This window comes from Rathayibacter sp. AY1D1 (assembly GCF_002932635.1).
Lineage (GTDB): Bacteria > Actinomycetota > Actinomycetes > Actinomycetales > Microbacteriaceae > Rathayibacter.
In genome coordinates, this window is sequence record NZ_PSVY01000019.1 from 1 (window position 1) to 55,279 (window position 55,279).

Sequence of the window (55,279 nt, forward strand, 5' to 3'; positions counted from 1 at the left end):
AGCTCGACGTCGACGGCCTCGGGGGCGTTCTCGCGTGGTACTCGCTCATCCACCTGCCGCCGGCGGAGCTGCCCGCCGCCGCCCTCGTCTTCCCCCTGCTCGTCGGCGTCGCGCTGCTCGCCTCGGGCGCGACCGCCCTGCTCCGCGCCGCTGGTCCTCATGGCGTCCGGAGGCGCCTCGAGGAGTCCCGCGCCCGCGCCGCGGCCCTCGGGGGAGGCCCGGGCGCGCGCGGATGCAGCGCTCCCGGCGTCCTCCCGGCCTGCCTGCGGGTCGTCGTCGGCGCCCTCCTCCTGCTGGCCGCCGGCCCGGCCTACACCGCGGCCGCCCTCGTCGCCGCAGCCCTCTGCGCACTCGCCCTCGCGCACGCCGTCCGCCGCTTCGCCCAGGACTCGGAGGGCGACCCGCCCGCCCCGGCCGCGGTCGCCGCCACGGCCGCGCTGCTCGCCTTCGCCACCGTCGCCGCGGCCCAGGGGATCCTCGGATTCACGGGCGTCCCGGCGCACCTCCGGGAGTTCGACCAGCAGGACCTGAGCTGGGCGGCCGCCCTCGTCGGAGTGGTCGCCGCGTGCGGCCTCCTGCAGCTGGCGGGACGCGCAGCGGAACCGGTGGCCGCACCGGCGGCGGGCGTCAGGCGGCGCGGCTGATGCTCGGAGCTACGACGCTCGATGCGCCTCCGCACCTCGTCCTCGACGGCAGCGCGGTGCGGCTCGCGCCCGCGTGCGGCTCCGTCGCCGTGATCACCTTCTGGATGCAGTTCCACAACTCCGGCACCTCCGCCCTGCACGACCTCGCCCTGTTCTGCGGCTCCTTCACCGACGGCTCGGGCGCCGAGCTCGACTACGACGAGGCCCCGGTCACCGTGGTCGGCCGGCCCGAGCGGGTCGCCCCGGGAGCGGGATTCGTGGCCGTCGCGCACTACACGATCGCGCCGCTGAGGGCGCCCCGGACGCTCCGCCACTCCATCGTGCTGCGGGGCCGCACGAGCGACGACCGGCCCTTCACCGACGTCGCCGCGCTCGAGGTCCACGTCGATCCGAGGCGCACTCCCGAGGTCAGGTTCCGTCCCCCGATGGCGGGATCCGACACCTTGCGGTGGAGGTGAGCGACGATGCGATCGCATGAAGACTTCTCACCACCGGGCCGGATCGGCCAGGGTAGAGGGATCGCGTCGTACGGAGGACGCGCCAGAGGAAAGGACTCCGCCGTGAGGGGAATCGCAGAAGGCAGCCGACCGATCGTCGATCGCGGGGTGTCCCGCCGGGACACCGCGGCGGCCGCGTGGCTGGCCCAGAGCGGCGTCGACGTCCGCGCGAACGGCGCGTTCCGCATCGTGGCCGACACCCTCTGCAGCGACGGCGTCGACGTGCTCCGGATCTGGCACTCGCCGGCCCGCCTGCACCGCACCTCCGCCGCCGGCCCGGGCGTCCGCCTGATCATCCCGCTCGAGGGCGCGCTCGTGATCCAGCCGGACGATCCGGCGGCACTCGAGGTCCGCGTCGCGCCGGGCGACATCGCCTTCCTCCACTGCGACTCCCCGTTCACGATCGTGACCGACACCCCGAGCGCCCGCACCGAGATCGCCCTCGACCGCCCACTGCTGGGCCTGGTCGACTCGGCCGACCGTGGCGCCGTCGTCACCGAGGCCGACGCGGCCAGCCGCGGAATCCTGCTCTCGACCGTCAACGCGACTTTCGGCTCCACCCTCGACGCCGACTCCCCCGCCTTCCCCCTGGTGCGGGCCGCCGTCGAGCAGCTGGCGGGCGCTGTGCTGGCGACCTCGCTGCCGCGCGAGAGCAGCGAGGACGTCTACACGCGCGCCCTCGCCCTGATCGCCGCGATGTCCACCGACCCCCGCCTCTCGGTCCAGGAGATCTGCGAGCGCCTCGGCGTCCCGAAGCGGACGCTGCAGCGCACCTTCGCGCGGAACGGCACCACCGTGTTCGACGAGATCCGCCGCGCACGCCTCACGACCGCGCGCGCCCTCCTCGGCGGGAGCGACTCCCCGCCCTCGCCCGAGCACGTGCTGAGCAGCTACGTCCGCTCGCAGCGCCTGCGCCGCGACCTGCTCCACCTCGAGACGGTGCCCGCCTCGAAGTTGGGCTGACGCCGGGGCCGCAGCTCTCTCCGCGTCGACAGCCCCGTGGGCGAGGGAGGTCACCGCGCGGGAGCACGCCTCCGGTCCGGACGCTCCAGCTCGGTCGCACCGTCTCCGCAGCCGCCCCGCGCTCAGCCCGGGTACGGCACCGCCGCCGCCGGCCACCCCGAGGCCGCGAGCTCCGCGCGCAGACGATGGTGGTGCTGCACCGCGCCGAGGGAGTCGGTGCGGAAGGCGATGGCGAGGGCCGCGTCGGCCCAGTAGGCGTCCCAGCCGGAGTAGCGCTCGAAGACGCGGTCGCCGACCGCGGCCAGCAGCTCCCAGGCGCGCGCCGCCGGGAGGTAGCCGGCGACGTAGGCGTAGCGGATCGCGCCGATCGTGCGCTCGGCGTCGCCCGCGAGCAGGAGCAGCGGCGGACGCCCGTCGACCGCCTGGGCGAGCTCGAGGAGGTGGAACTCGCTGCCGCCCGTGAGCGCGGCGACCCGGGAGCGCATCCGCTCGGCGTCGGCGGAGGCCGAGACCTCGGCGAAACGGGTCGAGAGCGGCCCGCGGGTGAGCACGTCGGCGACCAGCAGCTCGACGTCGTCGGCCGAGGCGATGCGGAAGTCGCGGTCGAGCGCGACCCGGTGCTCGACGAGCGGATGCAGCGGCAGCTGCTGCCAGGGCGCCCCCTTCGCTCCGTCGGCGTAGCGGCGCCGCAGCTCCTCCGGGAGCTCGGCCCACGAGGGCTGGAACGCGAGGGAGGAGTTCCAGCCGGCGAACGAGAAGTCGCTGACCGCGTCGAGCGCGAGCAGCTGCTGCTGGCGGAGGGACGGGGTCGGCGAGTCGGCCGCGCCGAGGTAGGCGAGCTGCTCGCGGCGCGGCGCGCGCGCATCCCACTGCTGGAAGCCGACCGTGGCGGCGAGCAGCCCGAAGGCCAGTGCGAACGCGAACGCCGTGAACGCGACGACGCTCTCGCCGCCGCCGAGCGCGAGCCCCCATGCGAAGCCGACCAGGCCCACCGGAGCCGCGAAGGCCGTCACCAGGAGGGCGCGGCGTCCGGCGCCCTGCCCGCGCCGGTGCGCATCGGCCGCCCGCGCGTAGCGCAGCCGGGGTCGGACGGGGAACTCGACGTCTCCGGGATGGTTCTGCAGCGGCACGGTCGCAGCCTAGGGGCGCGGGTCCCGTCGATGTGTGCTTGCCTGGTCGCATGACTCTCGCCGAAGCACTCCTCGAGCGGGCCGACCTGCAGAAGCGGATCGAGGCCCTCCAGTCGCGGATCGTCGCGAACGCCTCCTACCAGGAGGGAGAGGAGCCGACCGAGGACCCGGCCGAGCTGCTCGCCGACTGCACGCGCGCACTGGGCGAGCTCGAGCGGCTGGTCACGGCGATCAACCTCACCAACGCGACGGCCACCACTCCCACCGGAGAGGTGCTGACCGCGGCGCTCGCCCGGCGCGAGGCCCTGCGCGCCCGGCACAGCCTCCTGACCCGCGCGGCCGACGCGGCCGCCGGCGAGCGCGGCTACCGCCAGCTCCGGAGCGAGCTGCGCCGCCTGCCCGCGCTGCCGGTGCGGGAGCTGCGCGAGCAGGCCGACGCCGTGGCGCGCGAGCTGCGCGGGCTCGACGCCGACGTCCAGAGGACGAACTGGGGGGTCGAGCTGCAGAGCTGACACGAGACGCGGTGAGTCGGTAGGCGCACCGGAGCGAGCACGCACCGTCGGGCCGGCGGTTCATCCGGCCCTCTGTCACGCGGTGGGCAGCGTCCCGGCTCCGGCCGTCACTCACAGCCCAGCACCGAGGACCGGTGACCGCGCAGACAGGACACCTCATCACCATGTGCTGGCCGGTGCGCCGAGGGCGGGTTCGGGGACCTCACCGCGTCTCGGGCGCACGCGGACGCACGTAGGGTCGGGCCGGGATCTTCTCGAACGGGCGCGTTGACGCACGCCGGGCTCGGGGCTGCGGCTCCTCGAACGGGCACGCGGACGCCTGCCGGGTCCGGGCCGGCGTCCGGCCGACCGCGCCCGCCCCGTAGCTCAGTACTCGATGCGCCCGCGCCGGTCGTGGAACTCGCCCGTCGGCCCGTCGGAGCCGAGCAGGGCGAGCGCGACGGTCGCGTCCGTACCCTCGGTGACGGTCTGGTGCCCGCCGTGTCCGTTGAAGTCGGTCGCGGTGTAGCCGGGGTCGCTCGCGTTGATCCGCATCGCCGGCAGGTTCTTCGCGTACTGCACGGTGAGCGCGACGACCGCCGCCTTCGATGCCGCGTACGGGATCGCGGTGATGGGGAACTCGTCGTGGCCCTCGGTGCTCAGCCAGCGCGGCCAGCCGACTCCGGACGCCACGTTCACGACGACCGGGGCCGCGGAGGCCCGCAGCAGCGGGAGCGCGGCCTGCGTGACGCGGACGATGCCGACGACGTTCGTCTCGAGGACGCCCGCCATCGCCTCCGGGGTGAGGTCGTCGACGCCGAACGAGGTGCCCAGCACTCCGGCGTTGTTGACGAGCACGTCGAGCCCGGGCAGGGAGGCGATCGCGGAGTCGACGCTCGCCTGATCGGTGACGTCGAGGCGGACGGGGTGGGCGCCGAGCGCGCGGGCGGCGTCGCCGTCGGCGGTGTCGCGCATGCCGGCGTAGACGGTGTGGCCCGCCTCGAGGAGTCGGCGGGCGGTCTCGAGGCCGAGGGAGCGGTTCGCTCCGGTGATGAGTGTCGTGGTCATGGGCCCATCCTGCGCGGGTCGTCGGGCCTCGACCAGGCCGCGCTCGACGGGGGGACCGTCAGTACCTGGCTCGGCGACGGCGGGCGGAGGAGGATGGGCGGCATGGAGGAGTTCGCCACGGTGCTGCGCTCGTGGCGCGACCGCATCCGTCCCGCCGACGTCGGCCTGCCCGCGGGCTCGGGCCGCCGCGCCACGGGCCTGCGCCGCGAGGAGCTGGCGGCGCTCTCGGGCGTGAGCGTCGACTACCTCGTGCGGCTCGAGCAGGGACGCGCACGGAACCCGTCGCCGTCGATGCTCCGCTCTCTCGCGGTGGCGCTCCGGCTCACGGACAGCGAGCGCGACCACCTCTACCGGGTCGCCGGCGCCGCCGTCCCCTCGCCGGGCGTCGTGCCGCAGCACGTGAGCCCGGGCGTGCAGCGGATCGTCGACCGCCTGGGCGACGTGCCGCTCGCGGTGTTCACGGCGGCCCACGACATCCTGCTGTGGAACCCGCTCTGGGCCGCCCTGAACGGCGACCCCTCGGTGTACACCGGGCTGGAGCGGAACCTCGTCTGGCGGCACTTCACCTCCGGACACGCGGGCACCGAGTTCGACGCGCAGCACGAGGAGGACTTCGCGAGCGACCTCGCGGCCGACCTGCGCGCGGCGACCGGGCGCTACCCGCGCGATCCGGCGCTCGCCGCCCTCGTCGCCCGGCTGCGGGAGGAGTCGCCCGAGTTCGAGCGGCGCTGGGCGGAGGCGCGCATCGCCGAGCACCGCGCGAGCCGGAAGACGGTGACGCGGACGCCCGTCGGACCGGTCACGATCGACTGCGACGTGCTCACGGCTCCGGGCACCGACCTGCGGATCGTCGTCTACACGGTGGCGCCGGGCAGCGAGGACGAGGCGCGGCTCGACCTGCTGCGGGTGACGGGGCTGCAGGCGCTGAGCACGGCGCCGGCGTGAGGCGGACGGGACCGAACAGTGGCGGTGGAGGCGTCGGTCGCTGCGGGCAGCAGTGCGGCGCCGCCCGCCTCCCCGCTCAGGACGCGCAGTACGCGGTGATGAACGCGTAGAGCTCGCCCTTCTGCTCGGGGGTCGCGGCGACGACGACGGTGCCCTGCCGGCCCGCGGTCTCGACGGTGACCGGCAGGCTCGTGCCGACCTTGTCCTCGGCGAGCGCGTGGGTGTCGCAGCGGGTGGGGACGGCGTCCAGGACCACGGAGCCGAGGGTCCCGGCGGGCACGGAGCGGTCTCGAGGGTCCAGGCGTCGGCGGCCTCGGGCGGCTGCAGCAGGATCGTGGCGTCGACGCTGCGGAGCACGACGGGGGTGCCCCGGACGTCGGCGGTGATCGTGAGGCGCGCCGGCTCGTGCGCGGCGCCTCCGGACGTGTCGATCCGCAGGGCGAGGTCGGCGTCGACGGCGCGGGCGAAGCATCCGGACCGGGCGAGAGCGTCGACGAACGAGAACGGGTCGTCGGCGGGGTACGCGTGCTCGCCGTGGCCGTCGATGGCGAGGACGACCTCGAGCGCAGTGGGCGCCTCCGCGACCGGGCAGGCGGGCTCGGGCACGTCGACGCGGAGGTCGCGCGAGGTCCCGTCGGGGACGCCCGTGCCGCCGGTCCAGGTGAGCGGGACGGCGAGGCGCGGGTCCACGAGGCGGGCCGCGGTGACCTCGATCGGGGCGCCGCTGCCGTTGTGGACCTCGAAGACCATGGTGCCGCCGGCGATGTCGGAGCGGTTCTGCTGGACAGAGACGGTGACCCCGGGAGCCGGGGCGGACGGGGCGGAGGAGCGGGCCGGGTCGGGGGCGGCCTGAGCCGGGGTGGCGGTGGTCGCAGCCACGGTGGCCGCCGCGGTGCCGCTCGGGGCGCCCGTCGCGCCTCCCGGCGCGCAGGCCGCGAGGGCGGGCAGGAGGAGCAGCGCGGCGGCGAGGGCGCGGAGGCGTCGCATCGTGCCTCCCTCCGCTCGCCGTCAGTCTGGCGCCCCGGCCCCCTCTCCGCGAGCGGGCGCTCCGCCTCCCCAGCTCGATCGATGCGTCACGAACGGTCGCCACGGCGGCCGGATGACGACCGTTCGTGACGCATCGCCGGAGCGACGGGGGTGAGGACCCGGGGACGCGCACCCATCCGGGTGTGCGTCCGCTCCGAAGAGAGGCGGGGATTTCAGGAGGAGACAGATGGCACGCGGCAGATGGCACGTCGGCACGATCGTCGCGCGAGTGCGCGCATCCGCAGCGATCGGGGCCTCCGGGCTCGACGCGGTGGAGAGGGCGGAGCGCCGGGCCGAGGTCCTGCGCATCGCCGGAGGAGTCGACTCCGGTCGTCTCGGCGACGACCAGGCGATCGCGGCGTTCGGCCGGATCGTCGACGGCCTGCAGACCGACCTGCCCGGCTCGGCGCTCGGCGCCTAGCCCGCGAGGCCGGCGTCCCGGCACCCGCCCGGAGCGGACGCCCGCCGGGCCGATATCCCGAGCCTCCGCGCGGCGCTGAGACCCGCCAAGCGAGCGTGCCGACGGCACACTGGGCGCGAAGACCCGCCAGCCCGGCACCCCGAGCGCCCGCGCGCCGCGGAGCCCCGCTACCCCAGCGTCCCGAGCGCGATCCGCGGCAGCAGCCGCTGGATCGCGACGGCCGCCGCGCCGCGCGCCCACTCCACGAGCCCGCCGTCGTCGACGAGCAGCGCCAGGGGCGGAGCGTCCGGGTCGCGCGTGGCCGCGATCGCGGCGTCCACCACCGCGGCCTGCTCCGAGTAGAGGGCGACGCCCTCCCCGGCCAGGATCACCGTGCCGGACATCGAGAGGTTGCCGATCGCGGCGATCATCGTCCCGAGCGCGTTGCCGGAGTCGGCGAGGATGCGCTCGGCACCGGGGTCGCCCGCGCGAGCGGCGGCGAAGCCCTCGGCCAGGGTCAGCTCGCGGCCGCTGGCGACGAAGAGCTGGCGGAGGAGCGAGGGCAGGCTGAGCATCGCGGTCGAGCAGCCGCGGTGGCCGGCCTCGCAGACGGGCCCGGTGGGATCCAGCGGGTAGTGGCCGCCCAGGCCGAGCCCCGCCTCCGGGGGCGCGACCACCCGGTCGTGCACCACCAGTCCGTAGCCCACGCCCGCGCCGACGGTGAGCACCGCGAAGTGCGGGATGCCGCGGCCTCGCCCGAACCAGTGCTCGGCTCCCGTGAGCGCGACCACGTCGTTCTCGAGGGCGACCGGCAGCCCGAGGGCAGCGGAGAGCGGAGCGGCGAGGTCGACGTCGCGCCAGCCGAGGAACGGCGCGCGGCTCACCCGGCCGTCGGCGGCGATGCTCCCGCCGAGCGTCACGCCCAGACCGGCGAAGGCGGAGGGGCCGCCGAGCTCGTCGACGACCGAGACGATCGCGGCGATCACGTCGGCGGGCTCCGTGCCCGGCAGCGGGCGGACCAGCTCCCGCTCGGTGCGCGCGCGCAGGTCGGTGCGGACGGCGAGGACCTCGGTGCCGGTGATCTTCACGCCCGCGAAGCTCAGCGCGTCGGCGCGGATGTCGAGCGGGCGGGCGGGGCGGCCGACTCCGGTGCTCTGCTCGGGGCCCTCGACGACCAGGCCGCCGTCGAGGAACGGGCGCGCGAGCCGGGTCAGGCTGGCGGGCGAGAGGCCGAGGCGGCGGCCGAGCTCGGCCCGCGAGACGGGACCGTGGATCAGGACCTCGCGCGCCAGGAGCTCGGAGGAGCTCCCGGAGGCGTCCTCGGCGACGATGGTGTCGGTCACGGGGCTCCTTCTTTCCGGCCTGGTAGAAAGCTACCGGTAGCGCGCCGCCCCAGGAACAGATCCGGCCACTCGCGCCGCTCTTGACACCCCCATTACTTCTGCTCTAGAAATAAGCCATGCACCGCAGCATCGCCCCCACGAACGACTCCGTGACCCTCTCCGGCCGGGAATCGCGCCTCTTCCACTTGCAGGACGGGGGCACCAGCGTCGTCGTCGACGCCCGCCTCGTCACCTTCCCCACTATCTCGCACTGGGGCGCCGCGCTCGGAGATCTTTCCGCCGCCGAACTATCCGCCCTGGCCGACGCCGCCCTCCCCCAGCGCGTCTCGGGCGGGCTCGACGCCTTCGCGCCGTTCGGGCTCGTCGCCGTCGAGGCCGACGGCTGGCAGCACGCCCCCACCTTCGAGGGCACCCACGAGCGCGCGGCCGCGTCGGAGCGGTTCGAGGTCGAGAGCATCGAGGCGCTCGGCTCCGCCCTCCGGACCGTCGCCACCGGCGCGGGCGTGCGCCTGACCGTGGACCTCGAGGTCGACGCGGCCGGCCTGCTCACCCAGCGCGCCCGGGTCGAGAACCTCGACGCCCGCCCGTTCCGCCTCGAGCGCTTCGAGCTCGGCTTCCCGCTCCCCGCGACCGCGCGCGAGATCCTCGACACCACCGGGCACCACCTCCGCGAGCGCCACCCGCAGCGCCGCCCGCTGACCATCGGCGAGCACACCCGCCGCACCCGCCGCGGCCGCCCCGGCGCCGACGCGACCCTCCTCCTCGCCGCGGGCACGCCCGGCTTCGGCTGGGAGCGCGGGCTCGTGCACGGCGTCCACCTCGGCTGGAGCGGCGACACCTCGCTCCGCGCCGAGCGCACCGTCGAGGGCGTCTCGCTCCTCGCGGCCGGCGAGCTGCTGCGGCCCGCCGAGATCGAGCTCGCGCAGGGCGAGAGCTACGAGACCCCGGTCGCCTACGGCTCCTGGGGCGACGGGCTCAGCGCTCTGCAGGCCCGGTTCCACGCGTCGCTCCGCGCCCGCCCGCAGCACCCCGTCACTCCGAGGCCCGTCACCCTGAACACCTGGGAGGCCGTCTACTTCGACCACGACCTCGCTCGCCTCACCGCCCTCGCCGAGCGGGCCGCGCGGATCGGGGTCGAGCGCTTCGTGCTCGACGACGGCTGGTTCCTCGGCCGCCGCGACGACACCGCGGCGCTCGGCGACTGGACCGTCGACCCTTCGGTCTGGCCGGAGGGCCTCACTCCGCTGACGGACGTCGTCACCGGCCTGGGCATGCAGTTCGGCCTCTGGGTGGAGCCCGAGATGATCAGCCCCGACTCCGACCTGGCCCGCGCGCACCCGGAGTGGATCCTCGGCCCGGCCGGCCATCTCCCGGCCTCGGGGCGGCAGCAGCAGGTCCTCGACCTCTCGCAGCGCGGCGCGTTCGAGCACGTGCTCGGCGCCCTCGACGCGCTGCTGACCGAGTACCCGATCGCGTACCTCAAGTGGGACCACAACCGCGACGTGATCGAGGCGGTCTCGCCCGCCACCGGCCGCTCCGCCGTCCACGAGAACGTGCTCGCGCTCTACCGCCTGCTCGACGAGCTGCGCTCCCGGCATCCCGGCGTCGAGATCGAGTCGTGCGCCTCCGGGGGCGCCCGCGTCGACCTCGGGATCCTCGCCCGCACCGACCGCATCTGGACGAGCGACTGCATCGACCCGCTCGAGCGGCAGACCATCCAGCCCTTCACCCAGCTGGTGGTGCCGCCCGAGCTGATGGGGCAGCACATCGGAGGGCCGCGGTCGCACTCGACGCAGCGCACCCACTCGCTCGCCTTCCGCGCCGGCACCGCGCTGCCCGGCCACCTCGGCATCGAGTGGGACGTCTCGGATCTCGCCCCCGCCGTCGAGGAGGAGCTGACCGCCTGGGTCGCCTTCCACCGCGAGCACCGGGCGCTGCTGCACACCGGGACGGTCGTGCGCGCCGACCTCGCCGACGACGCCGCCTCGCTCTCCGGAGTCGTCGCCGCCGACCGCTCCGCCGCCCTCTTCACCTTCACCCAGCTGCGCACCGGCGAGACCTACCCGCCCGGACGGATCACGCTCCCGGGCCTGGACCCGGAGCGCACCTACTCCGTGGCGCTCGCCCCGGTCACGTCGCCGCTCGGCGGCCCCGGGCAGTCGCCGCTCGGCTGGGCCGAGCACGGGACCGCGCTCCGCGGCCGCGTGCTGGGCACCGTCGGGCTCCAGGCCCCCGTCCTCGATCCGGAGCAGCTCGTCGTGCTCGTGCTCACCGCCCTCCGCGGTCGAGCGCGCCCTGAGACCTGTCCCCACGCGCAAGGAGGCGCCGCATGTCCGCTCATCCGCATCCCCCCGGGTTCTCCCGGCGGCTGTTCCTCTCGGTGCCGCTCGCCGCGGCGTCCGCCGCCGCCCTCGCCTCCTGCGCCTCCCCCGGCGCCGGCGACGGAGTGACCACGCTCGACTTCTTCCAGTTCAAGGCGGAGGCGGTGGAGGACTTCGCGCGGATCATCCGCGAGTTCGAGGCGGCCAACCCGGACATCCGGGTCATCGCCAACAACGTGCCCGACCCCGACACGGCCTTCCGCACCCTGCTCGTCAAGGACAAGGTGCCGGACGTGCTGACCCTGAACGGCAGCGGCTACTACGCCGACCTCGCGAAGGCCGGCGTGTTCCACGACTTCACCGGCGACGAGCTGGTCGAGCGGGTGAACCCGGCGGCCCTCGACATCCTCGCCGCCCTCGGCAGCTTCGAGGGGAAGGAGGTGAACGCGCTCGCCTTCGCGAACAACGCGGACGGGATCCTCTACAACCGCACGATCTTCGCCGAGAACGGGATCGAGGTGCCGACCACCTGGGACGAGCTGATCGCCGTCTGCGAGACGCTCACCGCCGCCGGGATCACTCCCTTCTACGGCGCCCTGCTCGACAACTGGACCGGCGCCCCCGCCTTCAACGCGCTCGGCGGGCAGCTGCAGCCGGACGGCTTCTTCGACGCGATGCGCGAGGAGGGAGCGGCGCTCGGCCCCGACTCCCCCGTCTCGTTCTCGAAGGACTACGCGACGACGATGGAGCGGCTCGGGCAGCTCTTCTCGTACACGCAGGAGGGCTCGTTCGGCCGCGGCTACGACGACGGCAACCAGGCCTTCGCCGCGGGCGAGGCGGCCATGTACCCGCAGGGCATCTGGGCGATCAACCCGGTGCGCACGAACAACCCGGACATCGACCTCGGCGTCTTCCCCTACCCGGTGCTCGACGACCCGGCGGACACGCGGGTCACCTCGGGCGTCGACGTGGCCGTCGCCATCGGCCGCGGCACTCCGAAGCTCGACGCGGCCCGCCGCTTCGTCGACTTCCTGCTGACCCCCGGAGTCGTCGAGCCGTACGTCGCGAGCCAGGCCGCCTTCTCGCCGCTGGTCGGCGCCGCACCCAACTCGGACCCCACGCTGGCCGAGCTGCAGCCCTACTTCGAGCAGGGACGGCTGATCGGCTTCGTCGACCACCAGATCCCCGCGAGCATCCCGCTCAACCCCACGCTCCAGGCGTTCCTCGCCAGCGGGGACGCCGATGCGGCGCTCCGGACCCTCGACAGTGAGTGGCGCAAAGTCGCGGCACGCACGACCAGGAAGTGACCCCATGACCACGACCACGACGGCCGCCGCGCAGGCGGTGGCGACCACTCCTCCGCCGCCCGCGCGCCGCAAGCGCACCATCGGGCGCACCTCGAAGACCTTCTACTGGATGACGGTCCCCGCCGTCCTGCTCTTCTTCGTGCTCCACACGGTCCCGGTCCTCACCGGAATCTTCTTCAGCTTCACGGACTACGCGGGCTACGGCTCCTGGGACCTGATCGGCGCCTCGAACTACCTCGCGCTCCTCCAGGACGACCGCGTCTGGAAGGCCTACGGGTTCACCTTCGGCTTCGCGATCGTGGCGACCGTGCTGGTGAACGTGATCTCGCTCGCCATCGCCGTCGCCCTCAACGCGCGGATCAAGTTCCAGACGGCGTTCCGCGGGATCTACTTCATCCCCTACGTGCTCTCGACCCTGGTCATCGGCTACGTGTTCCAGTACCTCTTCGCGAACTCGCTGCCGCAGATCCTCGGCGCGATCCCGGTGATCGGCGAGAACATCCTCGCGAACGCCGACTGGGCGTGGGTGGCGATCGTGGTGCTGGCGGTCTGGCAGGCCTCGGCCTTCTCGATCATCATCTACCTCGCCGGACTCCAGACCATCCCGGGCGAGCTCTACGAGGCGACCTCGCTCGACGGAGCGGGGAGGTGGCGGCAGTTCACCTCGATCACGTTCCCGCTGATCGCCTCCTTCTTCACGATCAACATGGTCATCTCGATGAAGAACTTCCTCCAGGTGTTCGACCACATCATCGCCCTCACCAACGGCGGTCCCGGCACCTCGACGGAGTCGATCACGCTGCTGATCTACCGCGGCGGCTTCCAGGGCGGCGAGTACGCCTATCAGACGGCCAACGCCGTCCTCTACTTCCTCATCATCATCGTGGTCTCGCTGATCCAGTTCCGAGTCCTCAGCCGCAGGGAGGCGTCGTTCTGATGACATCGACCATCACCCCCACGACCGCGATCGCCCTCGGCGAGCCCGAGGGGCGGCGCCGGCCCTCCCGCGACACCTACCGGATCAACTGGTGGGCGACCTCGCTCATCGCGGTCTGCTCGCTGACGATCCTCCTGCCGCTCTACTTCGCCGTCGTGACCGCGCTGAAGACGCCCGACCAGCTCGGCGGCACAGGGTTCGAGCTGCCGACCTCGATCTCGTGGGGCAACTTCGCCGAGGCGTGGACGGCGACCCGCTTCCCCCAGGCCTTCGTGAACACCGCGCTGATCACGGTCGGAGCCGTCGTGCTGACGCTGTTCTCGAACTCGATGGTCGCCTACGCGGTCGCCCGGAACATGCACAGGCCGTTCTTCAAGGGCGTCTACTTCTACCTGCTCGCCGCGGTCTTCGTGCCGTTCCCGATCATCATGCTGCCGGTGGTGAAGGAGACGGCCCTGCTGGGCCTGGACAACCAGGCCGGGCTGATCCTGCTCTACGCCGTGTTCGGGCTCTCGATCAACACGTTCATCTACACGGCCTTCATCCGCTCGATCCCCATCGAGCTCGAGGAGGCGGCGCGCACCGACGGCGCCTCGACCTGGCGGACCTACTGGCAGGTGATCTTCCCGCTGCTCGGCCCGATGAACGCGACCGTCGGGATCCTGACCTGCGTGTGGGCGTGGAACGACTTCATCCTGCCGCTCGTGGTGCTCTCGGACCCGTCCGCCCGCACCCTGCCGCTGGCCGAGTACGTCTTCCAGGGGCAGTTCAACACGAACTACACCGTCGCCTTCGCGTCCTACCTGATGGCGATGGCGCCGCTGCTGATCGTGTACCTCTTCGCGCAGCGCTGGGTGGTCAGCGGAGTGATGCGCGGGTCGATCAAGTAGCGGTCGCGGCGAGCGCCGCCTCGAGCAGGTCCGTGAGCACGGTGCCTCGCGAGCCCGCGTCCTCCGGGTGCCACTGCACGCACCAGAGCGGCGCGGACTCGTGCTCGAGGGCCTCGACGGTGCCGTCGTCGGCGCGGCCGACCACGACGAGGCCCTCGCCGGGACGGTCGACGGCCTGGTGGTGGGAGCTGCGGACGTCGAGCTCGGCGGCGCCGAGGATGCGAGCGAGGGCGCTGCCCGGCTCGAGCGCCACGCGGTGGTCGACCATCCCGGACAGGTGCTCGCCGGGGACCGACCGGCCCACGTGACCGGCGCCGGGCAGGTGCTGCACGAGGTCGCCGCCGAGGGCGACGTTGACCAGCTGCATCCCGCGGCAGATCCCGACCAGCGGGGTCCGCGTCTCGACGGCACGGCGGACGAGCGCGATCTGCGCGCGGTCGGCCGCGGGGAAGGACTGGCCTCGGTGCGGGTCGTCGGACCGGCCGCCGTAGAGGGACGGGTCGACGTCCTCCCCTCCGGTGACCACGACGGCGTCGGCGGCGGCGAGCCGGCGCTCGAGCTCGGCGGCGCCGGCCTGCTCGGCAGGGACGCGGTCGACCACGAAGCCCGCGGCGGTGGCGGCCGAGACGACGCTCGCGGTCAGCAGCTGCAGCTCGATCTCGAACTCGGGATCCTCGCGGCCGCCGTCGGCGACGTCGACGACGAGCAGGACGGGGCGGTCGGAGGCCATGCGGACATCGTGCCACCCGGCCGGCTCCGGCAGAACGTCGGCGGAGAGCAGTGCCCCTCGGTCGAGAGGCGAGGAACCGCGCGTCCGGCCGGCGTTCTGCGCGAGCCCGCAGACCTCTCCCGGGGTCTGGTCAGGATCCGGTACCGCGATCTAGGATGTTCACTTTCACATCCCGTGCGAAGACGCACACCTCCGCGGCCCTGCGGATCGTGCCTCGACGCCGCACCCGATCACGAGGGCCTATCTGCATGAGACGATCACGATCGGCGGTGAGGACCGCTCTGGCGGTCGCGACCGTCGCCGCCACGGCGCTGCTCGGCGCCACGGTCCCCAGCTCCGCCTTCGGAGCCACCGAGACCCCGCTCCTCCACTACACGTTCGACACCGCCCCCACCGGCACCACGGTCGCCGACACCAGCGGCAACGGCTACAGCGCGACGCTGCGCGGCTCCGGGGCCCAGTTCCGCAACGGGCTCATCAGCCTCCCCGGCGGATCCGCCGCGGCCGCCCCCTACCTCGAGATCCCCACCGCCGGCCTCGTCGGCAAGAAGGACCTGACCTTCTCGACCTGGCTCGCCCACAAGGGCGGGACCGGCAACGTCGCCGCCGCGTTCGTCGGAGCGCCCGTCGCCTCCGGCGCCTCGTTCTCCTCCGGCTACTGGCTGCTCAACCCGAGCAACCTCTCCGGCTACACCAAGTCGGTCGTCACCAACTCGGTCAACGCGGGCGCTCCCTACAACACCGAGGTCGGCGCCGGGGCGACGGGCACCCCGAGCGTCGGCGCGCGCACCCCCTCGGGCCTCTCGCTCTACACGACCGTCATCGACGGCTCGACCGGCAAGCTCACCGTGTACGTCAACGGCGCGCAGATCTCGCAGAGCACGATCGCCCGCGACGTCTCCTCGTTCGGCCCGTCGCTCGTCGCGTACATCGCGCGCTCGACCTACAACGACCCGGGCTGGAACGGCGAGATGGACGACTTCGCCGTCTACGACAGCGCCCTCAGCAGCAGCTCCGTGCAGGCGCTCTACTCCTCGCAGGCCCTCGACCGCGCCGTCGCGTCGGTCACGGTGCCCACGGAGGCGACCGCCGGCTTCACGGTGCCCACCACCGCCAGCGGCGTCGGCATCACCTGGACGTCGAACAGCGCGGCCGTGGCCATCACCGGCGGCACCGCGACCGTCACGCGCCCCGCCGCGGGGCAGCCGGACGCCACCGCCACCCTCACCGCCACCTACAGGGTCGGCACCGAGACCCGCTCGGTCGACTACGCGGTGCGCGTCGCCGCGCAGCTGGACGACGCGACGAAGGTCCAGCGCGACCTCGCCGCGATCGCCATCCCGAACGTCGGCGACATCCGGACGAACGTCTCGGTGCCCACCACCGGCACGCTCGGCTCGAGCATCGCCTGGAGCGTCGTCAGCCCGAGCGGAGCGACCGTCCGCGACGGCAGCGCCGCCGGCACCCGCACCATCGACGTCGACCGCCCCGCGACCGGGAGCCCCGCGATCGACGTGGTCGTCCGCGCGACCGCGACCAGCGGATCCACCACCCGGACCCGCGACTTCACCCTCCGGGTGCAGCCGCTCCCCGCCGGCACCGACGACACCGAGGCGTACGTCTGGGCGTTCTTCACCGGAGAGGGCGACGGCGCCGAGCGCATCAGCCTCGCCGCCTCGAAGGGCAACGACGCGCTGAGCTGGAACACGCTGAACGGCGGCAAGCCGGTCTTCACCTCGAACCTGGGGACGATGGGCCTGCGCGACCCGTTCATCATCCGCTCGCACGAGGGCGACAAGTTCTTCATGCTCGCCACCGACCTGAAGATCGACGGGCTCCCCGGCGGCTTCGACACCGCGCAGAAGTCGGGCTCGAAGTACATCGAGGTCTGGGAGTCGACCGACCTGGTGAACTGGTCCGCCCAGCGCCACGTCAAGGTCTCCACCGACTTCGCCGGCAACACCTGGGCCCCCGAGGCGTACTGGGACGACGAGCTCCAGACCTACGTCGTCTTCTGGGCCTCGAACATGTACCCGACCACGAACACGGCCGACCGCGCCTCCGTCACCTACAACCAGATGATGTACGCGACGACCGAGGACTTCACCTCCTTCTCGGAGGCGAAGCCGTGGATCGACGTCAAGCGCGGCGCCGGCAAGGGCACCATCGACTCGACGGTCGCGAAGGACGGCGACACCTACTACCGCTTCACCAAGGACGAGGCGTCGATGACCCTCCGCGAGGAGAAGAGCACCGACCTGCTGGCCATCGTCTCGGGCTCGCTGCCCGGCACCGGCGGACCGGCGGACGAGTGGTCGCTGGTCAAGGAGAAGGTGGCCTCGGGCCTGCCCAACGGCGAGCCCGGCAAGACCTTCACCAGCGGTGAGGGCCCCAACGTCTTCCCCGCCAACGAGGGCGACGTGAACGGCCTCGACTGGTTCCTCTTCATCGACCAGCCGAACTACCACGACGGGCCGAACCACTACATCCCGTTCGGCACCGACGACCTCGCGAACGGCGACTCCTGGCAGCCGCTCGGAGCGAAGCTCCGCACGGGCCTGCCGCAGAACGCCGACGGCGGCAAGCCGCGCCACGGCACGGTCATCCCGGTGACGCGCTCCGAGTACCAGAAGGTGCTCGAGGGCTACGCCCCCGGCCTGGCCGTCGCCTCGGTCGCTCCGCTGACCGCGACGACCACGGTCGGCACCGCGCCGGTCCTGCCCCGCGCCACGATCACGACCGCCGCCGGCACCACCAGCACGGTCGACGTGGCCTGGGACGCCGTCGCGCCCGCCGCCTACGCCACGGCCGGGACCTTCACGGTCTCGGGCGTCGCGCAGGACGCGTCGCGCATGCCTGTGCAGGTCACGGTCACCGTGCAGTCCTCGCTGAAGGTGAGCGCGACCGCCACGTCGCGCTGCGTCGCCGGCAAGGTCGTGCTGACGGTCGTCGGCAAGAACGGAGACACGGTGCCGATGGACGTCTCGATCAGCACCCCGGAGGGCGTGAAGACGATCGCCGGCGTGAAGCCGGGCGCCTCCGGCTCCGCCGCGTTCACGGTGCGCTCGACGCAGCTCGCCGCGGGCGAGGCGACGGTCACCGGCACGGCCACGGTCGGCGGCAAGACCGTCACGGCCACGGCCACCGCGCCCTACAGCGCGCGCAGCTGCGGCTGACGCACGGCACTCCTCGGGAGCCCGTCGCACCTCACCGGTGCGGCGGGCTCCCGTCGTCGTGCGGGGGGAGCCGGGAAACCGCCCTGACGCCGAGACGCCGCCGCCTCGGCCGCGCTTCGACGGACGGCGCGGCGCCTCGTCACGCGGGCGGGCCCGGGGCGGCCCGCCCGGCGTCATCCGGCGACGGCTGCCTGCCCGGCTTCGAGCAGGTCGCGGACGCTGCGCGGCTCGCGTCCGAGGAGGCGCCCGAGCTCGGGGCCGGTGCCCGCGAAGAAGCCGCGCTCGGCCGCCCGGTGCATCCCGAGGGTGAAGCGCACGAGGAACTCGGACTGACCCGCCGCGACGCGCGCGGCGACCCACTCGTCGTCGCCGAGGACGCGCAGCTCGACGGGCCGCCCGCCGACCTCGGCCGCGATCCCGGCGATCTCCTCGAACGTCGGAGCCTCCGTCGCGGTCAGCATGATCGGCCCGTCCTGCGGGCTCCCCGAGAGGAGAAGCCGGGCGGCCGCCTCCGACTCGTCCTCGCGGGCCGTCCACGAGACGCGACCGTCCGAGGGGACCTCGATCACGCCGGTCTCCCGCCACGGTCCGAGGAACAGACCCAGGCTGTGCGCGTAGAAGCCGTTGCGGAGCGACGTCCAGGCGAGTCCGGACTCGGCGAGCAGGCGCTCGGTCGCCGCGTGGTCCCGGCCCGGGCCGAAGGGGCTGTCGGCGGCGGCGCCCTGGTGGCTCGTGTAGAGGACCCGTCCGACTCCTGCCGCGACGGCCGCCTCGACGGCGGTGCGGTGCAGGGCGACGGCGTCGGCCCGCGGATCGCTCGAGGAGACGAGGAGCAGCTGATCCGCTCCGTCGAAGGCGGCAGGGAGGGAGGCGGGGTCGGCGTAGTCGCCGACGCGCACCTCCACTCCGCGCTCCGCGAAGCGGGCGGCCTTCGAGGCGTCGCGGGCGACGACGGCGATCCCGGAGGCGGGGACGTAGTCGAGGAGGTGGTCGACGGTGGCGCCGTTCAGAGCGCCGGTGGCACCGGTCACGATGATCATGGGGAGAGCCTTCCGATGAGGGGTATCAGCGATACCACGAGGAAGATAACCACGGAATTCCCTTGATAGCAACAGTGCGCTACCGTCGATACGTGACCAGCCCCACTCCTCCGACCGACACGCGCCTGCGCATCGTCGAGGCGGCCGCTGGCCTCCTCCGCGATGAGGGCCCCGCCGCCGTCACCACGCGAGCGGTCGCCCAGGCGGCCGGGCTGCAGGCCCCGGCGATCTACCGCCTCTTCGGCGACAAGGACGGCCTGCTCGAGGCGGTCGCGGAGCACGTGCTGGCCACCTGGGTCGACTCCAAGGCGCGGACGGTCGAAGCGGCCGTCGCCGGGGGCGTCGACCCGGTCGAGGACCTGCGCTCGGGCTGGGCCGCGCAGGTGGAGTTCGGCCTGGCCAACCCCGCGCTCTTCCGCCTCCTCAGCGATCCGGGCCGCGCCTCCGGATCGCCGGCCGCCCTCTCCGGGCGGCGGGTCCTCGCCGCGCGCGTGCAGCGAGTGGCCGCCGAGGGCCGCCTCCGCGTGCCGGAGGAGCGCGCCGTCGGCCTCATCCAGGCGGCGGGCACCGGCGTGGTCACCACCCTGCTCTCCACCCCCGCCGCCGACCGCGACCCCGGTCTCACCGACGCCGCGCTCGACAGCGTGCTCGCGGGGATCCTCACCGACCCGCCCTCCCCCGGCGACGGCGGGCGGCTCACCGCCCTCGTCGGCGTCCGGGCCCTCGCACCGGAGCTCGCCGGCCTCACGCCCGCGGAGCGCCTGCTGCTCGCGGACTGGCTCGACCGTGCCCTCGCGGCGGCCGCGCAGGAGTGACGAGCACGCAGGAGTGACGGGCGCGCAGGAGTGACGGGCGCGCTTCCACCACAGGAGAGACGAGCGCCGTCCCGCCGCGGGAACGACGGCGCCTCCGTCCCGCAGAGACGCGGGCCTCGCGGCTAGGCGCGCCTGCCGTCGGGCGGGAGGATCGACGCCTGGATGAGCGGCACGGGGCAAGGAGGGCATGTTGAAGCTGTGGAGCGCATCGAACGCGTTCCTCTACCTCGGCAGCGTCAAGGAGAACGACTTCCTGCAGAACGTCTCCGAGCTCGTCGGGGACTACGACCGCGAAACGACCTCCGCCAGCTATAACAAGGGCGTCCGCTCAACCTCGACCGCCTTGAAGCGCGAACGGATCCTGACCGTGGACGAGCTCGGAGCGATGCCCCGCGGCCGCGCCGTAATGCTCTCCACCGGATCGAGGGCCGCGCTGCTGCGCACCGTGCCCTGGTACGAGGGCACGAAGGAGAAGGTCGCAGCGATCAAAGCCAGACGTGTTCTCGGGCGCGGACCGGCTCGTCGCTGACGAATGTGCTTGTGCTACGCGCTGCGGCGGGAGATGAGCGAGTGCTCGACGACGATCTCGCTCGGGTGCGCCGGAGGGCCGTTCCGGATGCGCTGAGCGAGGAGGTCGACGGCCGTCTTGGCGATCTGGCGGCTGCCGGGATCGATCGTGGTGAGGGCGGGTATCGCGTAGGCGGCGGCGGTGACGTTGTCGAAGCCGACGACCGCGATGTCCTCCGGTACGCGGATGCCGCGAACGTGCAGCGCGTGCAGTGCCCCGAAGGCCAGGGTGTCGTTGAAGCAGAAGACGGCGTCCAGAGGGACGCGGGAGTCGAGCAGCTGCGTCATCGCGACGGCGCCGTCGGCGTGGTGCCACTCGGTGGCGACCGCGACGAGGGCGGGGTCGAACGGGATCGCGTTCGCCTCGAGGGCACCGCGGTATCCGTCCAAGCGGAGTGCTGCGGCGCTGACGGATCCGCCGGCGGGGTTGCTGCCGATCGCGGCGATGCGCCGGTGTTGGCGGTCGATCAGGTACTGCGTGGCGGTGGCCGCGGCGGCTGTGTTCGCCATGGTCACGTGATCGACCGGGCCGTCGAAGATCCTGTCGCCCAGGAGAACGAGTGGGCGGTCCCCGACGAGTACTTTCTCGTCTCCGGGGCCGAGTGCGTGAGGCTGGAAGATCAGTCCGTCCGACAGCTGGCGGCTGGAGCCGGAGAGGACGGCGATCTCGGCGTCTCGGCGCGCTCCGGTCTGCTGGATGATCACGGTCCAGCCGTGCCGCTCGGCCTCCGACATGATGACCGTCGCGAGCTGGCCGAAGTACTCGATCGCGAGATCCGGGATCGCGAGGGTGATGAGCCCGGTCTGGCCGGTGCGCAGTCCGCGCGCGGAGACGTTGAGTTGGTATCCGAGATCGCGGACTGCCTTGAGGACGAGATCGCGGGTCTCGGGTCTGACGTTGGCGTTGCCGCTGAGCACGTTGGAGACCGTGCGAGCGGTGACGCCTGCAGCAGCGCCGACATCGGCCATGGTCACCGGGCGGGTTCGCGATCGCGGCATCGGCATTATTCCTCCCATGAGCGTTCCCCGATCATCCCAGGTCGACGGTCGGCGAGAGGCGCACGGTCACCCAGGCGATGGCGGGGATCCGGAACGAGAGGACGCCGTCGGACAGCGCAACGGCGAGGAGTCGCGGAGTGACGGTGTCGGGGAGCTCCGCCGAGTTCGTCGCGAACGGGTCCTCGTGTCGGAGGATCAGCGCCTCCGTCACGGTGAGGGCGGGGAACGCGGTGAGGTCGACCGTGGTCTCCGTGACGCCGTCGGTCGCGCGGTTGACGATCATCAGGTCGAGGGAGCCGTCGGCGTGTGCCGCTGCGGCGAAGGCGAGGACGGGAGCGGAGTCCTCGCCCCCTCCCGTGCTGTCCGCCTCGACGACGGTCCGGAGCGCGGTCGCGCCGGCGGAACGCCGTGCCTGGGCGAACGGCCAGAAGGTGCTCTGCCGCCAGGCGGGGCCGTCCGGTTCGGTCATGATCGGACCGATGACGTTCACCAGCTGAGCCATGCTCGCTGCACGGACGATGTCGGCTCTGTTGATCATGCTGATGAGCATGTCGCCCACGACGACGGCGTCCGCTGCCGTGTAGCGGTCCTCGAGGAGTCGGGGCGCCTCCTCCCATTCGAGCCCTCCGGCGACGCGCTCGTCGTGGGCGACGAAGTCCCACACGTTCCACTCGTCGAAGGAGATGGCGATCGGACGCTCTGATCGCGTCTGTGCGCGCACCTGTCCGATCGTGTCGGCGATGGCGGTGATGAAGCGGTCCATCGCGACGCCGGAGGCGAGGAACGCGGCCAGGTCGCCGTCGTAGCGGAAGTACTGGTGGCAGGACACGAAGTCGACGTGCTCGATCGTGTGCAGCAGTACCTCCTGCTCCCAGGCTCCGAAGGTGGCCATCCGGTCGTTCGAGCTGCCGCAGACGATCAGTTCGAGGCAGGGGTCGAGTGCGCGCATGGCGGCGGCGGTGCGGGCGGCGAGACGCCCGTACTCGTCGGCGCTCAGGTGGCCGATCTGCCACGGCCCGTCCATCTCGTTGCCGATGCACCAGAGACGGATGCCGTGCGCCTCGTCGGCGCCGTTCGCGCGCCGCTCGTCCGAGAGAGTGGTGCCGCCGGGGTGGTTCGCGTACTCCAGCAGGTGCAGGGCCGAGCGGATTCCGTCGGTCCCGAGGTTCAGCGCCATCATCGGCTCGACGCGTGCCGCCCGGCACCAGCGGACGAACTCGTCGACCCCGAAGCGGTTCGGCTCGACGGTGTGCCAGGCAGGATCGAGCCGGACGGGACGGTCCTCGACCGGACCGATGCCGTCGCGCCAGTCGTACGCCGAGACGAAGTTACCGCCCGGGTAGCGGACGGTCGTGACCCCGAGCTCCTCGACGAGCGCGAGGACGTCGGTGCGGAATCCGTCGGCGTCGGCACTCTCGTGCGAAGGATCGAGCAGGCCGCCGTACACGCCTCGGCCCAGGTGCTCCACGAACGATCCGAAGAGCCGCGGATCGATCGTCCCGACCGTGAAGGCGGGGTGCACGATGCCGTGCGCTCGGTGGACGGGGTGCGAGGTCATGGCCATTCCGTTTCATCGATGAACTGGTGCGCACAGTATGCACGCCTCGACCAGCACACCGCGATCCGAAGGGATGGTGTCGAATGTTGACGGGGTCGGCCCGGCGGCTCTACTATCGCCGACAGCGGTCCTCGATTTCATCGATGAAATGCCTGCACCAGGTGGCCGAGTCAATGAAGACAGTGAAAGCGAGGCACGTCGTGAGGCGTCACAGCACCCGGATCAGCATCGTCGCAGCGGTCACAGCCGCGACTGCGGCCCTTCTTCTCAGCGGCTGCACGCCGTCGTCCGCGGGAGGCGCCTCGGCCGGGAACGGCGGCGACACCTTGACCGTCTGGCACTACTACTCCGTCGACGGCCAGACCGCCGGACTCGAGGAGCTCGCGTCGGACTTCGAATCGACGCACGAGGGGGTCGCGGTCGAGAACGTCTACGTTCCGTTCGACCAGCTGACGAACAAGCTCGTGCAGGCCGCGGGAACGGGCACCGGCCCCGATGTGGTCGTCTACAACGCCGCCGATACCTTCACCCTCACCGAGGCGAAGGCCATCGAGCCGATGAACGAGTGGTGGGACCAGTACGCCGACGCCGGGCAGTTCCCCGACGCCGTCGTGCAGAAGGTCGGCGACGACGTCATGGGCGTGCAGGGCTTCGTGAACCTGATCGGCCTCTGGTACAACCAGGACATCCTCACCGAGCTGGGTGTCGAGGCTCCCACCACGTTCGAGGAGCTCGAGGCGGATCTCGCCTCGGCCACGGCCGCCGGCAAGGACGGCATCACGCTGACCGGCAAGGCGAACTCCGAGGGCGAGTGGCAGGCGTTCCCGTGGCTCTCGCGTGCCGGGTGGGACTACGCCGCACCCGAGCAGCAGCCTCTGCAGGACGCGTTCGCGATGGTGCAGGACTGGACCGCGAAGGGCTACCTGACCAAGGAGGCGGCGACGTGGGACCAGACGGTCCCTTTCCAGCAGTTCGCCGCGGGGAACACGGCCTTCGCCGTCAACGGCAACTGGCAGATCACCTCGGCCGAGAAGGACGCCGCGTTCGAGTACGGGGTCGTGCCGATCCCCGTCGGTGAGGGCGGCTCGGTCTACCTCGGCGGTGAGGTGCAGAACGTGGGCGCCTTCTCCGAGAACAAGGCGCTCGCGCAGGAGTACCTCGAGCAGGAGTTCTTCTCGAAGCAGGGGCAGCTGACGCTGCTCGACGCCTTCGGCTCGATCCCCGCCCGTGCCGATGCAGCTGCCGACGACAAGGTCGGCAGCGACCCGATCCTTTCCCAGTTCGCGGCGATCCTCCAGGACGACGGCCACACCTCGCCTGACCCGGCGATCCCGTCCGAGAACGTCGCGAAGGTGCTGCAGACCGTCGGTGAGTCCTGGAGCGCGGCGGTCGCCGGCAGCGGGACCCCCGAGCAGCTCTCGAGCGACCTGATGACGACCCTGACGCCGCTGCTCCAGCAGTAGCAGACCCCGACGAGAGAATGGAGCGACCGTGAGCAGCACCTCGACCACGACCCGGAGACGATCCGGCGTCGGCGGCGGCCGACTGGGCTTCGCCGCACCGGGAGGAGTGCTGCTCGCGGCGCTGTCGCTCTACCCCATCTACCTGCTGATGAGGATGAGCGTCAGCGAGGTCAGCTCCGGAACCCTCAACGGGGACTGGCCGTTCGTCGGAGTGCAGAACTTCCTCGCGCTGCTCCAGGGCTCCGACCTCGGCGGCGCCACGCTGCGCACCGGGGCCTTCGTGGTCCTGGTCACGGTCGTCGGGGTCGTCGGAGGACTCGGAGCGGCGATCGCCCTCCGTTCCTCCCGGCTGGGCAGTGCCTTCCTCCTGGGGATGATGGTGTTCATCTGGGCCATGCCGCCCGTGGTGAACGGCAGCATCTGGAAGTTCCTCCTCGCCGATCAGGGTCTGGTCAACACGCTCGTGCGGGCGACCGGCCTCTCGGCGGAGGGCGTCCCCTTCCTCTACGACGCGAGGTTCGCGCTGCTCTCGGTCGCGATCGTGAACGCCTGGGCCGTCATCCCCTTCAATGCGCTGGTCTTCCGGTCGGCTCTGCTGGGCATCGACCCCGAGATCCTCGAGGCGGCCTCGGTCGACGGCGCGAGCCGCTGGCAGGAGATCCGGAGCATCCTCATCCCCGCGGCGCGGCCGACCGCCGTCATCCTGGCGATCCTGACCGTCGTCTACGCCTTCCGCAGCTTCGACTTCATCTACGTGATGACCGCCGGCGGCCCCGGAGACGCGACGTCCACGCTGCCCTACCTCAGCTACTCCCAGGCCTTCGTCCAGCACGACTACGGACTGGGTTCCGCGACGGGCATCATCGCCCTCGCCATCGTGGCGGTCCTCGCCGTCGTCTACGTCCGATCGACCAGGAGCGAGTCCTGATGAGCACCCTCACCGCCCCCCTGACCCGCCTGCGAGGCGGCGCTGCGACCCGCGTCGCGCGACCGTCCCGCACCCGGGAGCCGGTCGCCTTCACCGTACGCGTGGTGCTCTACGTCCTGTACGGGCTGCCCCTTGTCTGGATCGTGCTCACCTCCCTCAAGCGCCAGGGCGACGTGGTCGGCGGAGCGATCCTCTCGGCGCCCTCCTTCGACGCCTATGCGGAGGCGCTCGCGAACCCCGCCCTCGCGACGGCGCTCGCCCAGTCGGCGCAGATCGCCCTCGGGACCACTGCACTGGTGCTCGCGCTCGGCGTCCCGTTCGCCTACGCGCTGCGCCGCGTCGACGGCGTCGTCGCCGGTCTCGTCCTCGGGCTGCTGATCTTCCTGCAGATGGTGCCGCAGACGGCGAGCATCATCCCTCTGTTCGCGATCTTCAGCAGGCTCGGTCTTCTGGACACCACCGCCGGTCTCGTCCTCGCCGATACGGCGATGTTGCTGCCGTGGGCCGTGCTGCTGCTGCGACCGTTCTTCGCCGCGGTGCCCGACGCCATCGAAGAGGCCGCCTCCATCGACGGGGCCGGTCGGCTGCGCACCTTCTTCGCCGTCGTCGTCCCGATCGTTCGAAACGGCATGGCGACGGTCGGCTCGCTGATCTTCCTCGTCGCCTGGGGCGAGTTCCTCTTCGCGATCAACCTCTTCCTCTCTCCGGTCAACTACCCGATCAGCGCTCTCATCGCGCAGCAGACGTCGGGGTACGGGATCGACTGGCCCGGGCTGATGGCTCTCGCGGTCATCTCCTCGCTGCCGCTGCTGGCCGTCTACGTGCTGTCGTTCCGGCTGCTGCGTGAGGGCCTCGCCGTCGGCAGCGTCAAGTAGCAGTCGTCCTTCCTCTCGTCCCGCGCCATTCTTGAAAGATCCCGTCATGACCTTCTCCCCAGCCCTGCCCGTTGACCCGGCCGCCGGGACCCTGACACCCCTCGCCATCGACCGGGTCCAGCTGGACCCGGAGGGGTTCTGGGGACGTCGGGTCGCCGTCAACGCGACCGCCACCTTCGAGCACAACCTCGGCTGGCTGGAGCGCGCCGGATGGCTGCGCAATTTCGAGCTCGCCGTCGGGGGCGGACTCGCCGAAGGCCGTCGCGGACGCGAGTTCGCCGACTCCGAGGTCTACAAGACCCTCGAAGGGCTCTGCTGGCACACCGCCGGACGTGAGGACCCGGAGACCGAATCGATCATCCGCGCTCTCACCGCCCGCATCGTCAGTGCGCAGGAGAGCGACGGCTATCTCGGCACCCGCTTCGGCCGGCACGGTCAGGCTGAGCGTTACAGCGACCTCGAGTGGGGCCATGAGCTGTACAACGCCGGACACCTCCTCCAGGCCGCGGTCGCGCGACTGCGCACCCACGGTGAGGACGGGTTCACGCAGGCCGCGCGCCGTCTCGCCGACCACATCTGCTCGGAGTTCGGGGCGGACGGCCGCCAGACGGTCTGCGGACATCCGGAGATCGAGGTCGCGCTCACGGAGTTCGCCCGCGCCACGGGGGAGGAGCGCTACCTCGAGCAAGCCCGCGTGTTCTTGGACCGCCGCGGTCACCAGAGCCTGGAAGACGTCGAGTTCGGTCGCGCCTACTTCCAGGACGACGTCCCGATCCGCGAGGCCAAGGTCCTCCGCGGACACGCGGTGCGCGCCCTCTACCTCACGTCCGCGGTGGTCGACGTCGCCGTGGACACTGATGACGCCGAGCTGCTCGCGATCGTCGAGCGGCAGTGGGAGGCCACAGTCGCACGCCGGACCTACATCACCGGTGGAATGGGCTCGCATCACCAGGACGAGGCGTTCGGCGCCGACTTCGAGCTACCCAACGACCGCGCGTACTGCGAGACCTGCGCCGGCGTGGGCTCGATCATGCTCTCGTGGAGGTTGCTGCTCGCCACCGGCCGCCCGCGCTACGCGGACCTGATCGAACGCACTCTGCACAACATCATCGCCACCGCCGTGTCCGAGGACGGCCGCTCCTTCTTCTACGCGAACACCCTCCACCGGCGCGAGCCGGGCGTCGCGTCCTCCCCGGAGGAGCAGTCCAAGCGCGCGGACTCCAGTCAGCGGGCGGCGTGGTTCGACGTCGCCTGCTGCCCCAACAACCTCGCCCGCACCTTCGCCTCGCTGTCCGGCTACCTCGCCACCACCGATGCGAAGGGTGTGCAGCTGCACCAGTACGCGTCCGCCACGATCTCCGCCGCTCTCCTCCAGGGAGACGTCTCGATGGAGGTCTCCAGCGACCTGCCGGAGCGGGGGCGAGTCGCCGTGACCATCACGCGCACACCCGTCGAGCCGTGGACTCTGACGCTGCGGATCCCGACCTGGGCGACGAACGCGGACGTCGTCGTCGTCTCCGCCGACGGGGATGCTGCCGAGACGCCGACCGGACCGTTCCACGGCACGCTCCACCTCGAACGGCGTTTCCGCGTCGGCGACCGGATCGAACTCGACCTCCCCTTCGAACCCGTCCTCGTGCAGCCCGACGAGAGGATCGATGCCACCCGCGGCACCGTCGCCGTCCAGCACGGACCGGACATCCTCTGCCTCGAGTCCGTCGACCTCCCCGCCGGCGCCCACGTCGACGACATCGCCCTGGACGCCGGAGCGGTCCCGATCGCACGAGAGGGGCGTGTGACGCTCGCCGGCAGCGTCGCCGAACGCGACGAGCACGAATGGCCCTTCTCCAGAATCCCTCGAACCCCGCACCGACGGCCGTTGACCGTGGCGCTCACCCCGTACCGGTCGTGGGGATCCCGAGGTCCCGTGTCGATGCGCATCTGGCTTCCCGTGAACCACTCCTGATTCCCGGGCGAGCTCCCACCGCCGGGCGGATCCTCGCTCCTCTGCGGCGGCCGCCGGTCACCGCATCCGCACTTCGACGAAGAAGGCAGGACATGTCCCTCCTCTCACGCAGAGCCTCTCGGCTGCTCGCGGCACTCACGATCGGCGTCATCGCCGCAGCAGGATCGGTGGTGGTCGGCCAGACCGCCGACGCCGCCACCAGTTACCCCTACACGCTCGCCTCCGACAAGATCCGCGCGAGCTTCGCCGCGGACGGGTCGATGCAGTCGCTCAAGATCGTCGGCGACCTACACGACACCGAATACCTGATGAACCCGGACAGCGCTCCGGAGCAGGCCCGCGAGACGAACAGCAAGTACCGCCAGTGGTTCGGGAACCTGATGTTCTCCTACGCGAACGGCACGGGAGCAGTGTCGACCACCGGTGTCGGCGCGAACCCCTGGAAGACCGCGTGGACCTCCCAGTCGGCCGACGGCCGCACCGTCTCGGCGACGTCGAGCAGTGTGACGGTCACCCACCAGAACTCCACCAACGCGGAAGGCGTGAAGGGCTTCACCGTCACCGAGACGTACTCTCTCGCCTCCGACGGCTCCCTGGTCTGGAAGCAGGACGTCAAGAACACCGCGGCCACGCAGCTCGTCATCGGCGACTGGGGTGTCCCCGTTCCCGGCAACGAGCTATGGAGGCAGGGCGACTCGATCTACGAGACCCGGGTCCTCACACACTCCTACGTGGGCAAGAACGGCTCCTACGTCACTCTCGAGCGTCCCAGCGGCCAGGGCCCGTTCATCGCCATGACCGCCGACACCGCATCCGGCTCCGGCTTCGAGTACCAGGACCGCTGGCGCACCGAGGAAGTCGGCAACACCTCCTGGGCCTGGAACTCGGCGAACGAGAGCTCGAACATCAAGGGCCTCAACATCTACTACCCGCACTCCACCGCGATCCAGAAGACCAACCGCGGCTACCTCAGCTCCACCAGTGTCGCCATCGCGCCGGGCGCGACGAAGAGCTACACCTATCGCATCGGCAAGGTCGATGACGACGCAGCACTCAAGCAGACGATGTTCGATCGAGGGCTGCTCGACACCACGGTCGTCCCCGGACTCATCGTGCCCATCGACCGGCGCGCAGAGATGGCGTTCCGGATCAAGGGCACCATCACGTCAGTCACCGCGCGCAACCGCAACGACCTCAAGGGGTCAGCGCCCACGAACCCCGTCGTGACGTTCTCCCGGAGCAACGGCGACTACCGGATCTACGGGATGACCTTCGACCGCACGCAGCTGGGCGCCAACGACGTCACCGTCTGGTACACGGACCAGACCGGCGCCGCGCGGCAGTCCGTCCTCCAGTTCTCCGTGATCGACAGTGTCGCGGGACTCCTCGACACGCATGCGAAGTTCATGGTCGAGAAGACCCAGTGGAAGCCGTCCGACGGACTCTCCGCGAGCGACATCCGCAACTACACCTTCGACGACTGGATGATGAACGCCCCCGACGGCAGCCTCGCCACCACGACGAACGCCCCTCAGGGCCGCCGCAACGAGTACGCCGGCTACTACGGGCTCGGCGACGACTGGGGACTCCCGCACGGCCAGTTCCTCGCGGAGAAGCTCGTCGCCCTGCCCGACGCCACCCAGATCAAGGCCCTCGACGACTACCTCCAGAAGGCCGTCTGGGAGAACCTGATGGGGAACACGTCGCCCAGCGCCGCGCCGAGGTACACCGTCTACGACTTCTGGGAGCAGGGGAAGCCCGGCAGCCTGAACACCACGCCCGGCTACCGCGGCTACGCCTACCCGCACGTCTACAACACGTTCTTCGGCATGTACAACATCGCCAAGCAGAACCCCTCCGCGATCGCCTACGCCCACCCCGCTCAGTGGTACCTGACGACGGCCTACGGGATCTTCAAGGAGCTCTACGAGGGACCCGTCGCCTACAACTGGGAGACCGGACTCATGGGTGAGCTCTCGACACCCGATCTCATCGCCGCATTGCGCGCCGAGGGACTGGACACGCAGGCCAACGACATCGAAGCGAAGATGGCGATCAAGTACGCCAACTTCTCCTCCAACGCCTACCCCTACGGCTCCGAGTACAGCTACGACAACACGGGGGAGGAGGCGGTCTACACCCTCGCCAAGCTCAATGTGAACGATGACAAGACGAACGCCCTGCGCGTCATGCGCGACATCGTCGCCAAGACGGAGGCCGCCCGCGGACGCATGCCCGTCTGGTACTGGTACTCCGACCCCACCACCATCACGGGCGAGAACTGGTGGCAGTTCCAGTACAGCGCCTCCCTCGCCGGCTACACGATGGACGACTACATCAACCACACCGCAGCACTCGAGACCGGAACCACGGCCATCACCGCCGCGCGCCGCGCCGAGCTGCAGCGCCTGAACTACGCCGGCAAGGTCGCAGGACTCGCGACCATCAACTCCGGCCAGATCAGCAACGCGCCGGCCAACATCGGAGCCGCATCGTGGTCGTACCAGGCCGAGCGCGGCAACCTCGGCACCCTCGGGGTCGGCGGAGGCGCGAACGTCAAGCTGAACAACGGCTGGCGGGGCATGACCGGCGAGAGCGATCTCGGACTGTGGGGCACCCTGCAGACCCTCAGCGCCGACGTCGTCACCGATGACCCGATCTTCGGAGTCGTCGGATACGGAGCGGACGTCTCGCGGGACGCCTACTCCACCACCGTCATCCCGAAGGACGGCCTGCAGCGCCGCCTCAACCTGGTGACCCAGCAGCTGTCGGTCGACCTCGAGAACGACGCCTACTCGCAGGCGATCGTCGGCTCGAACAGCGCCGACCTGCGCCTGGACATGCTCAACCGCACCGGCACCGCACACTCCGGCATCGCGGAGGTCAGCGGCCTCGCGCAGGGCAGCTACGCGGTCATCGTGAACGGCGTGCGCCAGCGCACCGTCAACGTCTACCGGCCCGCCTCTCTCGCGGGAACGCTTCCCGCGCCGGTCCGCGTCCCGTTCGATGCGCCCGCCGGCAGCACGTACATCGTCCACCTGGTCTCGACCGCCCCGGGCGCGAATGCGGCGCCGACCGTCAACGCCGGACCCGACCAGGCCGGGCTGTCCCTCGGACTCGATCCGATCCAGCTCAGCGGATCCGCCTCCGACGACGGACTCGGCTCGCCGAACGGAACCCTGACGACGCAGTGGAGCGTGCAGTCTGCTCCTGCCGGTGCCACCGCGACCTTCGCGTCGCCGACTGCTCGCCGCACGTCTGCGTCGGTGAGTACCGCCGGCAGCTACGTGTTCGCACTCCGGGCAAGCGACGGCGTCCTTGCGACCACCGACACGGTGTCCGTGACCGTTCAAGCCCTGCAGCCGCTCCCGGCCGACTGGGTGACCTACACCTTCGACTCATCGTCGAACGGCACCGTCCCCGACGCCTCCGGCAACGGCAACGCGCTCGCGCTCAAGGGGACGGCGGCAACCGCCACCGACGGCACGGCGAGCGTGCTGCGGCTGAACGGAAGCGACGGGGCCTTCGCCCAGCTGCCGTCGGACATCCTGTCACGCTCGAAGGACCTGACCATCTCGATGAGGGTGAAGGTCGATTCGATCTCCACCTTCAGCCGGCTGTTCGACTTCGGCAGCAGCACCCAGAAGTACGTGTTCCTCACGCCGAAGTCGACTGACGGGAAGCTAGGGCTCGCCCTCACGACCTCCGGTAATGGAGCGGAGACACGGATCTCGACGAACTTCACGATGCCCGCTGGGCAGTGGACCGACATCAAGGTGACCTTCAAGGCGAATACGAACGGCACGACGACGGGAACGATCTTCGCCAACGGAGTGCAGGTCGGGCAGAACACCGCCATGCCGCTCGCTCCGAAGGACCTAGGCCGCACCAGCGGCAACTTCCTCGGCAAGTCACAGTTCCCCGACCCGTACCTCGCCGGCAGCTTCGACAGCTTCGAGATCGACGGAGTCGTGCGCTGACGACACCCGAAAGACCAGCGCTGAACCGCTCGTCGCCCCCTCCTCACGCGGCGACGAGCGGTTCAGCACCTCTTCCCGCGCACAACTTCTGCGCATCAGCCCTCGCCCGCTGGCGCCACCGAGGGGCGAGCTGGTTGAGGTTGCTCGAGACGTACCCGATCGTGCTGCGGATGTTCATCAGATCCGCGGCAACTGACGTGAACTCCGCGTCCGTGATGACCGCGTCCTCGGCCGTCGCGGACTCGAACGGGGAAGTGCGACGCCCGCAGCGGGTCGAGCAGGCTGTCGCCGGCGACTACTCGCCGTCCTTCGCCCTCGCGCTGATGCAGAAGGACGCGGGGCTGATCCAGGCCTACGCGGACAGCGTCGGTGCGCCCGTCCCCGGCGTCGCGACGGCCCGCCACTACATCGACGAGGCGATGGCCGCCGGCTTCGGCGGGGAGAACGCCTCGGCGCTGATCAAGGCGATCGCCGCGGAGGCCGACGTCGACCTGACCCGGCGCTGACCCTCCGCCCCGGGGTGCCCCTGCCCGGCCGTGACGGCCGCCGCAGGGGCTCCCCCGGCACCCTCCCCGTCCCGGCCGCGCCGCGTGCTTCACTGGAGGGATGACCACGCGTGACGACCACATCGCCGACTTCGCCGAGTTCCTGACCGCCTCCCCCTCCTCGTACCACGCGGCCGCCGAGGCGGCACGGCGCCTCGAGGGAGCCGGATTCACGGGGCTGGACGAGACGCAGGCGTGGCCCGCGGGGCCCGGCCGGTACTACGTCGTCCGCGACGGCGCGATCATCGCCTGGCACCTGCCCGAGGGCTCCGGGGCGACCACGCCCTTCCGCATCCTGGGCGCCCACACCGACTCCCCCGGCTTCATGCTCAAGCCCCGGCCGACGATCGGTTCGAAGGGCTGGCTGCAGGCCGGCGTCGAGATCTACGGCGGCCCGCTGCTCAACTCCTGGCTCGACCGCGAGCTCGAGCTGGCCGGGCGCGTGGTCACCCGCGACGGCTCGACGCGCCTGCTCCGGACCGGCCCGCTGCTGCGGATCCCGCAGCTCGCGATCCACCTCGACCGCACGGCGAACGAGGGACTCACCCTCGACCGCCAGAAGCACACCGTCCCCGTGTTCGGCATCGGCGACGCCTCCGAGGTCGACCTGCTCCAGCTGCTCGCCGCGCACGCCGGGCTCGACGACGCCTCCGACATCGCCGGCTACGACCTGCTCACCGCCGACACGCAGGCGCCGCGCCGCTTCGGCCTCGACGAGATGCTCCTCGCCGCCGGGCGGATGGACGATCTCAGCTCCGTGCACGCCGGCCTCGTCGCGCTCCTCGCGGCGAGCGCCGATCCCGCGGCGCCGCCCGCGCACATCAGCGTGCTCGCCGCCTTCGACCACGAGGAGCTCGGCTCGGCGAGCCGTTCCGGAGCGAGCGGGCCGTTCCTCGAGGACGTCCTCTCGCGCATCGGCACGGCCCTCGGCGCCGGCGTCGACGAGCGCGCCCGGGCGATCGCCGCCTCCTGGTGCCTCTCGGCCGACGCGGGCCACTCCGTGCACCCCAACTACTCCGAGAAGCACGATCCCGCGAACCAGCCGGTGGCCGGGAAGGGGCCGCTGCTCAAGATCAACGCGACGCAGCGCTACGCGACGGATGCGCGCGGCGCGGCGCTGTGGGCGGGCGTCTGCGAGCGCGCCGGGGTCGGGTACCAGGAGTTCGTCTCGAACAACTCGGTGCCGTGCGGATCGACGATCGGCCCGCTGACCGCGACCCGGCTCGGCATCTCCACGGTCGACGTGGGAGTGCCGCTGCTCTCGATGCACTCGGCGCGCGAGCTAGCCCACGTGGACGACCTGGTCGCCCTGACCGCGGCGATCGAGGCGTTCTTCACTCCCTGAGCCGGGTCCGGCGCGATCGGGGCACCGCGGCCTGGCGCACCCGCCGGACGGACCCCCGGCTCCGCTCAGTCGCCGGGCGGCCGCCGGCGCTGCTGCTTCGTCTCGGAGCGCTGCTGCTTCGCGGCGAGCCGGCGGCGGGTGGAGCCGCGCGTGGGCCGGGTCGGGCGCCGCGGGGCGGAGGGCGGCGCGAGGGCCGCGGTGATGATCCCGCGGAGCAGCTCGAGGGCCGTCTCGCGGTTGCGCAGCTGCGAGCGCTCCTGCGCCACCGTGACGGTGACCGCTCCGGAGACGAGCCGCCGCCCGAGGCGCTCGAGCAGGCGCGAGCGCTGCTCGTCCGAGAGGGCCGTCGACTCCTCGACGCTCCAGGTGAGCTGCACGCGGCTGTCGGAGGTGTTCACGTGCTGCCCGCCGGGCCCGGAGGAGCGCGAGAACCGCCACTGCAGCTCCGATGCGGGGACGACGAGCCCCGGCCGCACCTCGAGATCCATGCGGCAAGCCTGGCACGCGCCCGCCCCGGAGCGGGAGCGCCGGCGATCCGCTCCCGGGTGCGGTGTCCTCTTCCGGACGTGTCCGCTACAGGCTCTTGTCCCCGCGGTGGTCACGTCCGGACACTGGAGAGGTGCCCGGGCGGGCGCATCGGCCGACTCCTCACTGCCACCCGAAGGCGTCGAGGGGTCGGCCGCACGGCTCGGTCCCGCGGGAGCTCAATCGCGCGGCACCGTCTCGGCGAGGTCGATCTCGCCGTCGTCCAGCGCTCCCGGCTCGAGCGCCTCCGGATCATCGAGCACCGGCTCTCCGGCACCGGCGTCGCCGTCGCGGGTGCGCGAGTCCGCCGCCCACGCCGTGCCGAGCGCGAAGAGCGTCGCCACTCCGTAGTGCTCCATCGCGGCGGCCACGCGGCGGCGGCCGGTCCGCGGATTCATGCCGAGCCGGTGCGACGCGGTCTCGAGCGTGACGCCCTGGCGCATCAGCCGGAGCAGCGGCAGCCAGCTCTGGTCGACGGCGCCGATCGGAGCGGCCTGCCGCCACAGCACCTCGAAGTACGACTCGACCAGCCCGGCCAGCGCCGCATGGCGCACGCCGAGCACGCTGGTCGGCTTCGTCTCGCCCCACTCGAACGGGACGGCGAGGTGGTCGCCGTCGACCCAGAACCAGCTCGGCGGGCTCTCGAGGAGCCGGTACTCGACGCCCGCCGCCTGGTACGCCTCCACCCGGGCGAGCACCCGGGGGTCGCGCGCGCCGGCGGCCGGCATGATGACGCGCACCCGGTCCTTCGCCGCGAGCGCGTGCCCGAAGCGGATCGCCCGCTCCGTCGGCGGATCGAGGAAACGCTCCACGTTCGGGAGCACCGCCACGAGCGAGCCGGAGTCGCGGCGCACCAGGTCGAACCAGAGGTCCTCGGACGCGTGCGGCCCGTGGCGGAGGAGGGTCGGCACGGGATCCGACGTGTCCTCGCCGACCCGCCAGGCGCCGAGCAGCATCGGCAGGCCCGCGACGACGCGCTCGATCCCGTCCAGGGACTCCCTGCCCGCCCGCCGCGCCGACTCCGTGTGCCGGGCGATGGCCGCGGCCGCCCACTCCATCGGCGCCGGGAAGTCGAGCTGCTCGCCCTCGCCGCCCATGAGCCCCCGGCCGCGGAGCCGCTCGATCGCCGCGGCGACCTCGGCCTCGTCGATGTGGGTCAGCTCCGCCGCGTCGGCCAGCGTCGCCGGCCGTCCCCGCAGCAGCGCAGCCAGGAGTCCGTCGTCGTCCATGCGTCTCCTTCGCCGTGGGCCGTCACCCGAGGGTGCCGTCTCCGCGGTCGAGGAGCAAGGGACGCGCGGCGGACGGCGGGGAGCGGCCAGGCGGGGGCGGCGGATGAACTCGTGACGAGCACGGACCTCGGCTCACCTGAGGAGACCAGCCGGAAGATCAGGGCCGTCCCTGGTTCTCCGTCTTGATGCCTCCCCAGGCCTACTGTTCTGCGACGTCCCGTACGCGACCGGACTCCGAGCCCTTGAGAGAGGAGACGTCTGGTCGACTTCAGACGCTCGGGCTCCCGTCGTCGAGGTCCTCGTGGTGGCGGTCGACGTATCCAGCCATGCCGGGGACCGTGAAGGCGATCTGGCCGTGCTCGGGTGAGTAGACCAGTCCTTTGCTGATGAGCGCGGCACGGTAGGGCCCGAGGCTGGTTGTCGGGATACCCATTCGCTGCGTGACGAGAGCGGTGGAGGAGGGTCCCTCACCGTCGGCTGCCATGGCGCGGAGCATTCGTCGCTCTGAGCGCGTGGCTCGCTGCCATCGTGAGCGGAAGAATCCGGCATCGAGCTGTTCGGTCCCGTACTGCACTGCTGCCGTGGCGTCGGCCAGAGTGACAAGACGACTGGAGAGGTTCCATGCGGCCTGCCCGTACTCCTGAATGAAGTACGGGTAGCCGCCTGCGGCTTCGAGGAGAATCTCGAGCGCATCGGGAGCGAACTCAGCGCCGAGCCGCTCCGCGGGCTCTCGGAGAGCGTGCGCCGCATCGTCGCGAGAGAAGGTGCCTATCTGTCGGTAGTTGAAGAGGCGCTCGGCGTACGAACGCGTCTCGGTGAGGACACGGGGGAGATTCGGGAGGCCGGCGGCGATGATGTAGAACGGCCACTCCCGCTGGTTCGCCGCATGCTGAGCGGCGATGAGCGCACCCATCGTCTCCGCATCGAGGTCCTGCATCTCATCGACGAACACACCGAAGGCACGACGACGCTCCCCCAGAGCGGTGGAAACGTCTTCGACGAGCTCGAGGAGGTCGACTTCAGCGTCGCCGGAGTCGGCACGTCCGTCGTTGAGTGCGACTCCGAGTTCGATCCCCGTTGCACCGACCTTCGCATTGAACGAGGAGATCGTGCCGAGTGCTTCTCGCATCAGCGCCGTCGGCTTCGAGCGGGTGAGCTTGCGAGCGGACACGACGAGCTCTCGAGCCAGGGCACGCCGTACGGCCCGCGCGCCGCCTTCATCCCGACGCGCCTCGAGGCGCACCGTGAGCCACTCGAACGACTCCGCCATGCGGTGCATCTCGTTCAACAGCACCGTCTTGCCGACGCCGCGGAGGCCCGTGAGGACGATGCCGCGATCGCTCATTCCATGCGTGACACGAGCGCGGATCGTGTCGAACGCTTCGAGCTCGCCAGTCCGACCAACGAGCTCGGGCGGCCGCCGACCGGATCCAGGGCTGTAGGGGTTCTGCTCAGGCAACATCTAGCCGATGATAGTCACCTCTAGCCGAAACCTAATTCGTCGCTATCGACTGCAATCGTCCGCGCCGGCGCCACGTGGTGGCGACCATGCGATGCTGCGAACCCCCGTTCCAGCTTCCCTTCGAGTCGCCGCCGGGCAGCGCATCGGACCCTGCACGCTGAAGGGCGAGCGCGAGCCATGTCCGCTCCGACCGAGGATCGGCTCGCGCCGTCGATCCGGGTTCGGCCGGGCGCATGCTGCTGCGGTCACTCGGACAGCAGCGGGATCGAGCGGCCCACGCGCCTGCCGTACTCGGCGATGGCGCGGCCGACGGGGAGCCGCTCGGCCTCGTAGCGCTGGAGCGCCTCGTCGACCGGGTGCCGCGCGAGGGAGGCGGCGAGGGCCAGCGCGTCGCCCGCCGCCTTGGCCGCGCCCATGGCCGTGTGCGGCCGCACCGTCACGGCGGCGTCACCGAGGAGGGCGACCCGGCCGCGCACCGTCCGCGGCGGGACGTAGTCGACGATCGCCTGCAGGAAGGGCTGCGGCTCGGCGAGGACGGAGGCCGCGAAGGGCGGCGGCAGGCGGTCGACCGCGTCCTCCTCGAGCCGGCGGCGGAGATCGGGAGCGAGGTCGCCGGGCGCGAGGGACACGCTCTCCGGCGGACGGCCGGACGCCGTCATCACTCCGCGGAGGGCGTCCTCGGAGAGGGGCCGGTACCAGACCCAGTTGTAGCGCCGTCGGCCGGGCTCCACCTCGCCGGCGGGTCCGGGGACGAGGTAGCCGAGCATGTGCTCGCCGGGCGCGGTGTAGAAGGCGAAGCGTCCGAGCAGAGTCGCCGCGGCCCCGGCGGGGAGCGCCGACTCCGGGATCAGCCCGCGCCAGGTCGAGTAGCCGGCGTAGCGGTTCCCCGGCGCCTCGGGCGCGACCGCCGCGCGCACGACGGATCCGAGGCCGTCGGCTCCGAGGACGACGTCGAACTCCAGGCCGCTCCCGTCGCGCAGCTCGACGACGACCGGGTCCGTCCCGGTCGAGGGGCGCACCCCGGCGACGGCGTGACCGAGGAGGTAGCGGTCGGTGGGGATCCGCGAGCGGAGCGTGTCGTAGAGGTGGTCCCAAGACACCTGCGTCTGCGGGGAGGGGTCGCGGCCGATCACGCGCCCGGAGCGGTCGAGGGTGATCCGCTCGTGCGCAACGACGCCGACCCGCGCCTCGTCGTCGCGGCCGATCGCGTGCAGGAGGTCGATCAGGTCCTGCTGGGCCACCAGCCCGGCGCCCCGCCGCGACAGGCCCGTCGCCGACCGCTCGAGGACCGTCACGCGGTGCCCGTCGCGGACGAGCAGGGCCGCGGCGAACAGTCCGCCGATCGAGCCGCCGACGATCCCGACGTCGAGCGGGCGCACCGCTCCTCCTGCTGCCATGAGCGCGACCGTACCGGCGAGCGCGCGGCGCCCGTTCCTACAGACGGCGGAACAGCGCCCCTCAGGCGCGGTCGTCCACCCGCAGCGATCGGATCATCCCGTGGAGCAGGCGCGCCGCCGCCTGCCGCTCCTCCTCCGTGAGCCCCTCCAGCATCCGCAGCTCCACCCCGCGGACGGCGGCGGACGCCTCGGCCAGGCTCCGGCGTCCGCGCTCGGTGAGCCGGGCGGGGAGCGCCTTGCCGACCGGAGCCGCGTCGGGGCGGGTGACGACGCCGTCGCGCTCCAGAGTCTGCAGCAGGACGTTCATCGACTGCCGGGTGACGAAGGCGCCCCGCGCGAGCTCCGAGTTGGAGAGGCCCGGCCGCTGGGCGAGGAGCTCGAGGCAGGAGTAGTGGGTGACCGTCATCCCGAGCGGGCGGAGCACCGCCTCCATCGCCGCGCGCAGGGCGCTCGACGCCTCCTTGAGGAGGTAGCCGAGCGAGGTCTCGAGGTCGATGCCGTCTTGACTCATGTCAGTATTCTGACATACGCTCCGGTGTGTCAGAAAGCTGACACAACCGAGGAGGAACCCCATGCCCGTCACCGGCCCCGACTTCGTCTCGCTCCAGGTCCGCGACCTCGCGGCGTCCCAGGTGTTCTACGAGCAGTACCTCGGCCTGGTCCGCTCGCCCGCCGGCCCGCCGCACGCCGTCGTCTTCGCGACGACTCCGATCGCCTTCGCCCTGCGCGACCTCGAGCCCGGCACCGACCTCGACTCCGCCTCCCGCCCCGGGGTGGGCGCCGCGATCTGGCTGCACGCGACCGGCGTGCAGGAGATCCACGACGCGCTCGTCGCCGACGGGCACCCCGTCGTCGCGGCTCCCATCGACGGCCCGTTCGGGCGCACCTTCACCCTCGCCGACCCGGACGGGTACCACGTCACCCTGCACGACCGCGCCTGAGCGGGACGGTGCGGACCGCGCCTGAGCTGAGCGGGGCAGAGCGGACGGGACGGGGCCGAGCGCCTCAGCCCATCGCGCGCAGCTGAGCGGCGAAGAGGTGCAGCGAGCGGTCGACCTCGGGCAGCGCCGGCGTCCGGTTGAGGTGCCCGTGGGGCATGCCGGCGGCCAGGTGCCCGGTCACGGCGACGCCCGCCTCCGCGAGCTGGCGCAGGAGCAGCTCGGCCGACCCCCGCAGCTCGTCGTACTCGTTCACGAGGACCGTGACCGGAGGCAGACCCGCCAGCGGCGCGGAGCCGGGCAGCGCCTCGACGGGGAGGTCGGAGATCCGCCCGAGGTAGGTGCGCACCATGCCCTCGATGCTCGACGGAGGAAAGCGGAGGACGGGCGGCAGCTCACGCAGCTCGGCCGCGATCGCGTCGTCGACGGCGGGGTTGGGGAAGTGGGCGAAGGGGTAGGCCAGGAGCACGTGCTCCGGCAGCCGCGCACCGGCGTCGCGCTCGCGGAGGACCGCGCCGAGGGCCAGGGCCGCTCCCGCGCTCGCGCCGCCGATCGCGACGGGCGTGGATCCGGACTCCGTGCTGCGGAGGTGCCGCCAGGCGGCGTGCACGTCGTCGAGCGGGACGGGGTAGCGGACGTCGGGGCCGGCGAGCCGGTAGTCGACGGAGGCGACCCGGGCCCGCGCCCGGTGGGCGAGCTCCGCCGCGACGACGTGCGACTCGCGCATGTCGATGCTCCCGGCGGCGAACCCTCCTCCGTGCACCCAGAGCAGAGCGCGCTCGGGCGCGGCGGGCGAGTACACGCGCAGCGGGACCGGTCCGTGCGGGCCGGACGCCGTCTCCGCGACGACGTCGATCCCCTCCGGCAGCGACCAGGGCCCCGGATCCTCCTCGAACGCGGCCATGCGGGCGGCCTGCTCGGCGTCGAGCGGATACGCGAGGCCGGCCAGGAGAGGCAGCCGAGCGGCGAGGTACGGATCGAGCGGCATCGGCGCCTCCTGCGGGGTCGGGGTCGCGGACCACGCTAGCCCGGCCGCGGGTCCTCGAGCGGCGCCTGCTCAGCCGCGTCTCTGCAGGAGCATCACGCCGTCCAGGAGCACGGCTGCCGTGCCGTCGGGAGCGGTCACGGCGCGCTCCCTCGTCTCGACGAGCTCCGCGGTCCACTCGGCGGGGTCGAGGGCCAGCTCGGCGAGCTCCTCCTCGGGGCCGACGAGGTGCATCGCTCCGTGGCGGTGGTCGTCGCCGCTCGCCCACGGCGGGGGCGCGGCGTGCGAGACGACGGCGAGGCGGCCGCCGGGAGCGACGACGGAGGCCGCCCGCCGCAGCACGTCGATCCGCGGGAACTCGGCCATCGAGTGCAGGAAGCTCGCCGTCACCAGATCGAACTCCCCCACGACCGGCCAGTCCTCGGCGAGGTCGGCCTGCACGAAGTCCACGTCGGCGCCCCGCTCGGCCGCGGCCGCGCGCGCCCGGCCCAGCGCCGTCTCGGAGAGGTCGAGCCCGGTCACGCGCCAGCCGAGCGACGCCAGCCACAGCGCGTCCGCCCCCTCGCCGGCGCCGAGGTCGAGGGCGCGGCCCGGCGGCAGCGAGCCGACCAACCCGACCAGCGTCGCGTTCGGCCGGCCCGACCAGATCCGATCGGAGTCGGCGTAGCGCGCCTCCCACTGCTCGCGTGCGGTGCTCATGCTGCTCCTCGTCCCCGGGCGCAGGGGCACCCGCGTCGAGGGTGCCGCGACGCCGCTCCGGCCGCCAGCCGTCGTGCCGAACCGGCACGGGCACCCGTCCCGCGGACGACACGGCCGGACGGAGCCGCGGCGCCGCGCGGACCCGCCGGACGCACTTCCCCGACACGCCCCGCGCCGATTAGCGTCGGTGCATGGCCCTCCGACTCGAAGAGATCATCGTCGACTGCACCGACTTCCGGACCCTCGGGCACTGGTGGCAGGAGGCGCTCGGCTGGGACGTCGTGGACGAGGACGAGGACGGCATCGAGCTGCTCGCCCCGTCGGGCCGCGGGCCGAGCCTGCTCTTCCTCGACGTACCCGAGCGCAAGACCGTGAAGAACCGCCTGCACCTGGATTTCGTGCCGGACGACCAGGAGGCGGAGGTCGCGCGGCTGGTCGGCCTGGGGGCGACGCGGTCCGACGTCGGGCAGGGCGAGCAGTCCTGGGCCGTGCTCGCCGACCCGGAGGGCAACGAGTTCTGCATCCTCTCGGCGCGGGAGTGAGAGCGCTTCCACTTTCCAGGACGGTTGTCGGGAAAGCGCTTCCATGCGCATGCATCGAAAAAGATTCTGAAATGTCAAGGGTAGAACGATCGTTCTCGACTCCCTAGCATCGCCTCCGACGCGTTTCCCGACCGGGAGCGCGCGGAGCCGAGGAGTCACCGTGACCACCTACGACAGACCCGTCGCCGCCGTCGGCATGACGCAGTCGCAGCAGCAGGGCGAGCTGCTCGCAGGCCGCGCCCTCGAGAACCGCGCCCTCGGCCTCTACGCGTACGCCTACCGGCTCACACTGTCGGACTCCGCGGCGAGCGCCGCCCTCCGTCACGCGGCGGTCACCGTCCGCAGCGGACGGCCGCAGGGACTCGACGACACGGGCGCCCTCGACCTGATGCGCTCCGAGGTCGGACGCGCGAGCGTGAAGCGCGGCGGCTCCGCGATGGAGCGCGCCGAGCAGGCCCCGTCGGCGATCCGCGAGGACGACCTGCTGCGCTCGGGCTTCCACCGCCGCCTGCACGCCCTGCCGACGCTCGAGCGCCAGGCCTGGCTGCTCCGGCACACCGGCGGCCACGACGTCGACGCGATCGCGGCGATGCTGCAGGAGTCGGCGGAGCGCATCCGCTCGGCCCTCGCCTCGGCCGCCCGCACGCTGGTCGAGGGCGAGCTGGCCGAGAGCGAGTCCGCGGAGTAGCGCGGCACGAGGTGCCCGAGAGACGCCGGGTCCAGCCGGCGGCGCCCCTCAGGCGTCTGGGACCCGGCCGCGACTCGGCGCGACCGGGAGGACGGGGTCAGTCGAGGTAGTCGATGTCGTCCCACGGCTGGTGGACGTCACCGGTGTCGCGGTCGTCGTCCGGCACCTCGAGCTCCTCGAAGATCACCGGAACACCCGTCGAGATCAGGACGCTGACCTGGCGGTTGCCCACGATCACGAAGTCGACGAGGCCTCCTCCGGCCTGCGTCGCCTCGGTCGCCGACCGCTTCAGCTCGGCGACGTCGGTCCCCTGGGACAGCCCGTAGGTCTTGCCCTCGATGGTGACGGTGGTGCGGATCATGTGGCGCTGCTGCTCCTCGGCTCGATGGGTTCAGCGTACGAATCGCGACAGAGCGCTGCCAGGCCTTGCGGTGGACGCCCGCGGCTGCCACGGGTGAAGGGGCCGGCTGAGGCGAGCGGCGTCCGGAGCCGAGGCCGGAAGCAGCGTGACGGGCCGCTCGGGCGGATCCGCCGCTCCTGACCTCGGTTCCGGACACCGGGCGGCGGAGTCAACCGGGCGCGCTCCACGGAGCTCCCGCCGTAGCGTGGAACCTGTCCGCACGTTCCGCATCCAGCGACAAGGAGGATCCGATGACCGAGAAGAACACTCCCGAGGACCCGCAGACCACCGACCCCGAGCACGTCGACCCCGAGACGGCCACCGACCCCGAGGGCGACCCGGTCGAGAACCCGTCGGGCTGACGCCCGCACCGGAACGGCCCGCGGCCACCGGGACACCGCTGAAAAGGCGGAGTCCCGGGGGTCGCGGGCCGTTCCCGTGTCCGGCGCCGCCATACTGACGGAGTGCAGGCCGAGGACGACGAGCGCAGGGATCTCGAGCGGATCCTGTCGGCCCGACCCCGCGACGACGGCGCCGACCGGGACGAGCGGCGCGAGGCGCTGCGACGGCTCGGCGAGCTGGAGGCGGAGGACGCGCCTCCCGGAGTGACGCGGTCCGGCGCGCAGACCGGCGCCGCGCCGTCCGGAGCGCAGCCGGGTACGGCGCATCCCGGGACGGCGACCGACTCGCGCGCCCCCCTGCCCGCGACCGCACTTCCGCTGTCGGCGACCGCCGGCTCCGGGACTCCGGAGTCGCCCGCCGAGCACCCCGACCGGCCGGCCCCGCGGACGCCGCACCCGCGCCGCCGCCGCCTCGTGCTCGCTGCCGCGATCGTCGGCGGAGCCGCGGTCGGCGCGATCGTCCCCACCGCGCTCCTCCTCCCTCCGCCCGCGGACCCCGTCGCCCCGCCGACCGCCTCCGCGGATCCCGCCGACCGCTTCGCCGCGCTCGTCGAGGGCTGGGAGCCGACCACCGACGTCCCGCCGGGCCTCGCCCTGCTCGCCGGGGAGGCCGTCGTCTACGGCTCCGGGTTCGACACCGCCGAGAACGACCGCCTGCTGATCACCGAGCCGAACGGCACCACGGTGTGCCTCGCCGTGCAGCGCCCGGACGCGTCCTTCTTCGCCGGCTGCACCGGCTCGGAGGCGTTCTTCGCCGGGGAGCCCCTCCGGGTCAGCGGCACGACGCTCCGCAGCGGCGCCCCGGTGTACACGCAGATCCTGCTCCGCCCGGACGGGACGATCGAGGGCGGCTACCAGCTGGTGCCGGAGTCGCCGCAGCCCGAGGCGGAGGAGTCCGGAACGGTGGAGTCCGGGTCACCGGACCCCGCGACCAGCGAGCCCTGAACCGCCGAGCCCGCGACCAGCGAGCCGTGAGCCTGCGACCAGCGAGCCTCTAGGCGCGCGTCGCCTCCGCCGCGTCCGCGATCACCTCGGCCGCGGACGCCGTCCGCTCCCACACCGCGCGCTGCAGCTCGGCGCCCGTGCCCCGCGCCAGGACCCGCTCGACGCCGCACGCCGCGACCTCCTCGTCGCCCGACTCCGCCAGCGCCCGACCCGCGTGGTCGAGCAGGCGTGCCAGTACCGCGGAGGCGGGGGCCGGGCAGCCGTCGACCGGATCGATGAGGTCGCCGGTCGTGCCGTGGCGGCTCGCCAGCCACGAGGAGACGGCGATCACCGGAGTCGGCAGCGGCACGGGCGGGACCCCGGCGCCCGCGTCGCGCACGGCCGTCTCGGCGAGCGCCCGGATCAGGACGGCGATCAGCGCCGAGTCCTCGGCGTGCAGCGGGACGTCGGCGATGCGCACCTCGACGGTCGGGTGCGCACGGGAGAGACGGGCGTCGAAGTAGAGCATGCCCTCGTCCAGCAGCACGCCGCAGGAGGTGAGGGAGGCGACGACGCTCCGGTACTGCTCGACGTCGCCCCAGATGCCGACCGGGCCGGCGGTGGGCCAGCGCCCCCACGACTGGTAGCGCCAGCTGGCGAACCCGGTGTCGACACCGGCGCTCAGCGGGGAGTTGGTGCTCAGGGCGAGGAGGGCGGGCAGCCAGCCGCGCAGCCGGTCGAGGACCGCGATCCCCTCCTCCGGCGACCCGATCCCGACATGGACGTGCAGGCCGCAGGTGAACTGCTCGCGGGCGACGAGGCCGAAGCGCTCGGCCATCCGGTCGTAGCGCTCGTCGGCCGAGAGGTGCGGCTCGAACGCGGCGGGGCTGGTCGCGACCGCGACGGCGCGGGCACCGACCTCGCGGGCGGAGTCGTCGGCCAGGCGGCGGCCCTCGCGCAGTCCGGCCAGCAGCGCGTCGTACGTGCGGGCGGGCGAGCCGACCGCCTCGATCTGCTCCGCCTTGAGCTCGGCGGCCAGGGCGACCGCAGCGGAGCCGCGCACGGAGCCGAGCAGCAGCGGCGCCGCGGGCGTCGGGAGGAACGTGCCGGCGTCGACGAGGAGGTACTCCTCCTCCACCCCGAAGGTGCGGGCGCTCATCGGAGCGCCTTCCGCTCGAGTCCCCCGCCGCAGCCCACCCGGTCATCCCACCGTGCCGGGCGCCCGCCGAGCAACCGTCCTCGGCCGATGTTCAGCGTCGGGACGCCCGCGACGCCGGTCCGCGGGCGGGCTGTCAAGGCCGGGTGCAGCGGGGCGCGGAGCGGCAGGATCGGAGCACACCCAGAACCGGAGGTCCCCGTGCCCGACAGCACTCCCGAGCAGGCCGAGTACGACGTCGCCGTCATCGGCGCAGGACCCGCGGGGACGGCCGCCGCCCTCCGCGCCGCTGAGCTGGGAGCGCGCGTCGTCGTGCTCGAGGCCGCGCGCGTCGGCGGCACCTGCGTCAACACCGGCTGCGTGCCCACCCGCGTCCTCGCGAAGACGGCGCGGATGATGCGCGAGACCCGCTCCGCCGGCGACTACGGGATCGAGATCGGCACTCCCGTCCTCGACTGGGCCGCGACCGTGCGCCACGTGCACGAGCGCGTCGACCTGGTGCGCTCGATCAAGCGCGAGGCGCAGCGGTTCGAGGAGGCGGGGGTCGACCTGATCCACGAGGGCCGCGCCCGCTTCGTCGACGAGAGCACCCTCGTGCTCGACAGCGGGCGGCGGATCCGCGCGCGCTCGATCATGGTCTGCGTCGGCGGGCACTCGCGGCGGCTGCCGATCCCGGGCGCCGAGCTCGCGACCGTGCCGGAGGACGTGCTCGGGCTGACCGAGCTGCCGCGCCGCGTCGCCGTGATCGGCGGCGGCAACACGGGCGCCCAGCTCGTCACCGTCTTCAACGCCTTCGGCTCCGAGGTGACGCTCCTCGACGTCGCCCCGCGGATCCTGATGACCTCCGACTCCAGCATCTCCGAGCACGTCGGCGCCGCCTTCGAGCGCCAGGGCGTCCGCGTCCGCACCGGGATCGAGACGGTGTCGGGCATCGAGCGGCAGGACGACGGCTCGCTCGCGATCGCGTGGCGCGAGGGCGGCGAGGACCGGACGGTCGAGGTCGACGTGGTGGTCATGGCCACCGGCTGGCCCGCCGACGTCGAGGACCTCGGGCTCGAGAACGCGGGCATCGAGGTCGTCCGCTCGGCGATCCCCGCCGATCAGTACTTCCGCACCGTGGTGCCGCACATCTTCGCGGTCGGCGACGCGAACGGGCGCGACATGCTCGTCCAGGCGGCGCAGTTCGAGGCGGAGGCCGCCGCCGAGAACGCGGTGCTCGGCGCGAACCGGCGCACGCCCCAGTTTCTCCTGCCCGCGGGCGGATTCACGGACCCTGACTACGCGGGCGTCGGCTTCACGCAGGAGCAGGCCCGCGAGCGCGACCCGCAGTGCGTCGTCGCCTCGGTGCCGTTCTCCAATTTGGACCGCGCCGTCATCGACGACCGCGAGAACGGGTTCCTCACGCTGATCGCCGACCGGCGCCGCGAGCTGCTGCTCGGCGCGCACGCGGTCGGCGAGAACGCGATCGAGGTCGTGCAGTCGGTGACCACGGCGATGGCGGCCGGAGTCGACCTCGCGACCCTCGCGAACGTCCGCTTCGCCTACCCCACCTACAGCGCGGTGATCGGGATGGCGGCGCGCGCCCTGCTGGCCGAGCCGGCGCGCCCGACCGAGCTGGACTGACGCGCTACCCGATCCTCGGAGGCGGCGCCAGCCCCGAACCGGCGGCCCGCCGCCTCCGAACCACTGGAGACGGGCACTCCGCCCGCCCCGCCGAGAGGAACCCCTGTGCCGATCCCCGCTGTCGACTACAACCACGTCCGACTCACCGTCCGCGACATCGCCGTCTCGCGCCCCTTCTACGACTCCGTCTTCGGCTTCGACGTCGCCTTCGAGGCGCCGCCGGCCGACGCGTCGCCGGAGGAGAAGGAGCAGCTGGCGTTCGTGTTCGGCGGCGTGATCTACCAGTTCCCGGGCGGACTGCTCGGCCTGCGCCCCGTCGCGCCCGGCGACGACCGCTTCGACGAGGACCGGGTCGGGCTCGACCACGTCAGCTTCACCGTCCCCGACCTCGACGCGCTGAAGGCGGCCGCGGCCGTGCTCGACGACCTCGGCATCGCCCACGAGCCGATCAAGGACGCCGGCGGCATGAGCCTCCTCGAGTTCCGCGACCCCGACAACATCGCGCTCGAGATCACGTCCCCGAGCTGATCGGAGCAGCGCGCGTATCGAGATCTCCACGCACGAACGGGCAGGTCTCGATACGCCGCTTCGGGCTACTCGACCAGCAGAAGTCCCCGCCGTGCTGATCGAGTAGCGCGCACCGCGCGCGTCTCGAGATCCCCGCGCACGCCCGGAGAAGCGGACTACGGACGCCGCCGACGGTACGGAGTCGTCGTCGACACCCGGACGAGGCCCGCGCGCTCCAGGATGGGCCGCGAGTACTCGGTCGAGTCGCTGTGCACGAGGGTCTTCCCGAGGGCTCGAGCGGAGGCGGCGCGGGCGGCCGTGACCAGGCCGTAGAGCCCGCGTCCGCGGTAGTCCGGCAGCGTCGCTCCGCCCCAGATGCCGGCGAAGGCGGTGCCCGGGACGGGCTCGAGCCGGCCGCCGGACGCCATCCGCCCGTCGACCTCGGCGACCCACAGCTCCATGCCGTCGCCGCGCGCCAGGCGGGCGACGAGCGAATCGGCGATCGACACGTCGACCTCCTCCTCGAAGGCGGCGTCGATCATGGCGCTGAACGCGCGGACGTCCGGCTCGTCGATGACCCGCCGCAGCACGACCCCCTCCGGGACCGGCCGGTCCGAGAGCAGCGCCTCGACCGGGCCGATCATGATCGACTCGGCCTCGTCCGGCGCGAAGCCGTTCGCGACGAGCGCGTCGTGCAGGCCGGGGGCCTCGTCATGGCCGCGGATCTTCCACTCGACGCGGGTGATGCCGGGATCGGCGTCGAAGTGCGCGCAGGCCGCGGCGACCAGGCGGGCGATCTCCGCGGAGGAGGCGCCGGCGAGGTCGCGGTAGGTGACGAAGCCGCGTCCGCCGGCGAAGGTCACCAGACGCAGAGGCCCTTCGCGCGTCACGGAGACGGCGCTCGGGGTCTCGGCGTCGGAGCGGAGCTGGTCGTCGTAGGCGCGGAGGTAGTCGGAGCTCATCGCCCCGACGCTACCCCCGGACCCGGGCGATCAGGTCCTGGATGAAGGGGATGACGTCCTTCGCCTGGTCGACGCTGGCGAATCCGGTCGCGACGAGCGGCCAGATCGAGCCGATGAGCGTCGCGATGACGGCGGCGACTGCGGCGACCCAGGCGAGGGCCGCGTTGCGGGAGAGGAACGCGACGGCGAGGCAGGCCAGGCCGACCGCGTAGCTGAGGACGATCGAGAGGACGATCGCGCCGACCGGGACGTCGAGCGCCCCGGCCGTGGTGCCGTCGGCCGCGCCGATCAGCCCGAGGACGGGCAGCAGCACGGCGACGACGACCACGAACGAGAGCACGACGCCCGTGCCGAGCGCGATCCAGGCCGCGCGCGGCTTGCGTCGCGCGCCGTACGAGCGGGTGCGCACGGGACTACTCCCGACCGGCGGCGGACGACGCGCGGTCGTCCTCGGAGCGGTGGGCGTCGTCGGACGCGGCGTCGCGATCGGCCGCGGCCTCGTCGCGCTCGACGTGCTCGGACTCCTCTGCCGGAGCGACCTCGACGGTCGCGGTGCGGGGGTCGCCGTCGTCGTCCACCGGCTCGACCTGGACGCGGACCACGAACTCCGCGGTCTCGACGACGGCCGGGGCCGCGTGCGTCTCGACGCGGGGGTCGTCCTCGTCGCGCTCGGCGGCGCGCTCGTCGTCGGCCGTCTTCTGGGCGGCTGCGCGCTCGTCGCGCTCGTCGGCCGCGCGGTCCATCGCGTCAGCGGCGTCGTCGGCGGCGTCCGCCAGGCGTCCGCGGGCGGAGTCGACGGCACCGGAGACGGCGTCGCGAGCGTTCCCGGCGGCCTCCACGGCGGAGTCGCGGGCGTCGGACGCGGCGCGCTTGGCGGTGTCGACGAGCGGCTCCTCGTCCTCCTCCGGCTTCTCGATCGGGTCGAACGGGCCGTGGACGTCGGTCGCCTCGACGTTGACGACGACGTGGCCGCCGGCGACCGGCTCCGCCACGCGCTGCACCTGATCGCGCACGGCGTCCAGGACCTCGCGGACGGGGTGGGGGTACTCGACGACGAGGTCGATGTCGACGGTGGTGACGCCGTCGGCCTTCGAGACCGTGACTCCAGGGACGGTGCTGGTGCCCAGCACGCGGCGGGAGGCGCGGTCGAGGCCGCGGGCGACGGCTCCACCGAGGTGGTGGACGCCGGACACGCGCTGGGCGCTCTCGCCGGCGGCGGTCGCGACCCGGCTCTCGGTCGACTCGGGCTCGGACGGCTTCCCGTCGCGGCGGACGGACTCGCGCCGGCTCTGCTCGTTCGGGGTCGGCTGCTCATCGGTGCGGATGCGCTCGACGGTGCCGGGCTCCATCGGATCGGACATGGGGTGCTCCTTCAGAAAGACTTCCATCCCGCCTAAGCGGGGCTCTCCGGCCCTCCCGATCGGGAGGGCCGGACGGTGGTGCCGGCGGCTACTGCACGCGGGCGGTGCCGCTCATCTTCGTCCGCAGACCGCTGACGATCTGGATGACGACGGGCGTCTCCTCGCCGAGGAGGGCGTCCCACCGGCGGACGGCCTGGTCGACCGTCTGCCGGGTGCGGGCGGGCGAGGCGCCGCGGCGGGTGTGCGCGGTGACGCGCAGCACCTTCTGGTGCTTGATCTCGAACGCGGTCACGTCGACCGCGACGATGGACGGCTCCTGCGACAGGGCCTCCTCGAGGACCTGCTCGGCGACCTTCGCGTCGATGGTGACGGAGCCGCCGGTGGGCGTCCCCGCTCCCTCTCCGGAGCCGACGCGCAGCAGCGTGGAGGTGCGGCCGCGGCCCTGGCGCACGATGAAGCGCACCAGCAGCAGGATGAGGACGAGCGCGACGACCGCGATGACCCAGAGGATCCACGGGGTGCCGCCCGAGAGGGCCTGGCTCGTGGGGTCGGCCGCGTCCTGCGCGGCGGTGGACACGTTCTCCTGCACCTGCGGGAGCAGCGACCCCACCGCGACGGCGCCGCCGGCGAGGAGGAGGACGAGGCCCACGACGAACAGGAGCAGCCGGTTGAGGAATCGGTTCGTGGTGGTCATCAGCGGACCGTTCCCTTCTCGGACAGGCGCACCTTGGAGCGCAGGCGCGGGGTGCAGTCGAACGTGGCGAGCTCGGCGTCGACGGCCTCGCGGATCGGCGTGACGTCGATGCTGCGGCCGGAGGTGCGGGAGACCGTCACGTCGACGACGCGGGATCCGACCGACACCGACACGTTGTCGGGGTCGACGTCACCGGCGTAGCCGGCGGTGCGCGCGACGGCCTGCGCGATGACGCGGTCGTCGACGATCGCCGCGGTGCGGTCGGTGCTGACGGCGCGACGGCCGCGGCGGCCGGGCTTGAGCGACACGACGATCAGGACGAGCCCGATCAGCGCGAGCACGGCGCCGGCGGCGGCGGTCAGCGCGATGGGCGCCGCGGCCGCGTTGAGCAGCGAGGACGCTCCGTCCTGCGGGGCCACGAGCAGCGCGGGCTGGCCGAGGACGGCGAGGACCGCCTCCGTGCCCAGCCACGCGAACAGGAGGATGAGCAGGACGGCGAGGACGATCGCCGATCCGGAGCGGGACGAGTGCGTCTCGCGCCGCACCAGGCGCGGGTAGAGCGCCCGGCCGGCAGTGGTGGGAGTCGTCACGACACCCTCCTTCGTTCTCGGAGGTCGGCACCGGTGATCCGGAGGTCGACCCGGCCGATCGTGGAGCCCGTCAGTTCGAGGCAGCGCGAGCGGATGGTCGTCTGCGCCCGGCTGAGTCGGTCCAGCAGCGTCCCGGAGGAGCGGCGGCCCGTCTCGCTCAGGGGCGTGACGTGGATGGGGGCGTGCGCGACGACGTGGAGGCGTCCTCCCTCGTCGTCGAGCTCGACGGACACGTCGGACGAGTTCACGTCCAGCGCCTCCGCGGTGACGGCCGACACGACTCGGCGCACGGCGCGCGAGCTGATCGTCGTGCGGCCGTGGCTGGCCTCGTCGGCCATCACCGCCGCGGTCACGAAGACCGCCGCCCGCGGAGGGTGTCGCCGAGGGAGCGCAGGTCGAGCTTGCCCTCGACGACCCGCCCGACGCCGTAGCCGATCGCCATGGCGAGGGCGACCCAGAGGAGCGCCCAGAAGCCGAAGACGAGAGCGGTCAGCGCGAGGACCGCGCCGAGGACCAGGCCGATGTGGGACGGAGTCACTTGACGCGGCTCTCGGTCTCGTCGTCCTTGTCGTCCGAGGGGATGAAGACGTCGGAGATGGTGACGTTGACCTCGGCGACCTCCATGCCGACGACCGAGGAGATGGCCTCGGAGACGGCGGAGCGGATGCTGTCGGCGAGCTTCTGCAGCGCGACGGGGTACTCGGCGACGACGGTGATGTCGGCGGCGACCTGCTTCTCGCCGACCTCGACGGAGATGCCCTGGCCGCGGTCCTGCGCGTTGATCGCGTTGCGGATGGCGCCGATGGCGCGGGCGGCGCCGTTGCCCAGGTCGTGCACGCCGGGGACCTCGCGGGCCGCGATGCCGGCGACCTTCTCGACGACGCCGTCGGCGATCGTGTTCTTGCCGGCCGAGGTGGCGGTGCCGTGCTTGGCCGAGGAGGCGTTGGCGAGGCTGGTGGGGGTGACGTTGGTCATGATCTTCTCCAGATGGTCAGAGGTCGTGGCCGGGGCCGCGGTGCTCACGATCCGTGGCACATGATGAAGACGTGGCCCGGGGCTCGGACGTCCCGGTGGCTCAGCCAAGGTGCAGGGAACGTCGAGCGGAGATGCGTTTCGCGGCCACCGGCGTCCACAGGCTCCTTCGGCGCACTCGCTGAGCGGCCAGCGGAGTGCACAGCCGCGTCAGGCCGCGGTCGCCGTCCCCGCCGGGAGCCGGCCGTCGCGCCGACGGGTGAGGGCGCGGCGCCAGGCGGGGCTCCACCGCTCCTCGGCGACCGCGTTGACGCCCCACGACAGCAGGAGGACGACGAGGAAGGCGACGAGTCCGGCTCCGTCGCGGCCGATCAGCGGCCAGAGCGCGCTGACGATCGCGCTGCCCACGACCAGATGGAGGATGTAGAGCGAGTAGCTGATCCGCCCGAGCCAGAGCAGCGGCGCCCATCGCAGCACGGCGGTCCGGCGCCGCATCGCGACGACCGCGACGGCCGCGCAGACGCCGAGGACGACCGCTCCGTCCGGCCCGCCGTGGAGGAGCTGGGCGTTCAGGGCCGCGATCAGAGCCGCCGGCACGGCGAGGAGCTCGAAGCGCCCCTGGCGTCGCGAGAGGAACAGCAGCATTCCGACGCAGAAGAGGGGTCCGTACTCGGCCAGCGTCAGGTTCGCCAGGACCCGGACGGCGACCGGCGCCGAGACGACGTCGACGCCTCCCGAGACGAGGTGGGCGGCGACGGAGGCGGTCGCGGCGACGCCGAGCCAGACGACCACCAGCACGCGGACCAGCCGATCCGTGAACCGGCACTTCGTGAGGACGAGCACGAGCAGCACCAGCAGGTAGAACTGCATCTCGACGGCCAGCGTCCAGAACGCGCCGTTCACGTTGGGCACCAGCAGCAACCGCTGCACCATGGTGAAGTTGAGCAGCAGCTCCAGCGGCGTGAGGTCGGTGCCGGGGACGCGGGCGAGAGCGCCGACGACGATCGAGACGACCACCGCGATCCAGTAGGCCGGGTAGAGGCGGCTGACGCGGGAGATCGCGAAGTCCGACGGCCGCCGCGCGCGGCCCGCGGACATCAGGATCACGAAGCCGCTGATGACGAAGAAGAGCTGGACGCCGAACTCGCCGAACGGGAGCGCGACGGATCCCGGCGGTGCATCCGGATGATCGAGCGAGAACGCGGTGGTGAAGTGGTAGACGACCACGCCGAGGGCGGCGAGGCCGCGCAGACCGTCGAGCTCGACGAAGCGTGACGCCACCGGCTCCCCCGCTCCGGAGCCCCCGCCCCTCGCTCGAGTGTTCCAGAGCGCTCCGGCCGCCCGCGCGTCGGCCGTCCGTCGTTCCGCGCCGCGCCCGGCACCCGCCTCGACCCGCATCCCGGCGGCGGAGGCGCGGGGAGGGCGGCGCTCAGCTCTCGGGACGGATGCGGAGCGCGCGGGCGAGGGCATGCCGACCTGACCGAGCGGTTCGTCGCGGATGCGATCGCGCCGCCCTCGCGCATGACCGAGCGCGGACTCCTCCCCGCGGAGGAGCAGCGCGTCAGGCCTCGTGCAGGTGACGGTCGAGCGTCATCCAGTTCTCGCGGCTGAGGCGGGCGGCGCCGTCCGTGTCGCCCGCGCGGAGGGACTCCACGATCGCGCGGTGCTGCTCCACGGATCCTCGGGCCGCGAGGGAGGCGAAGCGCTGGCGCTCGGCACGGCGGATGAGCGGAGTGGCCTGCTCGAGCACGTCCTCGATCATCCCGTTGCCGCTGAGCCCGGTGAGCACCGCGTGGAACGCGTCGTCGGAGCGCAGCGCCAGCTCGACGTCGCCCTCCGCCAGCGCCCGGGCGAAGTCGTCGTTCGCCGACTCCATCGCGACGAGCGCCTCCGGAGTGACGGCCGGGCCGGCGAGGCGCGTGGCGAGCTCGTGCATGGCGGCGGCGATCTGCTGAGCGTCGCTGATGCTCTCGGCCGTGGCGGGGGTCACGATCGTCGCCCGGCCGGGCTTGGCCGAGACGAGGCCGACGCGGGCCAGCCGGAGCAGCGCCTCCCGGATCGGCGTCCGGCTGACCCCGAGCCAGGCCTCGAGCTCCTGGTCGCGGAGGCGCTCCCCAGGAGGCGCGCGGACACGATGCCCCCACCGGCGCCGGAGAAGCCTCGCGCTCCTCGATGAGCGAGAGGACATAAGCTCGCACACGTGGCAGCCGGCGCAGTGATGTACAACTTCGCGATACAGCTGGCTGATGTGGACCGCGGCGTCTACGAGGACATCACGTTGCGCGCCGCTCGGCACCCCTCCGAGACCGACGCGTACATGATGACGCGCGTGCTCGCGTACTGCCTCGAATACGTGGAGGGGATCACCTTCAGCGAGGGGATCTCGTCGACAGCGACCGAGCCGGCGGTGCTGGTCCGCGATCTCACCGGCAGGCTGACCACGTGGATCGAGGTGGGCGCGCCGGACGCCGAGCGACTGCACTTCGGGAGCAAGCTGGCCGACCGCACGACGGTCTACACGCATCGCAACCCGGAGAAGGTGATCGCGGCGTGGTCCGGCAAGCGCGTCCACCAGCTCGAGCAGATCACCGTGCAGAGCTTCGACCAGGGGTTCCTGGATGCCGCGGTCGCGGTACTCGAGCGCCGCAACACGCTGACCGTGTCGGTCGTCGAGGGGCAGCTGTATCTCGAGTTCAACGGCGTGACGTCGAGCAGCGACATCCACGTGCATCAGCCGGGCTGAGCCGGCGCCGAGTGTCACGAGGTCCGTGTCCGGAAGACCGGTCGGGGGACACGATGGAGCATCCTCCGAAACGGCCCCTCGGGACGCACCCGGAGACGACGAGGGCCGGCACTGCCGTGAGACAGTCCGGGCCCTCGGGCACGCAGGGGCTGCGCGTCAGCGGCGCAGCGTGTGGCTCGGCTTCTCGTCGAAGCGCACCTGGTACGCGCTCGCGAAGCGGCCGAGGTTGCCGAAGCCCCACTCGCGGGCGACCGCGGCGACGGTGGTCGAGCAGGGGTCGCCGGCGACCAGGTCGGAGTGGGCGCGGTCCAGCCGCACGTCGCGCAGGTAGACCGACGGCGACACTCCGAGGTGCCGCTTCGTCGCCTGCTGCAGCGTGCGGGTGTGCAGACCGGCCGCGCGGGCGGCGTCGGCCGGGGTGATCGGCTCGTGGGCGTGGTGCTGGAGGAAGTCGAGCGCCACCCGGGTACGAGAGGCGGACGGGCGCCGCAACACGGCCGGCACGTCCCACGCGCGCCACGGGAACAGCAGG

The 55,279-nt window shown here is 72.5% G+C and carries 55 protein-coding genes and 1 pseudogene (1 of these 56 cut by a window edge); 28 read left to right on the top strand and 28 right to left on the bottom strand.

Annotated elements, in window-relative coordinates; translation table 11 throughout:
• The 3 genes and pseudogenes from C5C56_RS17925 to C5C56_RS12005 all read left to right on the top strand — a co-directional run.
• Positions 1 to 644 (top strand): annotated as a pseudogene (locus C5C56_RS17925) (hypothetical protein); the annotation flags it as partial.
• Positions 644 to 1,102 carry a hypothetical protein gene (locus C5C56_RS12000; protein WP_104257452.1) on the top strand — a complete coding sequence of 153 codons (459 nt, stop codon included), beginning with the start codon at positions 644 to 646 and terminating at the stop codon, positions 1,100 to 1,102. The pseudogene C5C56_RS17925 and the gene C5C56_RS12000, both read left to right, overlap by 1 nt.
• Positions 1,103 to 1,249: 147 nt before the next feature.
• Positions 1,250 to 2,104 carry a helix-turn-helix domain-containing protein gene (locus C5C56_RS12005; RefSeq protein WP_181027279.1) on the top strand — a complete coding sequence of 285 codons (855 nt, stop codon included), beginning with the start codon at positions 1,250 to 1,252 and terminating at the stop codon, positions 2,102 to 2,104.
• A 122-nt stretch (positions 2,105 to 2,226) separates the two neighbouring features.
• Here C5C56_RS12005 and C5C56_RS12010 read toward each other — a convergent pair whose 3' ends face one another.
• Positions 2,227 to 3,234 (bottom strand): DUF1266 domain-containing protein, encoded by a 1,008-nt coding sequence (locus C5C56_RS12010; protein WP_104248304.1) that lies wholly within the window; start codon positions 3,232 to 3,234, stop codon positions 2,227 to 2,229.
• A 50-nt stretch (positions 3,235 to 3,284) separates the two neighbouring features.
• On the opposite strand from C5C56_RS12010, the gene C5C56_RS12015 reads away from it, so the two are divergent.
• Positions 3,285 to 3,746: a DIP1984 family protein gene (locus tag C5C56_RS12015; RefSeq protein ID WP_104224023.1), complete on the top strand. Its 462-nt coding sequence runs from the start codon at positions 3,285 to 3,287 to the stop codon at positions 3,744 to 3,746.
• A 366-nt stretch (positions 3,747 to 4,112) separates the two neighbouring features.
• Here C5C56_RS12015 and C5C56_RS12020 read toward each other — a convergent pair whose 3' ends face one another.
• On the bottom strand, positions 4,113 to 4,793 hold the full coding sequence (locus C5C56_RS12020) for an SDR family NAD(P)-dependent oxidoreductase (protein ID WP_104319670.1): 681 nt from the start codon (positions 4,791 to 4,793) through the stop codon (positions 4,113 to 4,115).
• A gap of 102 nt (positions 4,794 to 4,895) precedes the next feature.
• Between C5C56_RS12020 and C5C56_RS12025 the strand changes: the two genes are divergently transcribed.
• Positions 4,896 to 5,738, top strand: a complete 843-nt coding sequence (locus C5C56_RS12025; protein ID WP_104257455.1) for a helix-turn-helix transcriptional regulator — start codon at positions 4,896 to 4,898, stop codon at positions 5,736 to 5,738.
• Positions 5,739 to 5,814: 76 nt separating this feature from the next.
• Here the strand turns inward: C5C56_RS12025 and C5C56_RS12030 are convergent, their stop codons facing one another.
• Positions 5,815 to 6,018 (bottom strand): hypothetical protein, encoded by a 204-nt coding sequence (locus C5C56_RS12030; protein WP_104319671.1) that lies wholly within the window; start codon positions 6,016 to 6,018, stop codon positions 5,815 to 5,817.
• A 423-nt stretch (positions 6,019 to 6,441) separates the two neighbouring features.
• Between C5C56_RS12030 and C5C56_RS17930 the strand changes: the two genes are divergently transcribed.
• Both C5C56_RS17930 and C5C56_RS12040 read left to right on the top strand, forming a co-directional pair.
• A complete protein-coding gene (locus tag C5C56_RS17930) occupies positions 6,442 to 6,591 on the top strand; it encodes a hypothetical protein (protein ID WP_181137597.1) in 150 nt (49 codons plus the stop codon).
• A gap of 360 nt (positions 6,592 to 6,951) precedes the next feature.
• Positions 6,952 to 7,185, top strand: a complete 234-nt coding sequence (locus tag C5C56_RS12040) for a hypothetical protein (RefSeq protein WP_104287992.1) — start codon at positions 6,952 to 6,954, stop codon at positions 7,183 to 7,185.
• 167 nt (positions 7,186 to 7,352) lie between these two features.
• Here the strand turns inward: C5C56_RS12040 and C5C56_RS12045 are convergent, their stop codons facing one another.
• Positions 7,353 to 8,507, bottom strand: coding sequence for an ROK family transcriptional regulator (locus C5C56_RS12045; protein WP_104319672.1), 1,155 nt, complete (start codon positions 8,505 to 8,507; stop codon positions 7,353 to 7,355).
• Positions 8,508 to 8,623: 116 nt separating this feature from the next.
• Here C5C56_RS12045 and C5C56_RS12050 point away from each other — a divergent pair, with 116 nt between their 5' ends.
• The 4 genes from C5C56_RS12050 to C5C56_RS12065 are packed head-to-tail and all read left to right on the top strand — an operon-like array spanning position 8,624 to position 13,962.
• Positions 8,624 to 10,957, top strand: coding sequence for an alpha-galactosidase (locus C5C56_RS12050; protein WP_104319673.1), 2,334 nt, complete (start codon positions 8,624 to 8,626; stop codon positions 10,955 to 10,957).
• Positions 10,888 to 12,135: an ABC transporter substrate-binding protein gene (locus C5C56_RS18330; protein ID WP_258065670.1), complete on the top strand. Its 1,248-nt coding sequence runs from the start codon at positions 10,888 to 10,890 to the stop codon at positions 12,133 to 12,135. Before C5C56_RS12050 ends, C5C56_RS18330 begins: the two co-directional genes overlap by 70 nt.
• A gap of 4 nt (positions 12,136 to 12,139) precedes the next feature.
• Positions 12,140 to 13,072, top strand: coding sequence for a carbohydrate ABC transporter permease (locus C5C56_RS12060; RefSeq protein WP_104225874.1), 933 nt, complete (start codon positions 12,140 to 12,142; stop codon positions 13,070 to 13,072).
• Positions 13,072 to 13,962 carry a carbohydrate ABC transporter permease gene (locus tag C5C56_RS12065; RefSeq protein ID WP_374953515.1) on the top strand — a complete coding sequence of 297 codons (891 nt, stop codon included), beginning with the start codon at positions 13,072 to 13,074 and terminating at the stop codon, positions 13,960 to 13,962. Before C5C56_RS12060 ends, C5C56_RS12065 begins: the two co-directional genes overlap by 1 nt.
• Here the strand turns inward: C5C56_RS12065 and C5C56_RS12070 are convergent.
• Positions 13,955 to 14,692: a gamma-glutamyl-gamma-aminobutyrate hydrolase family protein gene (locus tag C5C56_RS12070; RefSeq protein WP_104260516.1), complete on the bottom strand. Its 738-nt coding sequence runs from the start codon at positions 14,690 to 14,692 to the stop codon at positions 13,955 to 13,957. The genes C5C56_RS12065 and C5C56_RS12070 overlap by 8 nt on opposite strands.
• Before the next feature lie 269 nt (positions 14,693 to 14,961).
• On the opposite strand from C5C56_RS12070, the gene C5C56_RS12075 reads away from it, so the two are divergent.
• A complete protein-coding gene (locus C5C56_RS12075) occupies positions 14,962 to 17,868 on the top strand; it encodes an immunoglobulin-like domain-containing protein (protein ID WP_181137598.1) in 2,907 nt (968 codons plus the stop codon).
• 173 nt (positions 17,869 to 18,041) lie between these two features.
• On the opposite strand, the gene C5C56_RS12080 is transcribed toward C5C56_RS12075, so the two are convergent.
• Entirely contained in the window at positions 18,042 to 18,908 is an 867-nt protein-coding gene (locus C5C56_RS12080) for an NAD(P)H-binding protein (RefSeq protein WP_104319676.1), read from the bottom strand.
• A 92-nt stretch (positions 18,909 to 19,000) separates the two neighbouring features.
• Between C5C56_RS12080 and C5C56_RS12085 the strand changes: the two genes are divergently transcribed.
• Positions 19,001 to 19,723, top strand: a complete 723-nt coding sequence (locus tag C5C56_RS12085) for a TetR/AcrR family transcriptional regulator (protein WP_104319677.1) — start codon at positions 19,001 to 19,003, stop codon at positions 19,721 to 19,723.
• Positions 19,724 to 19,910: 187 nt separating this feature from the next.
• Entirely contained in the window at positions 19,911 to 20,252 is a 342-nt protein-coding gene (locus tag C5C56_RS12090) for a TraM recognition domain-containing protein (protein WP_104287999.1), read from the top strand.
• A gap of 14 nt (positions 20,253 to 20,266) precedes the next feature.
• Here C5C56_RS12090 and C5C56_RS12095 read toward each other — a convergent pair whose 3' ends face one another.
• Both C5C56_RS12095 and C5C56_RS12100 read right to left on the bottom strand, forming a co-directional pair.
• On the bottom strand, positions 20,267 to 21,289 hold the full coding sequence (locus C5C56_RS12095) for a LacI family DNA-binding transcriptional regulator (RefSeq protein ID WP_104224058.1): 1,023 nt from the start codon (positions 21,287 to 21,289) through the stop codon (positions 20,267 to 20,269).
• A gap of 31 nt (positions 21,290 to 21,320) precedes the next feature.
• On the bottom strand, positions 21,321 to 22,847 hold the full coding sequence (locus tag C5C56_RS12100) for an alpha-N-arabinofuranosidase (protein WP_104247258.1): 1,527 nt from the start codon (positions 22,845 to 22,847) through the stop codon (positions 21,321 to 21,323).
• Between the two features lie 200 nt (positions 22,848 to 23,047).
• Between C5C56_RS12100 and C5C56_RS12105 the strand changes: the two genes are divergently transcribed.
• The 7 genes from C5C56_RS12105 to C5C56_RS12135 all read left to right on the top strand — a co-directional run bounded on the left by C5C56_RS12105 (position 23,048) and on the right by C5C56_RS12135 (position 33,949).
• A complete protein-coding gene (locus C5C56_RS12105) occupies positions 23,048 to 24,310 on the top strand; it encodes an extracellular solute-binding protein (RefSeq protein ID WP_181027149.1) in 1,263 nt (420 codons plus the stop codon).
• Between the two features lie 28 nt (positions 24,311 to 24,338).
• Entirely contained in the window at positions 24,339 to 25,238 is a 900-nt protein-coding gene (locus tag C5C56_RS12110) for a carbohydrate ABC transporter permease (RefSeq protein WP_104247247.1), read from the top strand.
• A complete protein-coding gene (locus tag C5C56_RS12115; RefSeq protein ID WP_104224039.1) occupies positions 25,238 to 26,113 on the top strand; it encodes a carbohydrate ABC transporter permease in 876 nt (291 codons plus the stop codon). The genes C5C56_RS12110 and C5C56_RS12115 overlap by 1 nt, the downstream gene beginning before the upstream one ends.
• 46 nt (positions 26,114 to 26,159) lie before the next feature.
• Positions 26,160 to 28,079 (top strand): glycoside hydrolase family 127 protein, encoded by a 1,920-nt coding sequence (locus C5C56_RS12120; protein WP_104225865.1) that lies wholly within the window; start codon positions 26,160 to 26,162, stop codon positions 28,077 to 28,079.
• Between the two features lie 92 nt (positions 28,080 to 28,171).
• Entirely contained in the window at positions 28,172 to 32,059 is a 3,888-nt protein-coding gene (locus tag C5C56_RS12125) for a DUF5695 domain-containing protein (RefSeq protein ID WP_104319679.1), read from the top strand.
• A gap of 170 nt (positions 32,060 to 32,229) precedes the next feature.
• A complete protein-coding gene (locus C5C56_RS12130) occupies positions 32,230 to 32,565 on the top strand; it encodes an NAD-binding protein (protein WP_146078797.1) in 336 nt (111 codons plus the stop codon).
• Between the two features lie 100 nt (positions 32,566 to 32,665).
• The gene (locus C5C56_RS12135) at positions 32,666 to 33,949 is read left to right on the top strand and encodes a M18 family aminopeptidase (RefSeq protein WP_104260523.1); all 1,284 of its coding nucleotides are present in this window, start codon (positions 32,666 to 32,668) and stop codon (positions 33,947 to 33,949) included.
• Positions 33,950 to 34,014: 65 nt separating this feature from the next.
• Here C5C56_RS12135 and arfB read toward each other — a convergent pair whose 3' ends face one another.
• The 5 genes from arfB to C5C56_RS12160 all read right to left on the bottom strand — a co-directional run bounded on the left by arfB (position 34,015) and on the right by C5C56_RS12160 (position 39,073).
• Positions 34,015 to 34,437, bottom strand: a complete 423-nt coding sequence (gene arfB, locus C5C56_RS12140) for an alternative ribosome rescue aminoacyl-tRNA hydrolase ArfB (protein WP_104224044.1) — start codon at positions 34,435 to 34,437, stop codon at positions 34,015 to 34,017.
• 216 nt (positions 34,438 to 34,653) lie between these two features.
• Positions 34,654 to 35,703 carry a hypothetical protein gene (locus tag C5C56_RS12145; RefSeq protein WP_104225861.1) on the bottom strand — a complete coding sequence of 350 codons (1,050 nt, stop codon included), beginning with the start codon at positions 35,701 to 35,703 and terminating at the stop codon, positions 34,654 to 34,656.
• A 268-nt stretch (positions 35,704 to 35,971) separates the two neighbouring features.
• Positions 35,972 to 37,165 (bottom strand): ATP-binding protein, encoded by a 1,194-nt coding sequence (locus C5C56_RS12150; RefSeq protein WP_104225860.1) that lies wholly within the window; start codon positions 37,163 to 37,165, stop codon positions 35,972 to 35,974.
• Positions 37,166 to 37,410: 245 nt separating this feature from the next.
• A complete protein-coding gene (locus C5C56_RS12155) occupies positions 37,411 to 38,562 on the bottom strand; it encodes an FAD-dependent monooxygenase (protein ID WP_219813894.1) in 1,152 nt (383 codons plus the stop codon).
• A 61-nt stretch (positions 38,563 to 38,623) separates the two neighbouring features.
• Entirely contained in the window at positions 38,624 to 39,073 is a 450-nt protein-coding gene (locus tag C5C56_RS12160; protein WP_104319681.1) for a MarR family winged helix-turn-helix transcriptional regulator, read from the bottom strand.
• Between the two features lie 61 nt (positions 39,074 to 39,134).
• Between C5C56_RS12160 and C5C56_RS12165 the strand changes: the two genes are divergently transcribed.
• The gene (locus C5C56_RS12165) at positions 39,135 to 39,503 is read left to right on the top strand and encodes a VOC family protein (protein ID WP_104319682.1); all 369 of its coding nucleotides are present in this window, start codon (positions 39,135 to 39,137) and stop codon (positions 39,501 to 39,503) included.
• Positions 39,504 to 39,567: 64 nt separating this feature from the next.
• Here C5C56_RS12165 and C5C56_RS12170 read toward each other — a convergent pair whose 3' ends face one another.
• Together C5C56_RS12170 and C5C56_RS12175 are read right to left on the bottom strand one after the other, a co-directional pair.
• Entirely contained in the window at positions 39,568 to 40,488 is a 921-nt protein-coding gene (locus C5C56_RS12170; RefSeq protein WP_104319683.1) for an alpha/beta hydrolase fold domain-containing protein, read from the bottom strand.
• 69 nt (positions 40,489 to 40,557) lie between these two features.
• The gene (locus C5C56_RS12175; protein WP_104263260.1) at positions 40,558 to 41,184 is read right to left on the bottom strand and encodes a class I SAM-dependent methyltransferase; all 627 of its coding nucleotides are present in this window, start codon (positions 41,182 to 41,184) and stop codon (positions 40,558 to 40,560) included.
• 191 nt (positions 41,185 to 41,375) lie between these two features.
• On the opposite strand from C5C56_RS12175, the gene C5C56_RS12180 reads away from it, so the two are divergent.
• Together C5C56_RS12180 and C5C56_RS12185 are read left to right on the top strand one after the other, a co-directional pair.
• Positions 41,376 to 41,726: a VOC family protein gene (locus tag C5C56_RS12180; RefSeq protein ID WP_104263261.1), complete on the top strand. Its 351-nt coding sequence runs from the start codon at positions 41,376 to 41,378 to the stop codon at positions 41,724 to 41,726.
• A 160-nt stretch (positions 41,727 to 41,886) separates the two neighbouring features.
• Entirely contained in the window at positions 41,887 to 42,414 is a 528-nt protein-coding gene (locus C5C56_RS12185; RefSeq protein WP_104273693.1) for a sigma-70 family RNA polymerase sigma factor, read from the top strand.
• A gap of 97 nt (positions 42,415 to 42,511) precedes the next feature.
• On the opposite strand, the gene C5C56_RS12190 is transcribed toward C5C56_RS12185, so the two are convergent.
• Entirely contained in the window at positions 42,512 to 42,775 is a 264-nt protein-coding gene (locus C5C56_RS12190; protein ID WP_104224053.1) for a hypothetical protein, read from the bottom strand.
• Positions 42,776 to 43,278: 503 nt separating this feature from the next.
• Between C5C56_RS12190 and C5C56_RS12195 the strand changes: the two genes are divergently transcribed.
• Positions 43,279 to 44,160, top strand: coding sequence for a hypothetical protein (locus tag C5C56_RS12195; RefSeq protein WP_104319684.1), 882 nt, complete (start codon positions 43,279 to 43,281; stop codon positions 44,158 to 44,160).
• Between the two features lie 49 nt (positions 44,161 to 44,209).
• Here C5C56_RS12195 and C5C56_RS12200 read toward each other — a convergent pair whose 3' ends face one another.
• A complete protein-coding gene (locus C5C56_RS12200; protein ID WP_104319685.1) occupies positions 44,210 to 45,298 on the bottom strand; it encodes a glutamate--cysteine ligase in 1,089 nt (362 codons plus the stop codon).
• A gap of 198 nt (positions 45,299 to 45,496) precedes the next feature.
• Between C5C56_RS12200 and C5C56_RS12205 the strand changes: the two genes are divergently transcribed.
• The gene (locus C5C56_RS12205) at positions 45,497 to 46,918 is read left to right on the top strand and encodes an NAD(P)/FAD-dependent oxidoreductase (RefSeq protein WP_258059335.1); all 1,422 of its coding nucleotides are present in this window, start codon (positions 45,497 to 45,499) and stop codon (positions 46,916 to 46,918) included.
• A gap of 105 nt (positions 46,919 to 47,023) precedes the next feature.
• Positions 47,024 to 47,446 carry a VOC family protein gene (locus C5C56_RS12210; RefSeq protein ID WP_104223996.1) on the top strand — a complete coding sequence of 141 codons (423 nt, stop codon included), beginning with the start codon at positions 47,024 to 47,026 and terminating at the stop codon, positions 47,444 to 47,446.
• Positions 47,447 to 47,601: 155 nt separating this feature from the next.
• Here C5C56_RS12210 and C5C56_RS12215 read toward each other — a convergent pair whose 3' ends face one another.
• The 10 genes from C5C56_RS12215 to C5C56_RS12260 all read right to left on the bottom strand — a co-directional run bounded on the left by C5C56_RS12215 (position 47,602) and on the right by C5C56_RS12260 (position 54,192).
• Complete coding sequence (locus C5C56_RS12215) at positions 47,602 to 48,387, bottom strand: GNAT family N-acetyltransferase (RefSeq protein WP_104319687.1); 786 nt, start codon at positions 48,385 to 48,387, stop codon at positions 47,602 to 47,604.
• A 10-nt stretch (positions 48,388 to 48,397) separates the two neighbouring features.
• Positions 48,398 to 48,796, bottom strand: a complete 399-nt coding sequence (locus C5C56_RS12220; protein WP_104223994.1) for a hypothetical protein — start codon at positions 48,794 to 48,796, stop codon at positions 48,398 to 48,400.
• 4 nt (positions 48,797 to 48,800) lie between these two features.
• A complete protein-coding gene (locus C5C56_RS12225; protein WP_181137599.1) occupies positions 48,801 to 49,748 on the bottom strand; it encodes an Asp23/Gls24 family envelope stress response protein in 948 nt (315 codons plus the stop codon).
• An 88-nt stretch (positions 49,749 to 49,836) separates the two neighbouring features.
• Positions 49,837 to 50,442, bottom strand: coding sequence for a hypothetical protein (locus tag C5C56_RS12230; protein WP_104319689.1), 606 nt, complete (start codon positions 50,440 to 50,442; stop codon positions 49,837 to 49,839).
• Entirely contained in the window at positions 50,442 to 51,032 is a 591-nt protein-coding gene (locus tag C5C56_RS12235; protein ID WP_104225847.1) for a DUF6286 domain-containing protein, read from the bottom strand. The genes C5C56_RS12230 and C5C56_RS12235 overlap by 1 nt, the downstream gene beginning before the upstream one ends.
• The gene (locus tag C5C56_RS12240; protein ID WP_258065669.1) at positions 51,029 to 51,385 is read right to left on the bottom strand and encodes a hypothetical protein; all 357 of its coding nucleotides are present in this window, start codon (positions 51,383 to 51,385) and stop codon (positions 51,029 to 51,031) included. The genes C5C56_RS12235 and C5C56_RS12240 overlap by 4 nt, the downstream gene beginning before the upstream one ends.
• Positions 51,382 to 51,570, bottom strand: coding sequence for a DUF2273 domain-containing protein (locus C5C56_RS12245; protein ID WP_104223990.1), 189 nt, complete (start codon positions 51,568 to 51,570; stop codon positions 51,382 to 51,384). Before C5C56_RS12245 ends, C5C56_RS12240 begins: the two co-directional genes overlap by 4 nt.
• Positions 51,567 to 52,007, bottom strand: coding sequence for an Asp23/Gls24 family envelope stress response protein (locus C5C56_RS12250; RefSeq protein ID WP_104223989.1), 441 nt, complete (start codon positions 52,005 to 52,007; stop codon positions 51,567 to 51,569). Before C5C56_RS12250 ends, C5C56_RS12245 begins: the two co-directional genes overlap by 4 nt.
• 207 nt (positions 52,008 to 52,214) lie before the next feature.
• Complete coding sequence (locus tag C5C56_RS12255) at positions 52,215 to 53,285, bottom strand: acyltransferase (protein WP_181137600.1); 1,071 nt, start codon at positions 53,283 to 53,285, stop codon at positions 52,215 to 52,217.
• Between the two features lie 280 nt (positions 53,286 to 53,565).
• A complete protein-coding gene (locus C5C56_RS12260; protein ID WP_104319691.1) occupies positions 53,566 to 54,192 on the bottom strand; it encodes a GntR family transcriptional regulator in 627 nt (208 codons plus the stop codon).
• 12 nt (positions 54,193 to 54,204) lie between these two features.
• Between C5C56_RS12260 and C5C56_RS12265 the strand changes: the two genes are divergently transcribed.
• A complete protein-coding gene (locus C5C56_RS12265; RefSeq protein WP_104250497.1) occupies positions 54,205 to 54,747 on the top strand; it encodes a YaeQ family protein in 543 nt (180 codons plus the stop codon).
• Positions 54,748 to 54,903: 156 nt separating this feature from the next.
• Here C5C56_RS12265 and C5C56_RS12270 read toward each other — a convergent pair whose 3' ends face one another.
• Positions 54,904 to 55,279 carry the end of a helix-turn-helix transcriptional regulator gene (locus C5C56_RS12270; RefSeq protein ID WP_104223975.1) on the bottom strand. 614 nt of this gene lie beyond the right edge of the window, so only the last 376 of its 990 coding nucleotides appear in the window; its start codon lies beyond the right edge, outside the window; the stop codon is at positions 54,904 to 54,906.

Coding starts and splice junctions, on each gene's coding strand:
- C5C56_RS12000 (WP_104257452.1), top strand. CDS start 644: ATGCTCGGAGCTACGACGCTCGATGCGCCTCCGCACCTCGTCCTCGAC.
- C5C56_RS12015 (WP_104224023.1), top strand. CDS start 3,285: ATGACTCTCGCCGAAGCACTCCTCGAGCGGGCCGACCTGCAGAAGCGG.
- C5C56_RS12020 (WP_104319670.1), bottom strand. CDS start 4,793: ATGACCACGACACTCATCACCGGAGCGAACCGCTCCCTCGGCCTCGAG.
- C5C56_RS12025 (WP_104257455.1), top strand. CDS start 4,896: ATGGAGGAGTTCGCCACGGTGCTGCGCTCGTGGCGCGACCGCATCCGT.
- C5C56_RS12040 (WP_104287992.1), top strand. CDS start 6,952: ATGGCACGCGGCAGATGGCACGTCGGCACGATCGTCGCGCGAGTGCGC.
- C5C56_RS12050 (WP_104319673.1), top strand. CDS start 8,624: ATGCACCGCAGCATCGCCCCCACGAACGACTCCGTGACCCTCTCCGGC.
- C5C56_RS12060 (WP_104225874.1), top strand. CDS start 12,140: ATGACCACGACCACGACGGCCGCCGCGCAGGCGGTGGCGACCACTCCT.
- C5C56_RS12065 (WP_374953515.1), top strand. CDS start 13,072: ATGACATCGACCATCACCCCCACGACCGCGATCGCCCTCGGCGAGCCC.
- C5C56_RS12070 (WP_104260516.1), bottom strand. CDS start 14,692: ATGGCCTCCGACCGCCCCGTCCTGCTCGTCGTCGACGTCGCCGACGGC.
- C5C56_RS12080 (WP_104319676.1), bottom strand. CDS start 18,908: ATGATCATCGTGACCGGTGCCACCGGCGCTCTGAACGGCGCCACCGTC.
- C5C56_RS12090 (WP_104287999.1), top strand. CDS start 19,911: ATGTTGAAGCTGTGGAGCGCATCGAACGCGTTCCTCTACCTCGGCAGC.
- C5C56_RS12095 (WP_104224058.1), bottom strand. CDS start 21,289: ATGCCGCGATCGCGAACCCGCCCGGTGACCATGGCCGATGTCGGCGCT.
- C5C56_RS12100 (WP_104247258.1), bottom strand. CDS start 22,847: ATGACCTCGCACCCCGTCCACCGAGCGCACGGCATCGTGCACCCCGCC.
- C5C56_RS12115 (WP_104224039.1), top strand. CDS start 25,238: ATGAGCACCCTCACCGCCCCCCTGACCCGCCTGCGAGGCGGCGCTGCG.
- C5C56_RS12120 (WP_104225865.1), top strand. CDS start 26,160: ATGACCTTCTCCCCAGCCCTGCCCGTTGACCCGGCCGCCGGGACCCTG.
- C5C56_RS12125 (WP_104319679.1), top strand. CDS start 28,172: ATGTCCCTCCTCTCACGCAGAGCCTCTCGGCTGCTCGCGGCACTCACG.
- C5C56_RS12130 (WP_146078797.1), top strand. CDS start 32,230: ATGTTCATCAGATCCGCGGCAACTGACGTGAACTCCGCGTCCGTGATG.
- C5C56_RS12135 (WP_104260523.1), top strand. CDS start 32,666: ATGACCACGCGTGACGACCACATCGCCGACTTCGCCGAGTTCCTGACC.
- arfB (WP_104224044.1), bottom strand. CDS start 34,437: ATGGATCTCGAGGTGCGGCCGGGGCTCGTCGTCCCCGCATCGGAGCTG.
- C5C56_RS12145 (WP_104225861.1), bottom strand. CDS start 35,703: ATGGACGACGACGGACTCCTGGCTGCGCTGCTGCGGGGACGGCCGGCG.
- C5C56_RS12150 (WP_104225860.1), bottom strand. CDS start 37,165: ATGTTGCCTGAGCAGAACCCCTACAGCCCTGGATCCGGTCGGCGGCCG.
- C5C56_RS12155 (WP_219813894.1), bottom strand. CDS start 38,562: ATGGCAGCAGGAGGAGCGGTGCGCCCGCTCGACGTCGGGATCGTCGGC.
- C5C56_RS12160 (WP_104319681.1), bottom strand. CDS start 39,073: ATGAGTCAAGACGGCATCGACCTCGAGACCTCGCTCGGCTACCTCCTC.
- C5C56_RS12165 (WP_104319682.1), top strand. CDS start 39,135: ATGCCCGTCACCGGCCCCGACTTCGTCTCGCTCCAGGTCCGCGACCTC.
- C5C56_RS12170 (WP_104319683.1), bottom strand. CDS start 40,488: ATGCCGCTCGATCCGTACCTCGCCGCTCGGCTGCCTCTCCTGGCCGGC.
- C5C56_RS12175 (WP_104263260.1), bottom strand. CDS start 41,184: ATGAGCACCGCACGCGAGCAGTGGGAGGCGCGCTACGCCGACTCCGAT.
- C5C56_RS12180 (WP_104263261.1), top strand. CDS start 41,376: ATGGCCCTCCGACTCGAAGAGATCATCGTCGACTGCACCGACTTCCGG.
- C5C56_RS12190 (WP_104224053.1), bottom strand. CDS start 42,775: ATGATCCGCACCACCGTCACCATCGAGGGCAAGACCTACGGGCTGTCC.
- C5C56_RS12200 (WP_104319685.1), bottom strand. CDS start 45,298: ATGAGCGCCCGCACCTTCGGGGTGGAGGAGGAGTACCTCCTCGTCGAC.
- C5C56_RS12215 (WP_104319687.1), bottom strand. CDS start 48,387: ATGAGCTCCGACTACCTCCGCGCCTACGACGACCAGCTCCGCTCCGAC.
- C5C56_RS12225 (WP_181137599.1), bottom strand. CDS start 49,748: ATGTCCGATCCGATGGAGCCCGGCACCGTCGAGCGCATCCGCACCGAT.
- C5C56_RS12230 (WP_104319689.1), bottom strand. CDS start 50,442: ATGACCACCACGAACCGATTCCTCAACCGGCTGCTCCTGTTCGTCGTG.
- C5C56_RS12250 (WP_104223989.1), bottom strand. CDS start 52,007: ATGACCAACGTCACCCCCACCAGCCTCGCCAACGCCTCCTCGGCCAAG.
- C5C56_RS12260 (WP_104319691.1), bottom strand. CDS start 54,192: ATGTCCTCTCGCTCATCGAGGAGCGCGAGGCTTCTCCGGCGCCGGTGG.